The sequence below is a fragment of the Streptomyces sp. NPDC057623 genome (genome assembly GCF_042800355.1).
Classification (GTDB): Bacteria; Actinomycetota; Actinomycetes; order Streptomycetales; family Streptomycetaceae; genus Streptomyces.
The window spans coordinates 115,093-170,195 of record NZ_JBHVGZ010000007.1; the positions used below are offsets into that span (position 1 = coordinate 115,093).

The following is a 55,103-nucleotide window of genomic DNA, read 5'->3' on the forward strand; positions in this document are numbered from 1 at the left end:
GAGTCTGGATCCCAGCTGCCGGGAGCAGGCGCCCGACGGGCAGGTGATGGCGTTCGTCACCGCCGCGTCGGCCGCCGAGGCGCGTCAGGAGGGGCCGGCCGCGTGCGAGGAGCGGACGGAGGAGGTGCGCGAGCGGCTCGCCGACGTGCGCGGCCTCGCCGTCGTACCGACCGAGGCGGCGTTCGAGGCGGCCGGGCGACGCACGGCCTGTCTGGTGCTGGGCGCGAACGGGCCGGTGTACGGGCCGCTGGACCGGCACCGGCAGGAGGGGGCGGCGTTCGCCGACACGGCGACCATGCAGCGGCGGGACTGTCTGCGGGTTCGCTCACGCCGGGACGCCCGCCTGGTGCCCTGTGCGGACCCGCACGACGAGCAGGTGCTCGGGTTCACCCGGCTGGGCGCCGACGTCACCCTGTCCGAGGCACGCACCGAGTCGGACACGGCGTGCGCCCGGGAGGTGCCGCCGCGCGACTACGGCTTCGACCCTTCCGTGTACACGGCGGGCTCCTGGACGAGCGAGGGAGCCTGGAAGAACGGGACTCATTTCGCCGTGTGCACCGTCCGGAGGCAGAACGGGGGCACCATGGAGGGGGACGAACCCTGAGGAGGGTGTTGCGATGCCCGGTTCTAGCGGTTCCACGGACGGTTCTACGAAGGCGATGGGGGTGGTCACCCTCGGCGGTCTCGTCGTGGTGACGGCCTACACGGTGGCGCTCGGGAGCAACGGCTGGCTGTGGTTCGGGTGGGTGGTGCTGGGGCTGATCACCCTGGGGTTGGTCGCCAGCCGCAGCACCTGAGCCTCACTCCCGGGTGAGCCGCCCCGCGGAGTGCACGCCCGGCTGGTACTTCGGCAGCCGGGCGGTGATCTTCATGCCCGCTCCCGGGGCGGTCTCGATGACGAGGCCGTAGGCATCGCCGTACACCTGCCGGAGCCGGTCGTCGACGTTGGACAGGCCGATGCCGCCCGACGGGCTGACCTCGCCCGCGAGGATGCGGCGCAGCAGGACGGGGTCCATGCCGGCGCCGTCGTCCTCGATGACGACGAGGGCCTCGGCGCCCGCGTCCTGTGCGGTGATGCTGATGCGGCTCTTGCCGGGGAGCGCCGTCCTGCCCTCCAGGCCGTGCTTGACGGCGTTCTCGACGAGCGGCTGGAGGCAGAGGAAGGGCAGGGCCACCGGCAGCACCTCGGGGGCGATCTGGAGGGTGACGGAGAGGCGGTCGCCGAAGCGTGCCCGGACCAGCGCCAAGTAGTGGTCGATGGCGTGGAGTTCGTCGGCGAGGGTGGTGAAGTCGCCGTGCCTGCGGAAGGAGTAGCGGGTGAAGTCGGCGAACTCCAGGAGCAGTTCGCGGGCGCGCTCGGGGTCGGTGCGCACGAACGAGGCGATCACGGCGAGCGAGTTGAAGATGAAGTGCGGGGAGATCTGGGCCCTGAGCGCCTTGATCTCGGCCTCGATCAGGCGGGTGCGGGACTGGTCGAGGTCGGCCAGTTCCAGCTGGACGGAGACCCAGCGGGCCACCTCGCCGGCCGCCCGTACGAGGACCGCCGACTCACGGGGCGCGCAGGCGACGAGGGCTCCGTGGACCCGGTCGTCGACGGTGAGCGGGGCGACCACGGCCCAGCGCACCGGGCAGTCGGGGGCGCCGCAGGTGAGCGGGAATGCCTCGCCGCGGCCCGACTCCAGGGGCCCGGCGAGGAGTTCCATGATCTCCGTACGGTGGTGTCCGCCGACCCCGTCCCAGACCAGGACGTCCTTCTGGTCGGTCAGGCACAGGGCGTCCGTGCCGAGCAGCGAGCGGAGTCTGCGGGCCGACTTGCGGGCGGTCTCCTCGGTGAGGCCCGCGCGCAGCGGGGGCGCGGCGAGCGAGGCGGTGTGGAGCGTCTCGAAGGTGGCGTGCTCGACGGGGGTGCCGAGGCCGCCCTGGTGCTGGGGGCGCGCGGTGCGCCGGCCGAGCCAGAAACCGGCGGCGAGCAGCGGGAGGATCGCCACGCACAGGCCCGCGATGAATCCGCTCATGCCTTCACCTCAGCCCGCAGTTCCTCCGGCAGATGGAACCGGGCCAGGATCGCCGCCGTCCCGGCCGGGACCCGGCCCGGGGTGGCCAAGGACACCAGGATCATGGTGAGGAAGCCCAGCGGCACCGACCAGAGCGCGGGCCAGGCGAGCAGCGCGTGCAGGGCGCCGGAGCCCGGGAAGCCCGCCATCGTCGCCGCGACGGCGAGCAGCGCGGAGCCGCCGCCCACCAGCATCCCTGCGGCCGCGCCGGGCGGGGTCAGCCGTCGCCACCAGATGCCGAGCACGAGCAGCGGACAGAAGGAGGACGCCGACACGGCGAAGGCGAGGCCCACCGCGTCGGCGACGGGCAGCCCGCCGACCAGGGCGCTCGCGGCCAGCGGGACGGCCATGGCGAGGACCGTGCCGAGCCGGAAGTGCCGTACGCCCCGGGAGGGGAGGACGTCCTGGGTGAGCACGCCCGCGACGGCCATGGTCAGGCCCGACGCCGTCGACAGGAACGCGGCGAACGCGCCGCCCGCGACCAGCGCGCCGAGCAGGTCGCCGCCGAGGCCGCCGATCATCCGCTCGGGCAGCAGCAGGACGGCGGCGTCCGCGTCTCCGGAGAGGGTGAGTTCGGGGGCGTAGAGGCGGCCGAGGGCGCCGTAGACCGGGGGCAGCAGGTAGAAGGCGCCGATCAGGCCGAGCACGGCGACGGTGGTGCGGCGGGCGGCGACGCCGTGCGGGCTGGTGTAGAAGCGGACGACGACGTGCGGCAGGCCCATGGTGCCGAGGAAGGTGGCGAGGATCAGTCCGTACGTGGCGTACAGCGGGCGTTCGCCGCGGTTCTCGGCCTGCGAGGGCGACAGGCTGCCGCTGCTGCCGCGGTCGGGGTCGGGGACGGGGGCGCCCTTGTCGAAGGTGAGCCGGGTGCCGGACTCGATGTGGTGGGTGCCGGCGGGGAGCCGGACCTTGTCGTCCTCGTGCGTGCGGCCGTCGACGGTGCCGTTCACGGTGACGGTCAGCGGGCGGTCGAGTTTCAGGTCGAGGGTGTCGTCGACGCGGACGGCGCTCTGTTCGCGGAACGTCGCCGGCTCGTCGAAGGCGTGGCTGGGGGCGCCGTCGCCCTGCCAGGCGAGGATGAGGAAGAGGGCGGGGACGAGCAGGGCGGTGAGTTTGAGCCAGTACTGGAAGGCCTGCACGAAGGTGATGCTGCGCATGCCGCCGGCGGCGACGATCGCGACCACGACGACGGCGACGATCACTCCGCCGAGCCAGTCGGGTGCGTTCGTCAGGACAGTCAACGTCAGCCCTGCGCCCTGGAGTTGGGGCAGCAGGTACAGCCAGCCGGTGCCGACGACGAAGGCGCCCGCGAGCCGCCGTACCGCCTGCGAGGAGAGGCGGGCCTCGGCGAAGTCGGGGAGGGTGTAGGCGCCCGAGCGGCGCAGCGGGGCCGCGACGAACAGCAGCAGCACCAGGTATCCGGCGGTGTAGCCGACCGGGTACCAGAGCATGTCGGGGCCCTGAACGAGGACCAGGCCCGCGATGCCGAGGAAGGAGGCGGCGGAGAGGTACTCGCCGCTGATCGCGGCGGCGTTGAGGCGGGGGCCGACGGTGCGGGAGGCGACGTAGAAGTCGGAGGTGGTGCGGGAGATGCGCAGGCCGAAGGCGCCGACGAGGACGGTCGCCAGGACGACGAGGGCGACGGCGGGGACGGCGTAGCTGGAGTTCACGACCGCATCGGTTCTTTCGGGCTCAGTCGGTCTCTTGGGCTCAGCGGTCTTCGACGAGCCGGATGAAGTCCCGTTCGTTGCGCTCGGCCCGGCGTACGAACCAGCGGGCCAGCAGGACCAACGGGGCGTAGAGGCCGAAGCCGAGGATCGCCCAGACCAGGGGGCGGGCGTCCGGCATCGCCGCGAAGAGCAGGGGCAGCGGGCCGACGAGCAGGCCGAGGACGGCGAACACGGCGAGGGCGGTGCGCAGTTGGGTGCGCATCAGGGAGCGGACGTAGGTGTGGCCGAGGGTGGTCTGCTCGTCGATCTCGGTGCGCGGGCGGTAGTAGCCGGAGACGCGGCGGGTCTGCCGGGGCGGACCGGTGACGACGACGCGGCGTTCGGCGGGGTTCTGGGGCATCGTCACGACCTCCGCATGAGCAGGTCCCGCAGCTCGCGCGCGTGGCGCCGGCTGACCTGGAGTTCCTCGGCGCCGACCATGACGCTGACGGATCCCGCGTCCAGCCGGAGTTCGCCGATGTGGCGCAGGGCGACGAGATGGCGGCGGTGGATGCGGACGAAGCCGCGGGAGCGCCAGCGCTCCTCCAGGGTCGACAGGGGGATGCGGACGAGGTGGCTGCCCTTGTCGGTGTGCAGCCGGGCGTAGTCGCCCTGGGCCTCGACATGGGTGATGTCGTCGACCGCGACGAAGCGGGTCACGCCGCCGAGCTCCACGGGTATGTGGTCGGGGTCGGGCTCGCTCACCGGTATGCGGGGCGTGGCCTCGCGCTGGGCGGCGGCGCGCAGTTCGACGGCGCGCCGGACCGCCTCGGCGAGCCGTTCCTTGCGGACGGGTTTGAGGACGTAGTCGACGGCCTTGAGGTCGAAGGCCTGGACGGCGAAGTCCTCGTGGGCGGTGACGAACACGACCAGCGGTGGCTTGGCGAACCCGGTCAGCAGCCGGGCCAGGTCCAGTCCGTCCAGGCCGGGCATGTTGATGTCGAGGAAGACGACGTCGACCGCCTCGGGCCCGCCCGGCCCCGATTCCAGGGCGCGGTTGATGCGGCGCAGCGCTTCGGTGGCGTCGCCGGCGCCCTCCGCGCTGCCGATGCGGGGGTCGGCGTTCAGGAGGTAGAGCAGCTCCTCCAGCGAGGGGCGTTCGTCGTCGACAGCCAGGGCACGCAGCATGAACCCGGAGTGTAGGAGTAATTCGCACGCTTGGACACGTGCTCAGGCTGCGGGTTCGCGCTGGGTAGCGGGCCGCTTACAGTGCCCTCATGAACAGCGGCGCGGCGTCCTTCGACGAACTCGACCGGAAGATCATCACCGCTCTCATGGCGAACGCCAGGACGAGCTTCGCCGAGATCGGCACGAGCGTCGGACTCTCCTCGACGGCGGTGAAGCGGCGCGTGGACCGGCTGCGCGACACGGGCGTGATCACCGGGTTCACGGCGACGGTCAAGCCGTCGGCGCTTGGCTGGCGGACAGAGGCGTACGTCGAGGTGTACTGCGAGGGCGCCGCCCCGCCGCGGCGGCTCGCGGAGGTGGTCCGCAACCATCCGGAGATCACCGCGGCGATGACGGTGACCGGGGGCGCGGACGCGCTGCTGCATGTGCGGGCGCGGGACGTGGAGCACTTCGAGGAGGTGCTGGAGCGCATCCGGGTCGAGCCGTTCATCCGCAAGACGATCAGCGTGATGGTGCTGTCCCACCTCCTCCCGGAGAGTCCGGAGGCGGGCGCCAGCCAGCCCGTCCCGACGGCCGCCCCGAGCGACGCAGCAGACGTGCGCCGAGTGGACTGAAGACGCAGCATTCCTGCGTGAACACGCACTTCCCGTTCCTTGTCGCTCGTCGGCGCGCTTTCTTACCTTGGTGTCATTCCTCATCAACACCGTAGGAAGCGGAGGAACCCCTCTGTGCCCGAAACCCGTGTGCAGCGCCGACGGCGCTTCCTCGTCTGCGAACCCAGACATTTCGCCGTGCAGTACGCGATCAACCCCTGGATGCAGCCCGACGTCCGGGTGGACGTCGATCTGGCCCAGCAGCAGTGGCAGTCGCTGATCCGCGCCTACCGCTCCCACGGCCACACCGTCGACACCATGGAGCCGGTCACCGGTCTCCCCGACATGGTCTTCGCCGCGAACTCCGCGGTCGTCGTCGGCGGCCGCGTCTTCGGCTCCCTCTTCCACGCGCCCGAACGCCGCCCGGAGTCCACGCACTACGACACCTGGTTCAAGACGGCGGGCTTCGACGTGTACCGGCCCGAGTCCGTCTGCGAGGGCGAGGGCGATCTGGTCTGGACGGGCCGCTACGTGCTCGCCGGCACCGGATTCCGTACGACCCGGGAGGCGCACCGCGAGGTGCAGGAGTTCTTCGGTCACCCGGTGATCAGCCTGACGCTGGTGGATCCGTACTTCTACCACCTGGACACGGCGCTGTTCGTGCTCGACGGCGGGCACGACGGAAATATCGTGTACTACCCGGAGGCGTTCTCAGCCGGCAGCCGCGAGGTGCTCGCGCGGCTGTACCCGGACGCGGTGCTCGCCACCCGTGACGACGCGACCGCCTTCGGCCTGAACTCCGTGTCCGACGGCCGTCACGTCTTCATCGCGCCGCAGGCCGAGGCGCTCGCCGCGCGCCTGGACGAGCGCGGCTATGTCCCCGTCCCCGTCGACCTGTCGGAGTTCCGCAAGGCCGGCGGCGGCATCAAGTGCTGCACTCAGGAGATCCGCTCATGACCGCGCCCGCGCAGACCCGTTCGTCCGCCGATCTGATCCGCGCCGAGGAGCCGGTCCTGGCGCACAACTACCACCCGCTGCCCGTGGTCGTGGCCCACGCCGAGGGCACCTGGGTGGAGGACGTGGAGGGCCGCCGCTACCTCGACATGCTGGCCGGCTACTCGGCGCTGAACTTCGGCCACCGCCATCCGGCGCTGATCGAGGCGGCGCACGCGCAGCTCGACCGCCTGACCCTGACCTCCCGGGCCTTCCACAACGACCGGCTCGCGGAGTTCGCCGAACGGCTGGCGCTGCTGACCGGCCTGGACATGGTGCTGCCGATGAACACGGGCGCCGAGGCGGTGGAGAGCGGCATCAAGGTGGCCCGCAAATGGGCGTACGAGGTGAAGGGCGTCCCGGCCGACCGGGCGACGATCGTGGTGGCGGCCGATAACTTCCACGGCCGTACGACGACGATCGTGTCGTTCTCGACGGACGAGAGCGCGCGGCAGGGCTTCGGCCCGTTCACGCCGGGCTTCCGGATCGTGCCGTACAACGACCTGCCGGCGCTGGAGGCGGCGGTCGACGAGACGACGGCGGCCGTGCTGCTGGAGCCGATCCAGGGCGAGGCCGGGGTCCTCATCCCCGACGAGGGCTACCTGGCCGGCGTCCGCGAACTCACCCGTCGCAAGGGTTGCCTGTTCATCGCGGACGAGATCCAGTCGGGCCTCGGCCGCACGGGACGCACGCTCGCCGTCGAGCACGAGTCGGTCGTGCCGGACATGCTGCTGCTCGGCAAGGCGCTGGGCGGCGGCATCGTGCCGGTGTCCGCGGTGGTCGCCCGCCGTGACGTGCTCGGGGTGCTGCGGCCGGGCGAGCACGGTTCGACGTTCGGCGGCAACCCGCTCGCCGCCGCGGTCGGCACGGCGGTCGTCGAACTCCTGGAGACGGGCGAGTTCCAGCGCCGGGCCGCCGAGCTGGGCGTGGTCCTGCGGGGCGGCCTGTCGGCGCTGCTAGGCCAGGGCGTCGTCGGCTTCCGCGCGCGGGGCCTGTGGGCCGGCGTCGACATCGACCCGGCGGTCGGCACGGGCCGGGAGATCGGCGAACGGCTGATGCGCGAGGGCGTCCTCGTGAAGGACACCCACGGCTCCACGATCCGCCTGGCACCCCCGCTGACGATCACGGCGGAGGAGCTGACGGGGGCCTTGGGGGCGCTGGAGAAGGTACTGGCGGCGTAGCGGGCCTGGGCGCGGGGACTGGGGCAGGGGGCGGAGTCGGGGTCGAGGTCGAGGTCCGGGGTCGAGGTCGAGGTCGGGCGACGCCCAGCGGCCCTGCGCCGCCTGCCGCCTGCCACCTGCCACCTGCCAGCCCCCGCGCCCAGCCCACCGCGCCCAGCCCACCGGCCCCTCCCCACCCGGCCTCCCCCACCTCCCCGCACACGCCCGGCCCCCGCAAAGAGGCAGTGGTGACCGGAAGGGTGAAGATGGGGACAAGAGGTGGTAGACCGCTCTCAGCGACAGAGAGGTCGGCCGTGGGCACACACGAGGAGCGGGGCGTTGCCGGGCAGGGGTTCGACGTGGCGGACGCCGCGCCTGTGCTGCTCGACGCGCAGGGCCTGGTGGCGGGGTGGACCAGGGACGCACAGCGGCTGCTGGCGTACGCGGCCCCCGAGGCGGTGGGCAGGAGCGTCGCCGAGTTGCTGGGTACCGAGGACGCGGGGCGCGTGCCGGAGCTGCTGGAGCGGTGCCGCAGGGACGGCGGCTGGACCGGACTGCTGACCGCCCGGCACCGGGACGGCCCCCCGGTCCGGCTCATGGTGCGGATCACGCCGGCCCTGGACACCCGGGGCCCCGCCCGCTGGCTCGTGCTCCTGTCGGAGCTCGCGGACGCACCCGGCTGGGACATGAGCCGCGCCACGCTGGAGCAGATGGTCACCCGCTCCCCCGTCGGCATAGCCATCGTCGACACGGACCTGCGCTTCGTCTGGTCGAACGACGCCCTCGCCCAGTACGGCGGCGGCCCGCCGAGCCACCGGCTCGGTCTGCGGCTGGCGGACATCCAGCCCGGTCTGGACTCCTCGTCGATAGAGTCGCAGATGCGCCAGGTGCTGGCGTCGGGCGTACCGATCGTCGGCTACGAGCACGTGGGCCACGCACGCTCCGCGCCCCTGCGCGAGACCGCCCACATGATGTCCTTCACCCGGCTCGACGACGGCCACGGCCACCCCACGGGCGTCTACTACACGGTGGAGGACATCACCGACCGCCACCGCGCCCGGCAGCGCCTCGCCCTGCTCGACCGGGCCGGTGAGCGCATCGGCCGCACACTCGACATCACGCACACCGCCCAGGAGCTGGCGGACGTGGCCGTACCGGGGCTCGCCGACCTCGTCACCGTGGACCTGCTGGAGTCGGTGCTGGGGGGCGGGGAGCCCGCTGCCGGGCCGCTGGGCGACACGGCTCGGGTGCCGCTGCGCCGCGCGGGGCAGCGCGCGGGCACCGAGAGCGTGCCGCAGGCCGTCGTCGCCATCGGCGAGGTGGTCACCTATCCGGCGGGATCGCCTCCGATCCGCTGCCTCAGGACGGCGCTGTCCTGGCGCGAGGAGCGACTGGACCCGCTCGGCGAGGCCTGGGCCGAGCACGCGCGCGGCGGCCGGGCCGCCATCTTCCTCGAACTGGGCCTGCACAGCGTGATGATCGTGCCGATCCGCGCGCGGGGCGTCACCCTGGGTCTCACCACCTTCTTCCGGCGCAACCGCCAGGAGCCCTTCGAGGAGGACGACCTGAACCTGGCCGAGGACCTCGTCTCCCGGGCCGCGGTGTGTGTCGACAACGCCCGGCGCTACACCCGCGAGCGCGACGCGGCGCTGGTCCTCCAGCGCAGCCTGCTGCCGCACCAGCTGCCCGAGCAGGACGCGCTGGAGGTGTCCGCCTGCTACCGGCCGGCCGACGAGCTGACCGGACTCGGCGGCGACTGGTACGACGTCATCCCGCTGTCCGGCGCCCGCGTCGCCCTGGTGGTGGGCGAGGTGCCCGGACACGGCATCGACGCCGCCGCGGCGATGGGGCGGCTGCGGACCGCCGTGCGCACCCTCGCGCTGCTGGACCTGCCGCCCGAGGAGGTGCTGGCCCATCTCGACGACCTGGTCGCGCGGTCGGCCCGGGAGGAGGGCGTCCAGGCGGACGCGGAGGAGGCCGCTGTCGCCCAGTCCGTGGGATCCGGCTGCGTGTACGTGGTCTACGACCCGGTCGACGGGCAGTGCACCATGGCGGCCGCCGGCCATCCGGCGCCGGCCGTCGTGCTGCCCGACGGTGAGGTCACCTTCGTCGATCTGCCCCAGGGCGCGTCGCTCGGCGTGGGCGGTCCCCCCTACGAGTCGGTCGAGCTGGCCCTGGCGGCGGGCAGCACGCTCGCCCTGCACACCGACGGGCTGCTGGCGCGCGAGGAAGCCGACTGGGCGGTGGACGCCGACCGGGACCGGCTGCGGCGGGCGCTGGAGCTGCACGCCACCTCGCTCGACCTCCAGTGCCGGGCGGTGGTCGACGCCCTGACCCCGGCCCGCCCGCACGACGACGTGGCCCTGCTGATGGCGCGCACCCGGCTGCTCGGCACCGAGCAGGTCGCCGACTGGGACCTGCCCTCCGACCCGGCCGCGGTCGCCGACGCCCGTAAGACGGCCGCCCGGATGCTGACGGAGTGGGGCCTTCAGGAGCTGGCCTTCACGACGGAGCTGGTCGTCAGCGAGCTGGTCACCAACGCGATCCGGTACTCCAACGGACCGATCCGGCTGCGGCTGATCAGGGAGCGCGCGCTGGTCTGCGAGGTCTTCGACGGCGGTGCCACCGCCCCGCACCTGCGCCATCCGCGCACCACCGACGAGGGCGGACGCGGGCTGCTGCTGGTCGCCCAGGTCACCCAGCGCTGGGGCACCCGCTTCGTCCCCGAGGGGAAGATCATCTGGGCGGAGCAGTCACTGACGGATCCTCCGCCCTGACCTGCCGCGTCGGGCCGGATGTAGTAGATCGGTAGATATGCCATAGGGCGTGGGAAACTGGTCAGATCCCGGTGGTGAGGCGGGAGAGCGATGGATGAGAAGGCGATCGACTACGAGGCGGTGTTCCAGCGCCTGCCCGGAATGGTGGCGCTGCTGACCCGGGAGCTGGTCTACGTCGACGCCAACGAGGACTTCCAGCGCCTGTCCGGCCGCTCGCGCGACCAACTGGTGGGCCGGTACATCTTCGACGTCTTCCCCGACAACCCCAACGACCCGACCGCCACCGGCATGCGTGACGTCCGCGCGTCGATGCTGCGCGTGGTGGCCACCGGCGAGCGCGACGCCATGGCGCTCCAGCGCTACGACGTCGAGGACCCCCTGCACCCCGGCCGCTGGGAGGAGCGCTACTGGAGCCCGATCAACGCACCCGTCTGCGGCCCCGACGGGCGGGTGGAGTACGTCCTGCACCGGGTGGAGGAGGTCTCCGAGCTCATCCGTCTGCGCGGCGGCGCGGGCGGCGACAGCCGGGCGCGGGTCCTGGAGGCCGAGCTGTACACCCGAGCCCGCGAGCTGCAGGAGCTCAACGACCGGCTGCGGCAGGCGCACGCCCGTGAGCGCGAGGTGGCCCTGGCCCTGCAAGAGGCGATGCTGCCCGCCCGCCGACAGGTGCACAACCACCGGGCCGCCGTGCGCTACCGGCCCGCGGTCGGCGCGCTGAACGTGTGCGGCGACTGGTACGACCTGATCGACCTGGTGGGCGGCAACCGCATCGGCGTCTCCGTGGGCGACGTGGTCGGTCACGGCCTCGTGGCGGCCGGTGTGATGGGCCAGCTGCGCAGCGCGCTCAGCGCCACCTCGCGTGTCGCCGACGGCCCGGCGCACGCGCTCGACGTGCTGGGGCGGTACGCCCATGTCGTCGACGGCGCCGAATCGGCCACCGTGGTCACGACGTTCATCGACTTCGACGCCCGCACCATCAGCTACAGCAGCGCGGGCCATCCGCCACCCGTCCTGGTCCATCCCGACGGCCGCGTGGAGTTCCTCGACAGGGCCACCGACACGCCGCTGGACGCGCGTCCCGACCCGATCCCGCGACCGCAGGCCGTCACCACGTACACCAGCGGCGCCACGCTCGTCCTCTACACCGACGGCCTGATCGAACGCCGCCGCGAGGACATCGACACGGGACTGGGCCGCCTCGCCGAGGCGCTGGTCCGCCATCGCACGTCCGACCCCGAGCGCCTCGCCGACGCCGTCCTGCTGGAGTTGCTGCCGCCGGGAGGCGCGACGGACGACACGGCACTGATCATCGTGCGGCTGTGACAGGCCGTGATCAACGAGCAGACGCGACGGCTCGCCGCAAGGGCGGGCCACCTGCCACCGGGCAATCGTGATCACGCCAAAGCGCACCATCGGGTTGCCGCGCACCGACCCCGGAGACCAGGCTGGTCCGGCGGCCCCTCCCCACCCGCAAACACCGCAGCCCACCCGCCTCCTGACACCCGGTCAGGACTCGCCGTGGGCGGCAATACGTCCGTCCAGACCCGGTTCCGGCCTGTCCCCCCTGCGCCTACACTGGCAGCCCCACGGCACGCTGGTTGACCTGCCAGAACGCGGCGGTTGGAGCTGATCCGCCGGAGTGAGGAGCGACCCCCTTGTTCTATTACGTACTGAAATACGTGTTGTTGGGACCTCTGCTGAGACTGTTCTTCCGGCCCCGAATAGAAGGCCTTGAGCATGTACCGGCCACGGGTGCGGCCATCGTCGCGGGCAACCACCTGTCGTTCTCCGACCACTTCCTGATGCCGGCGATGCTCAAGCGGCGCATCACCTTCCTCGCGAAGAAGGAGTACTTCACCGGCCCCGGCGTCAAGGGCCGTCTGACCGCGGCCTTCTTCCGCAGCGCCGGCCAGATCCCCGTCGACCGCAAGGGCAAGGAGGCGGGCCAGGCGGCGATCCGTGAGGGACTCGGGGTCCTGAGCAAGGACGAACTCCTCGGCATCTATCCCGAGGGAACCCGCTCGCACGACGGCCGCCTCTACAAGGGCAAGGTCGGCGTCGCCGTGATGGCCCTCAGGGCCCAGGTCCCGGTCATCCCCTGCGCGATGATCGGCACCTTCGAGGCACAGCCGCCGGGCAAGGTCATCCCCAACATCCACCCGGTGACGATCCGCTTCGGCGAGCCCCTCGACTTCTCCCGCTACGCCGGAATGGAGAACGAGAAGGCCATCCTGCGCGCCGTGACCGACGAGATCATGTACGCCATCCTGTCGCTGTCCGAGCAGGAGTACGTCGACCAGTACGCGGCCGTCGCCAAGGCCGAGGAGGCCGCGGCCAAGGCGGAGAAGGAGCGCAAGTTCCCCCGGATGCCGATCAGTTGACGCCCTGCCCTGCCGCCGGCGGACCCGGCGGGAGGGCAGCGCCTCGGCCCGGCACGGGGCGGGGAGGCCGGGTCGCCGCCCGCCGCTGACGCGGGCCGAGAGCCGCGAGGGCCCGCGGAGACGGCCGCCTGACGGGGGCGCGGGAGCCTTGCCGGGGCTGACGGGAGGACCGGCCGACCCGACAGGACCGGCGCACGAGCCTGACGCGCCGGCGAGGCGCTACACGCCCCGACAAGACCGACAACCAAGCCGAGCCACCGGGCAGGAAGCCCGCGAGAGAACCGACCGGGACCAGCCCGACACGCGACCACGAGCGAGCCGCCCCCGAGCGGCGTGCCCGGGCTCGGGGAGACTCCGCGCAGGGCGGGCGTGCGCCCGCGGTGCCGTCGGGACCGCGACTCAGCCGAGGGCGGTCAGCGCCTCGTCGAGCAGCCTGCGCAGCCGCAGCGCGTCCGCCGCCACCGCGCTCACCAGGGCGGCGGGCCCGGCGAGGGGCATCACGGCCGCGTGCTCCCCGAGCACCCGAGCCGTCGGCGGAGCATCAGCGAACTCGGGCCGTACGACGACGAGTTGTCCGACGGCCCGACAGCCGCCGAGCCCCGCGGGACCGTCCCAGCCACCCGGCGCCCCGGGCCCGCAGGCAAGCTCCTGATCGAGGACGACCCGCCCCGCGACACTCACCCGGATGCGGCTGCTGAGCCGCCCGGGCTCTTCCCCCACCCGTCCGAGCACCTGTTCCTCACGCAGCACGAGCCGCCCGGTCGCACCGACGTCGACGCGGGTCGTGACGTACAGGTCACTGCCCCCGGCGGAGATCAACTGCTCGGGCAGCCAGTGCAGTTCGGCCCCGTCAGCGACCGACAGCCGTACGTCGTACCTGGCCTCTCCCTTGCTCTGGCCCGGCAGGGCGATCGTGGCCGCAGCCGACCCGACGCGCAGCCGGGCGCCGGCCTCCACGTCGGCCTCCACCGCGAAGTGGTCGCCGCCGAGGGGCCCGCTCATCGCGCCGACGAGCACGACCCGGGCCTCGGCGCCGCTCCCCCGGGTCCGCCGGAGCGCCAGCGGCCCGTCGCCGTCGAGCACGGGCAGCGAGGTGCCTCCCCGGCCGTCGTCCCGGGCGACGATCCGCGCGACGGCCCGAACGCCACCGGTCACGGTCACGCCGTCCAGGCCGCGAGCTGTGCCCGCACCCAGTCGGCGACTTCCTGCACGCCGGGCTCGCTCCTGAGCGACTGGAAGACGACCGGCAGTTCGGCCCGCTGCGCCTTGGCGTCGGCCGCCATCCGGGCCAGGTCGGAGCCGACGTACGGCGCGAGGTCGGTCTTGTTGACGACGAGGAGGTCGGCGGTGGTGACGCCGGGGCCTCCCTTGCGCGGGATGTCGTCCCCGCCGGCCACGTCGATCACGAAGATCTGCGCGTCGACGAGCCCCTTGGAGAAGGTGGCGGTGAGATTGTCCCCGCCGGACTCGACGAGGATGAGATGGAGGGGGCCGACCTCGTCCTCCAGGTCCTCGACGGCTTCGAGGTTCGCGGAGATGTCGTCGCGGATCGCGGTGTGCGGACAGGCCCCCGTCTCGACGGCCGTGATCCGCTCGGGCGGCAACACGGCCTCCCGCAGCAGGAACTCGGCGTCCTCGCGGGTGTAGATGTCGTTCGTGACGACGGCGAGGGACAGCTCGTCGCGCAGGGCCCGGCAGAGCGCGGCGACGGTTGCCGTCTTGCCGGATCCGACAGGCCCGCCGAGGCCGATGCGCAAGGCACGGCGCGTCCCGTCGGGACGGTGCGCGTCGGCGCTGACGGAGGAGGGACCGTCGTGGGGGTGAGCGTGGTCGAGATGCATGGAGGCGGTTCCAATCACTTTCAGCCCGTCCGGCGTTTGAGGACGAGGCCGCAGGCCGATGGGGGTCCAGGGGGCGGAGCCCCTTGGCGGGGTCGAAGGGGCGGAGCCCCTTCAAGGGAGGGGACGGGTAGGGGCGGCGGGGGCGAAAACCCCCTACGACGCGAACAGCCGCACCGCCCAGGCCGCATGCACCTCCGCCCCGATCTCCAACAGCGGAGCAGAAGCCGCGGGCAACTCGTCGACGCCACCCCCGGCGACCCGCCGCCCGGCCTCCACCGCCTGGTCCGCCACCCGGTCCAGCTCCGGCGCCAGCCGAGCCAGCGCCGCCGTGGCGTCGAAGGGATCGAGACTCAGCAACCGCACCGTCGCACTCGCCGGCCCACTCACGCTCTCGTACGCCGCACAGTAGGCCGCGTCCACGGCCCCCAGCCCCGCGGCCCGGGCGGCGACCCCGAGCACGACCGGCTGATGGGCCCCCTTGGGAAAGAGCCGAGCCAGATCGTCGAGCTCCGCGGAAGGCCATGTGGCCCGAGCGGCCCGCATCAACTGCCGCCCCAGCTTCCGCGCGGCCAGCCGCAGCGCGGGCGACGGCGTACGGGCGTCGGCCGCCGCGTCCAGGGCCACCGCGTCGACACCGAGCGCGGCCGCCGCGGCGAGCGAGGCCGCGACCAGCCCCGTCGTGTGCAACCGGCCCCGGCAGAAGTCCTCCAGGCTCGCGGCCCCGGTGATCCGCCCCGCCTTGACGGCCGCCTCCGCCCCGCCGGAGTGCGCGTGCCCTCCGGCGGGGAAGCGGCCATCGGCGAGGACCAGAAGTGCTGCCCGTGACATCAGAGCTCAGCCGTCGCAGTCATCTCAATCACCCTCAGAACAGGAAGTACCGCTGGGCCATGGGCAGTTCCGCGGCCGGGGCGGCCTCCACCAGTTCCCCGTCGATGTGCACGGCGAAGCTGTCGGGGTCGACCCGCACCTCGGGCCGCGCGTCGTTCTGCCGCATGTCGGCCTTGGTGACCCCACGCGTCGACTCGATGGCCACGAACCGCTTCCCGAGCTGGAGCCGCTCCGCGAGCCCGTCCTCGATGGCGAGCGGCGCCACGAAGTTGAACGAGTTGGCGGCGGGCGCCCGCCCGATCGCCCCGTACATCGGCCGCGGGAGGATCGGCTGCGGCGTCGGGATCGAGGCGTTGGCGTCGCCCATCTGCGCGTAGGCGATCTGTCCGCCCTTGATGACGAGGTGGGGCTTGACGCCGAAGAACGCCGGCTCCCACAGCACCAGGTCGGCGAGCTTGCCGCTCTCCACGGAGCCGATCTCGCGGGCGAGGCCCTGGGCGAGCGCGGGGTTGATCGTGTACTTGGCGACGTACCGCCGTACCCGCAGGTTGTCGGCCCGCCCGTCCCCGGGCAGCGCACCCCGCCGCCGCTTCATCACATGGGCGGTCTGCCAGGTCCGCATAACGACCTCGCCCACCCGCCCCATGGCCTGCGAGTCGGACGAGATGATCGAGATCGCGCCCAGGTCGTGCAGGACGTCCTCCGCGCCGATCGTCGACGGGCGGATCCGCGACTCGGCGAAGGCGAGGTCCTCGGGTACCGCCGCGTTGAGGTGGTGGCACACCATCAGCATGTCGAGGTGTTCCTCGGCGGTGTTGACGGTGAACGGCCGCGTCGGGTTCGTCGAGCTGGGCAGGACGTGCGACTCGGCGACGACGGTCATGATGTCCGGCGCGTGCCCGCCGCCCGCGCCCTCGGTGTGGTAGGCGTGGATGCCGCGTCCGGCGATGGCCGCCAGCGTGTCACCGACGAAGCCCGCCTCGTTCAGCGTGTCGGTGTGGATCGCGACCTGGATGCCGGTCCGGTCGGCGACGGTCAGCGAGGCGTCGATGACGGCCGGGGTGGAGCCCCAGTCCTCGTGCAGCTTGAGGCCGAGCGCACCGCCGCGGATCTGGGACAGCATCGCCTCGTGGGAGACGGTGTTGCCCTTGCCGAGGAAGCCGATGTTGAGCGGGTACTGCTCCATCGCCTCCAGCATCCGGGCCAGGTGCCAGGGTCCGGGCGTGACGGTGGTCGCCTTGGAGCCCTCGGCGGGTCCGGTGCCGCCGCCGACCAGCGTGGTGATGCCCGAGGCGAGCGCCTCGTCGGCGATCTGCGGGCAGATGAAGTGGACGTGCGCGTCTATGGCGCCGGCCGTCAGGATCCGCCCGTTGCCGGCGATGACCTCGGTCTCGGGGCCGATGACGAGGTCCGGGTGCACCCCGTCCATGGTGTCGGGGTTGCCCGCCTTGCCGATGCCGGTGATCCGGCCGTCGCGGATGCCGACGTCGGCCTTGACGATGCCCCAGTGGTCGATGATCACGACGCCGGTGATCACCGTGTCGGGGGTGCCCTCCGCGCGTGTGGCACGGGACTGGCCCATGGACTCGCGGATGACCTTGCCGCCGCCGAACACGGCCTCGTCACCGGCGAGTCCGGGACCGCCGGAACGGTCCTCCTCGATCTCGACCAGCAGATCGGTGTCGGCGAGCCGGATACGGTCACCGGTCGTCGGCCCGAACAGGTCGGCGTACGCGGCGCGGGAGATCTCAGGCATCGAGGGCACCTCCGGTCTCGCCGCGCAGTCCGGGCACCACACGGGCGCCGGCGAGCGGGACGAGTTCGACGTCGACGGGGATCCCGGGCTCGAAGCGCACGGCGGTACCGGCGGCGACGTTGAGCCGCTTGCCGCGGGCCGCGGCGCGGTCGAAGTCCAGGCCGGGATTGGCCTCGGCGAAGTGGTAGTGGGAGCCGACCTGGACGGGCCGGTCGGCGGCGTTGAGGACGGTCAGCCGGGTGACGTCACGGCCCGCGTTGTAGGCGATCGGGCCGTCGGCGAAGAGGATCTCTCCGGGAATCATCGGGGCCCCCTTCAGACGATCGGGTCGTGGACGGTGACGAGCTTGGTGCCGTCCGGGAAGGTCGCCTCGACCTGCACGTCGTGGATCATCTCGGGGATGCCCTCCATGACGTCGTCCCTGGTGAGCAGCTTGCGTCCGGAGGACATGAGCTCGGCGACCGTGCGGCCGTCGCGGGCGCCCTCGAGGAGGTGCGACGTGATCAGGGCGACCGCCTCGGGGTGGTTGAGCTTCAGCCCACGGGCGCGGCGCTTCTCGGCCACGTCGGCCGCCACGTGGATGAGCAGCCTCTCTTGCTCGTGCGGGGTCAGTTGCACGTCCCACCTCACAGTCCTCGCTCCGGACCGTGCGGGGCCCGGTTTGCCGCGGCCACGGGGCAAACTGCCTGGTGGCGTGGATGGGCAGGCTAGTTGGACGGCGTTTCAGGCAAGTTAACCGAGCTGTGATCCATCGGTTGCGGCGGTCTCGTCCCGCATGCTGGTCAACGCCCGCAGACCGTCCCGGAGAACCTCGATCGGGGCGGGCCCGAAGAGGGACTGCTGGGCGATGAAACCCAGCACGGTGGCGATCATCGTGCGGGCCACGTGGTCCGGCGCCACGTCCGCCGGCATCATCCCGGCCTCCTGGTAGCCCTCGACGATCCTCCCCCAGGCCGCGCGCACCGAGCCGTAGCCCTCGCGCAGGATCGCCGCCAGCTCCTCGTTGCGGAGCGTCTCCGTCCACACCTGGATGACGAGCCGCGGAAACGCGGGCCGCCCGTCGACGACCAGGGACTCGCGGGCGGCGAGTGTCCTGCCGAGGACCGAGGCGACGAGTTCGGCGGGCGGCGGGGGCGGGCTCTGCCGCGCCGCTTCCTCGAAGGCCGTGCGCACCGAACCGAGCACCTCGGCGACGATCGCGCCGATCAGGGCTTCCTTGCCGCTGAAGTAGCGGTACACCGCCCCGGCCGAGAGGTCGACCTCCTTGAGCACGTCCTGCATGGATGTGGCGTGGAAGCCGTTGCGGGCGAAGCAGACCGCGGCGCCGTCGAGGATCTGCCGGCGGCGGGCGTCGAGGTGTTCCTGGGATACGCGGGCCATGGTCCACAAAGTAAAACGAACATTCCTTCTTGACAAGGAGCGGCAATCGCAGGACGGTGGTGGAACAAGTAAAACGAACGATCCTTCTTTTTAGCCGATGTCCCAGGGAGACCTCATGTCCACCCCGTCCGCCACACCGTCCAGGTCCACCTCGCGTCGGCACCTGATCGCGGTCGTTCTCCTGGTTCCCGCCCTGGCGGCGCTCGCCCTGTGGGCCTTCGCCTGGCCGGCCGCCCGCACCGCTCCGCGCGACCTGCCGCTCGGCGTCGCCGGACCGCCGTCCGCCACGGCCCAGGTGGAACGGCGGCTCGACCGGCACGAGGGCGCGTTCGAGATCCACCGCTACGCCGACGAGGCGGCCGCCCGGGCGGCCGTCGAGGACCGGACCGTATACGGCGCGGTCGTCGTCACCCCCCAGGGTCCCGAGCTGCTGACCGCGTCGGCCGCGAGCCCGGCCGTCGCCCAGCTGCTCCAGCAGGCGGTGACCCAGCAGGCCGCCGCCGAGGGCACCCAGGTCAGGACCGTCGACGTCGTGGCCGCGTCGCCGAACGACCCGCGCGGCGCGGCGCTCGGCGCCAGCGTCCTGCCACTCGCCCTGGCCGGCATGGCGGCGGGCGCCGCGGTGACCCTGCTCCGGCTGCGCGGCATCCGCGCCGTGAGCGCCCTGGCCGGTGCCGCCGTCCTGATCGGCGTGGTCGCGGCGGCACTCGCGCACAGCTGGCTGGGGATCCTCACCGGAGACTGGTGGGCGGAGGCCGGGGTGTTCGCACTGACGACCCTGGCCGTGAGCGCGGCCGTCGCGGGACTCGCCGCGCTGGTCGGCAACGCGGGCATCGGCATCGTGTCGTTCGTGGTGATGTTCCTCGGCAACCCGTTCTCCGGGGCCTCCTCGGCGCCGCAGATGCTGCCCGAGCCGGTCGGCACGATGGGCCAGTGGCTGCCGCCGGGCGCGGGCGCGAGCCTGCTGCGCTCGGTGTCGTACTTCGACGGAGCCGCGGCGACCGGCCCCGCCCTGACGCTGGCCTGGTGGGCCGCGCTGGGCCTGGGCGCCGTCCTGCTCGGGAGCGCCCTGAAGTCCCGCACGCCGAGCGCCGAGCCCGCCCCCGAGAAGGCGCTCGCGCCCGTCGGCTGACCGGCCGCGCCGGGCACACCGAACCGACCGTGCACCCCTGCTGTAGCGGACAGGGGTGCACGGTCCTGCGTTTTCCGGAAGCCCGGAAGCCCGTCGGCCGGGCTCTACGCGGGGCCCGACCCGCGATGCTCGGCTGCGATGCCGAAGCGCTGCCGTTCGCGGGGAGCGGACGCGGCCTCGCGGACGCTGGAGACCGCGCTGATCACCTGCTCCTCGACGAGTTCCGCCGGCTCTCCGAGCTTCTCCAGTCGCTCCAGGTCAGCGGCGGAGACAAGGGCGACGAGGGGCTTTCCGTGGCGCGTCACGACGACGCGCTCACCGCCGTACACCACGCGATTGATCAGTTCGGCGAGCTCAGCCCTGGCTTGCGTCACCGGAATCTCGTAGGCCATGCCCCTACATTACGTCATGTACGTCCTGTACATTTTTTACAGGCACTCCGCCAAGGGAGCGTGAGCCATGACCCGACCGACCGCCCGCCATGTGCTGCCCGAGTTCACCGAGCGCACGAGCAGCGGCACCAGGACGCAGGACCCGTACTCGAAACTGCTCGAGGAGCGGATCGTCTTTCTCGGCACACAGATCGACGACATCTCGGCGAACGACGTGATGGCCCAGTTCATGTACCTGGAGCACAAGGACCCCGACCGGGACATCTCGCTGTACATCAACTCGCCGGGCGGCTCGTTCAGCGCCATGTCGGCGATCTACGACACCATGCGGTACGTCACCTGCGACGTGGAGACGATCTGCCTGGGCCAGGCCGGCGCGTCCGGCGCGGTGCTGCTGGCCGCGGGCACTGCGGGCAAGCGATTCGCCCTGCCGGGGGCCCGGGTGGTGATCCGTCAGCCGGGGCTGCCCGAGCCGGTCCAGGGCCAGGCGAGCGATCTGGCCATCCAGGCCGACGAACTGACGCGCGTTCGGGTCCGCCTGGAGGAGATGCTCGCCCTGCACACCGGGCGCAGCCGCGAACAGGTGAGCGAGGACATCGAGCGGGACAAGATCCTGAGCGCTCAGGAGGCGCTGGAGTACGGACTGGTGGACGCGATCATCCCCAGTCGCAGGGCCACCGCCGCGCCGCCCACCGGGCGGTGACCGGCCCGTGCTGCCACCCGAGCTGCCGCCCCTGCCCGCACTGACCCGCGCGGAGGGCGAGTTGATCGACCGTTACCTCGATGCCGTCGACCTGCTCGGCCGGATCAACCCGGGTCGGCACGGCGACACCTACAGCGGACTGCGCGCCGCCCAGGCGCTGGTCGGCAAGGCGGCCGAGCTCCGGGACGCGCTGGCGCTGATGCACCAGCGGGGCGAGACCGAGCTGCACGCTCCCACGCTGGCGCGTGCGCTGCGCGTGCTGGACGGAGAACGCCGCACGGCTCGCGTCACGGTGCCGCCGCGCTCCGACAGTTGACGACCCGTACAGACCGGTTCCGGACGTCCCGACCCACTGTCGAGGCGTCCGGAACGCAGCTGAAACGGACCAAACGACGTACCGCCTTTCGGCGTAGCCGCCTGTCCTTTTGAGCGCCCGTCAAGGTTGCGCAACGGGTGTGACCCCAAGGCGGAATCAAGCGTTCCGCCCCAGGTCCGGGGCTCCTCGGGCACCTGGACGCCCACTCGAACAAAGGGGTGTCCACCCGAACGGGTGAGTGGTGAGTAACACCACAAATCCCCGGTTCCGTTGGGATTTTCGTTCATCCGTGCGTCAAGATCCCTGACTGACGACAAGCCCCCGCCACAGCGGCGGGGCGGTCCGGGCGGACGCCGAGTCCTGCCGCCGCCCGGATGACCGGTCGACAGGAGTGGATCGGCAGGAGTGGAGGACCCGAGCAAGACGGGTCGCCGGAGCGGACGTTCGTTCGATCCGAGCCGCCCTTGGGGTGAAGCCGTGGCAACGCGGCCGGGCAACTTCGCCAGCCCGAATCCGACAGGTCATCCTTCACAGGCGGCTGACGAAGGGTTGCGCATGACTGCGCTCAATCGTGTCCCGTCGCTCATGGCCCGGGCCGGTACGGCCTCGGCTCTCACCATCGCCGCAGTGGGCGGCTCGATCGTGGCGCCCGGCTTCGCCTCCGAGGCGGAGGCCGCCACGCCGGCGACGAAGGCACTCCAGGTCGCGGCCTCCAAGAAGGGGTCCCCGTACAGGTGGGGCGCCACAGGCCCGAACCGGTTCGACTGCTCCGGGCTCACGCTGTACTCGTTCAAGAAAGCGGGCAAGAAGCTGCCCCGTACGGCGGCCCAGCAGTACAACAAGACCCGCCACATCTCCGCCACGAACCGCAAGGCCGGAGACCTGGTGTTCTTCCACTCGGGGTCGAACGTCTACCACGTCGGCATCTACGCCGGGAAGGGAAGGATCTGGCACTCCCCGAAGAGCGGGGACGTCGTGAGGCTCCAGAAGATCTGGACCAGGAGCGTCTGGTACGGCCGGGTCAAGTGACCTTCCCGGGGGCGGGGGGGGCGACCTGACACGCCGTCACCGCCCCCGGGCCCTTCAGAGGGTCTGTAGCGGCCCGGCGAGGAGTGCCGCGCCGAAGACCGTCAGCGCGGCGCCGGTGACCGTCGTGACCGCCCGGGCGGCACGCGGGCGGCGCAGCCACCTGCCGAGCCGGTCCACCAGCAGGGCGACCGCCTGGAACCACACCAGCGCGATCGCGAGCACGATCAGGGCGAGCAGCAGCGTCCGGGGCAGCGCCGGAGCGCCCGCCGGCACGAACTGGGGCAGCACGCTGAGGAAGGTGAGGGACGCCTTCGGGTTGAGGGCGTTGGTCACGAAGCCCTGCCGCAACGGCCGTGTGGCGGAGTCCTCGCGCTCGTGCACGACTTCGGCGCGCCGCTGCCGCAGCGTCTGGACGCCCAGGTACAGCACATAGCCGCCGCCTACCACTTGAAGCGCGCGGAACAGCGCCGGTACGGCGGTCAGCACCGCGGCGACCCCCACCACCGCCAGCGTCACATGCACCAGCAGCCCGGCCCCGATCCCGAGCGCGCAGACGATGCCGGCCCGGCGGGAGACGAGAGCGTTGCGTACGACGACGGTGAAGTCGGCCCCGGGCATGGCGACCAGGCCGGCGGAGACCCCGGTGAAGGCGATGAGCTGAGCGTCCATGCCTGCCAGCCTGCCGCGCGGAAGCCTTCAGCAGGTATTTCGAATAGTCTGGGTGTTCCTTAAGCAATGCTTTAGGCAGGGCCGTCAGACAGGCTGAGAGGCCCCGCGCTCGAAGGGACCCGCCATGTACGACCCGACCCGCCTCGCCGCCCTGGTGGCGGTCGCCGAGGCGGGTTCGATCACCCGGGCCGCCGAGCGGCTCGGCTACACCACGCCCGCGCTCTCCCAGCAACTGGCCAAGCTGGAGCGCGAGACGGGCACCGCCCTGCTGGTACGGCACCATCGCGGGGCCCGGCTGACGGGTGCGGGCGAGCTGCTGGTGACCAGGGCCCGGCGGGTGCTCGACGAGCTGGAGCGGGCGCGGCACGAACTGGCCCGGCTGACCGGGCTGACGGGCGGCACGCTCCGGCTCGGCACCTTCCAGACCGCCGGCATCCATCTGCTGCCGCCGGCTCTCAGCGCCTTCCGCCGGGCGCATCCGGACGTGGAGCTGACGGTCGCCGACTACGAACCCTCCGCCGGCGTCGCCGCCGTGGCGGCCGGGGAGATCGACCTGGCGCTGACCCACGCCTATGAGCCGGGCGCCCCGACCCCGCTCGTCTCCTCCGTCCTCGTCGAGCCGATCCTCGTCGAGGAACTGGTCCTGGTGTCCGCTCCGGGCCACGCCCTCACCAGCGGACCGGCGCGGCTGCCGCTGACCGAGCTCGCCGGGCAGCCGCTGATCAGCATGGCGCCGGACGCGCCGGCCCGGCGGGGTGTGGAGGCGGTGCTGGCCCGGGCCGGGGCCCTGCCCTCGGTGCTGGTGCCGACGCCGGGGTATCTCCTGGTGTGCGCGCTGGCCAGTGCGGGGCTCGGGGTGGCGGTCGTACCGGAGATGGTCGCGCGTACGTCGGTCACCCCGGTCGGGGTGCGCGCGCTGGAGGGCGGAGAGCTGCGCCGGACGATCTCGGTCGCCCATCGCGGTGACGAGAGGGCTCCCGCCGCGGACGCCTTCCGGGCCCTGCTGCGGGGCACGTTCGGCCGGTCCGGACAGCAGGGGTGAGGGGTCAGGAGTCCTGGGGTCCCGCCGCCGGGACGGGTGCCGCGGGCACCGTCCAGGGCAGTTCGATGGAGATGGTCTTGCCGCCCTCGCGGGTCGGTCGCACTCTCAGCTTGCCGCCGCACTCCGCGGTCAGCCAGCGGATGATGACCATGCCGCGGCCGTTGTCCTGCTGGACGGCGGCCGGCAGCCGCTTGGGGAAGCGGGGGTGGCTGTCGGTGACGCCGATGCGCAGGTGTTCGTCACGGTCGAGGACGAGGTCCACCGTGAAGGTGGGTGACTGCCCGAGGGTGTGCTGTACGGCGTTGGTGGTGAGCTCGGAGACGATCAGACGGATGGTGTCGGCCACCTCCGTGTCCGGTGGCAGTCCCCACTCGGCGAGAGTGGTGACCACGTAGGACCGGGCCGCGGAGACCGAGGCGGGATCGCTCGGCAGAGTGACGGATGCTTCCAGATGATCTGCCATGGCGACGTCGTCCCTTTCCCAACGGGACCGGAGTCCGACACGGAGCGGAGGGTTCGAGTACGGTCCCGGACTGGTGCTTCGTCGCCAGACTGCCATTACCAGGGCCGTCAGGGTGCCGATCCCCCAAGATATGCATATATCTGTCGCTCGAAGCGGTGAACTCTGCGACGGCAGACCGTATTTGGGCGGCTCGGTTGGAGTAAGGAGTTGCCCATGCAGCACGGTCCCGCGGTGCGCCGCAGAAAACTGGGCGCGGAACTGCGTGCGTTGCGCACCGGCGCGGGGCTCACCAGTGGTGAGGCGGCCCGGCTGGTGGGCTGGCACCAGTCCAAGGTGAGCCGGATCGAGACCGGCTCCAGCGGCGTGAAACCGGCCGATGTGCGGTTACTGCTCGACGCGTACGGCGTACAGGACGCCCGGCTACGGGAGTTGCTGCTGGTGCTGGCGGGGTCCGACGAGGGTGCCGGGCGGCATCACTGGTGGCACGCGTACCGCGGAGTGCTGCCGCCGACGTACCGCGACTTCATCAGTCTGGAGTCCCAGGCGAGCGCGATGCGCACCTTGGAGACCTCCGTGGTGCCCGGGTTGTTGCAGACGCCCGAGTACGCGCGGGCGGTGACCCGGGCCGCGGTGGGCGGACTCGCCGACGAGGCCGCCGACGCCGACGAACGGCTGGAGGCGCTGGTCGCGGTCCGTCTGGCCAGGCAGGACGTGCTGCACGCCGATCAGCCGCTGGTGCTGAGCGCGGTGCTCGACGAGGCGGTGCTGCGCCGGGAGATCGGCGGGCCCGAGGTGATGGCGCGGCAGTTGGGGCGGCTGATGGAGGCGGCACGGCTGCCCCAAGTCCGGCTCCAGGTGCTGCCGTTCGCGGCCGGTGAGCATGTCGGCATCACCGGGCCTTTCGTTATCTTCTCATTTTCGCGCACTTCTGATCTGGATGTGGTTGTTCTCGACCACTTGACGAGTAGCCTCTACCTCGAACGGGAAGAAGACCTCCAGGCCTACACGGAGGCCTTCAACGCCCTTCGGATCCACGCCCTTTCGCCCGAGGAATCGCTGGATTACATCGCCGCGCTTGCCGGCGGTGCGTAAGGAGGCACCATGACCGCAATGCCTCGGAACATCACGTCGAGTACCGATCTGCCCGGTGCGCGATGGCTGCGCAGCAGCTACAGCACCGGAGCGAACAACTGTGTGGAGACGGCGCGGCCGCACTCCGGTCCCTGGACCGGGCTGCTGGCCGTGCGCGACTCCAAGGACCCGGCCGGACCCGCGCTGCTCTTCTCCCCCGAGAGCTGGACGGGCTTCACGACCGCGTTCCAGTCCTGACCGCTCCGATCAGCTCTGACCGCTTTAGATCGGTTCCAGTCCCATCAAGTTCCACTCTGATCAGTTCCGTCTGACGCGACGGCAGGGCCGTGTCACGCCGACTCATGGTCGTGTCTCGCCGATCACCCGTACAGCGCGTTCGATCTGCCCCTCGGAGAGGTCCGCGCGGGCGGTCAGCCTCAGCCGTGAGATGCCGTCGGGGACGGAGGGAGGACGGAAGCAGCCCACGGCGAGGCCCGCCGCACGGCAGTCGGCCGCCCAGAGCACGGCCTGCTCCGGGGACGGCGCGCGCACGGAGACGACCGCGGCGTCCGGACGTACCGCTTCCAGGCCCGCGGCCGTCAGGCGGGTGTGCAGTTCGCTCGCCACCGTGCGCGCCCGCGCCGCGCGCTCCGGCTCGCGGCGCAGCAACCTCAGTGCCGCCAGGGCAGCGCCCGCCGCAGCGGGGGCGAGGCCCGTGTCGAAGATGAACGTCCGGGCCGCGTTGACCAGGTGGTCGATCACCCGGGCGGGGCCGAGGACGGCGCCGCCCTGGCTGCCGAACGACTTGGACAGCGTGACCGTCACGACGACGTCGTCGGCGCCGGCGAGTCCCGCCGCGTGCGGGGCGCCGCGGCCGCCGTCGCCCAGCACTCCGAGCCCGTGGGCGTCGTCGACGACCAGCCCGGCGCCGTGTTCCCGGCACGCCTCGGCGAACCGGGCCAGCGGGGCGGCGTCGCCGTCGACCGAGAAGACGGTGTCGCAGACGACGACGGCAGGACCGTCGTGCGTCTGGAGCGCCTTGCGCACCGCGTCCGGGTCGGAGTGCGCGACGACCTGGGTGCCGCCCCGGGCCAGCCGGCAGCCGTCGATCAGGGAGGCGTGGTTGCCCGCGTCCGAGACGATCAGCGAGCCGTGCGGAGCCAGCGCGGTGACCGCGGCGAGGTTGGCCGCGTAGCCGGACGAGAAGACCAGGGCCGCCTCGAAGCCGCAGAAGTCGGCCAGCTCGCGCTCCAGCTCGGTGTGCAGCTCCGTGGTGCCCGTGACGAGCCGGGAACCGGTCGCACCGCCACCCCACGTGCGCGCCGCCCGCGCCGCGCCCTCCGTCACCTCGGGGTGGCGGGCCAGACCCAGGTAGTCGTTGCTCGCGAGGTCGAGGAGCGGCGACTCGGCGGGGCGCGGGCGCAGGGTCCGTACCAGCCCGGCGCGGCGGCGCGTCTCCGCCTGCTCGTCGATCCAGCCGAACGCCATGACTCCTCCGGGCTTTTGTAGGCAGTGCACAGACACTAGTCGCACGACCGACGGCGCACGGTGTGGCAATACCCACACATCGAAGTGACAGGGTTGTCCGAAGTCTCCTTGGCTCGGAGCCCCTCCGTACGTCAGGATCAGCTCCCATGGACCTGCTGAACACGCTGGTGGACAAGGGGCTTCGGCGCGAGCTGCCGACCCGCGAGGAAGCCTTGGCCGTCCTCGCCACTTCCGACGACGACCTGCTCGATGTGGTGACCGCGGCCGGCAAGGTGCGCCGGCACTGGTTCGGCCGACGGGTGAAACTCAACTATCTCGTCAACCTCAAGTCCGGGCTGTGCCCCGAGGACTGCTCCTACTGCTCCCAGCGCCTCGGCTCCACCACCGGCATCCTGAAATACACCTGGCTCAAGCCCGACGAGGCCTCCCAGGCCGCGGCCGCCGGTTTGGCGGGAGGCGCCAAGCGGGTCTGTCTGGTGGCGTCCGGGCGCGGCCCGACCGACCGTGACGTGGACCGGGTCGCGGGCACCATCAAGGCGATCAAGGACCAGAACGAGGGCGTCGAGGTGTGCGCCTGTCTCGGACTGTTGTCCGACGGCCAGGCGGAGCGGCTGCGCGAGGCGGGTGCGGACGCCTACAACCACAACCTCAACACCTCCGAGTCGACGTACGGCGAGATCACGACGACGCACACCTACGCCGACCGCGTCGACACCGTGAACAAGGCGCACGCGGCCGGCCTGTCCGCCTGCTCCGGCCTGATCGCGGGCATGGGCGAGAGTGACGAGGACCTGGTCGACGTCGTCTACTCGCTGCGCGAGCTGGACCCGGACTCGGTGCCGGTCAACTTCCTGATCCCGGTCGAGGGCACCCCGCTGGCCAAGGAGTGGAACCTCACCCCGCAGCGCTGTCTGCGGATCCTGGCGATGGTGCGCTTCGTCTGCCCCGACGTCGAGGTGCGCATCGCGGGCGGCCGCGAGGTGCACCTGCGCACCATGCAGCCCCTCGCCCTGCACCTCGCCAACTCGATCTTCCTCGGCGACTACCTGACCACCGAGGGCCAGGCCGGCAAGGCCGACCTGGAGATGATCGCGGACGCCGGGTTCGAGGTGGAGGGCGCCGACCAGGTGACACTGCCGGAGCACCGGGCGGACGTGGCCGCCGCCGGGGGCGGGTGCGGGTCGCACGAGAGCGCGGGCTGCGGATCCGACGAGGGTGCCGGGTGCGGTGGGCACGACAGCGCCGGGTGCGGTGCGCACGCGGGGGGCGGTGTGTGCGGTACGGCCGCCGCCGCGCCGGCCGTCACCGAGCCGCGCACCGACCTGGTCGCCGTCCGCCGCAGGGGTGCCGGAACGGACCTCGCGCCCAATGCCTGAGGCGCGCACGGTGCCCGACCTGACCGTGCCCGAGCTGCTGGAACTCGACCGGCGGCACGTCTGGCATCCGTACGGTCCCATGCCCGGCCGTGCCGAACCGCTCGTCGTCGCGTCGGCGAGCGGGGTGCGGCTGACCCTGGCGGACGGCTCGGGCGAACTGGTCGACGGCATGTCGTCCTGGTGGTCGGCGATCCACGGCTACAACCACCCGGTGCTCAACGAGGCCGCGCGCGAGCAGCTCTCGCGCATGAGCCATGTGATGTTCGGCGGGCTCACGCACGAGCCCGCCGTGCGCCTGGCGAAGCTCCTTGTCGACATGTCGCCAGACGGTCTGGAGCATGTCTTCCTCGCGGACTCCGGGTCGGTGTCGGTCGAGGTCGCGGTCAAGATGTGCCTGCAGTACTGGCGTTCGCTGGGCCGCCCCGGCAAGCAGCGGCTGCTGACCTGGCGCGGCGGCTACCACGGCGACACCTGGCAGCCGATGTCGGTGTGCGACCCCGAGGGCGGGATGCACGAGCTGTGGACCGGGGTGCTCCAGCGCCAGGTGTTCGCGGACCCGCCACCCGTGGAGTACGAGGAGTCCTACGCCGACCATCTGCGGTCGCTGATCGAGCGGCACGCGGACGAGCTGGCGGCGGTGATCGTCGAGCCGGTCGTGCAGGGCGCGGGCGGGATGCGGTTCCACTCCCCCGCGTATCTGCGGGTGCTGCGGGAGGCGTGCGACGCGCACGACGTGCTGCTGGTGTTCGACGAGATCGCGACCGGGTTCGGGCGCACGGGCGCGCTGTTCGCGGCCGACCACGCGGCGGTGACGCCGGATGTCATGTGCGTGGGAAAGGCGCTGACCGGCGGTTATCTGACGATGGCCGCCACCTTGTGCACCTCGCGCGTGGCCGACGGGATCTCGCGCGGCGAGGTTCCGGTGCTGGCTCACGGCCCGACCTTCATGGGCAATCCGCTGGCGGCCGCGGTGGCCTGCGCCTCGATCGAGCTGCTGCTCGGCCAGGACTGGGGGGCCGAGGTCAAGCGGATCGAGGCGGGCCTGCGGGACGGGCTGGCCCCGGCGGCGGACCTTCCCGGCGTACGGGACGTACGGGTCCTCGGTGCCATCGGGGTCGTCCAGCTGGACCACGAGGTGGACATGCGGGCCGCGACCGTCGCCGCCGTACGTGAGGGCGTGTGGCTGCGGCCGTTCCGCGACCTCGTCTACACGATGCCGCCGTACGTCACGGGTGACGCGGACGTGGCACGGATCGCCCGCGCGGTGTGCGCGGCCGCACGGGAGGGCTGACATGCCGGTACTGGTGATCACGGGCACGGGCACGGAGGTCGGCAAGACGGTCACGACGGCCGCGGTCGCTGCGGCCGCGCTGACCGCGGGCCGGTCGGTGGCGGTGTTGAAGGCCGCGCAGACGGGCGTGACGCCGGACGAGCGTGGCGACGCGGAGGAGGTCGCGCGGCTCGCGGGCGCGGTGACGACCGTGGAGGTCGCGCGGTATCCCGAGCCGTTGGCCCCGGCGACGGCCGCGCGGCGCGCGGGAAGGGCGCCGGTCCGGCCGCACGAGATCGCCGATGCCGCCGCCAAGCTGGCCGCCGAGCACGACCTGGTGCTGGTGGAAGGGGCGGGCGGGCTGCTCGTCCGCTTCGACGAGGCGGGCGGCACGCTGGCTGACGCGGCCGAGCTGATGGCGGCGCCGGTCCTGGTGGTGGCGTCGGCGGGTCTGGGCACCCTGAACACCACGGAGCTGACGGCGCGTGAACTGCGACGGCGGCGGCTGGACCTGCTCGGCGTGGTGATCGGCAGCTGGCCCGGGGCACCGGATCTGGCGTCGCGTTGCAATGTCGCTGATCTGCCGGACGTGGCGGCGGCGCCGCTGCTGGGTGCGGTGCCGGCGGGTGCGGGGGCGCTGACGCCCGCCGACTTCCGCGCCGGGGCGCCGAGCCGGCTGGCGCCCCGGCTGTTCGGGACGTGGGACGCGGAGGGGTTCCGCGGTCGGGCCGCGCCGTGAGACGGATCCCCCGCATGACGATCTGCGCCCGCGCCTTCCCTGACGTCTAGACGGCCTCGCTCTCGTCGCCCTCGGCGACGATCCGCACCAGTTCGATGCGCGAGCGGATCCCGAGCCGGGTGAAGACACCTCTCAGGTGGTGGTCGATGGTGCGCGGGCTGAGGGCGAGGCGGGCGGCGATCTCGCGGTTGGTGGCGCCCTCGGCGGCCATCCGGGCGATCAGGAGTTGCTGGGCCGTGAGGCGGGCCGTGGGGTGTTCCGCCGCGTTGGGGGTCGGTGCGGCGGGTGCGCCGAGGGCGCGCAGTTCGGTGCGGGCCTGGGTCGCGCAGTGCGGGGCGCCGAAGGAGTCGAACGCCTCCAGGGCGCTGTGCAGGCGGTCGCGTGCCTCCGTGCGGTGGCGCAGCCGACGCAGGGCGCTGCCGAACAGCAGCTCCGTGCGTGCCCGCTCGAAGTCGCGGGTGCCGTGGGAGTGCAGGTCGAGGGCCGTTCGGTAGTGCTCCACGGCTTCCTCCCCGGGGGCCAGCAGGGCTCGGCAGCGGGCGCTGAGGGCCAGGTCGTCGGGGCTGCGCACGGTGCTCGCCCAGCGGTGGTAGTCGGCGTGGGCGACGCGGGCGATGCGGGTGTCACCGGTACGTACGGCGGCCTCGACGTAGTGCGGCGTCGCCAGATGGCGGATGGCCCGGTGGCCGTGGCCGGGGCCGAATCCGGCCAGGGCGCGCAGTCGGGCGGCCGCGGCGGCGAAGCGGCCACTGCTCAGGTCCAGGTAGGCGAGCGCCCACTGGGCGAGGGCGGCCGGCAGGCCCAGGCCGCGGGCGAGGGCGTACGACCGTGCGGTCGCGGCACGTTCCCGGCAGAGGTCCGTGTCTCCGGTGAGCGCCGCGAACATGGCCAGGGCCGCCTGGAGATGACAGGCGCCGTTGTCCTGACCGGTGGCGTGTGCCTGCCACAGACCCTCCGCCGCGGCGGCCTCACCGGCCCGGGGGCGTCCGGTCCAGAAGTCGGCGTACGCGCGGAACTCCATCGCCTGTGCCACGGTCACCGGGGTCCCCCGCGCCCGGGCGGAGGAGGCCGCACGGAGAGTCGCGGTGGCCGCGCGGGTGTGGTCGCCGAGGAGCAGGGCGGCGATCCCGGCGTGGATCAGGACGGTCGGCTCGCCGCCCGGCCCGCACCGCCCGGCCGCCGCCTTGAGCAGGTCACGCGCGTCCTCGTACCGCCCGTCGAACGCGGCGACGAGCCCGCCGAGCGTGCCGGGTGCCACGACCCCGAGCCGGTCGGCGATCCGGACGGCCTCGCGCAGGCGGCGTATGTCTCCGGTGTACACGGCGGCTTCGGTGGCGCGGGCGAGGAGGCGTTCGGCACCGGCAGGGGCGCACGCGGAGATGGCAACTGATGCCGCGGCGGCGGCAGTCGGGGCCTCATGCGTGGCGGGCGCCACGGGAACCGGACCGGCGGGGGCGGCGGGGAGGGCTACGGGTCCCGAAGGGGCGTGGGCCAGGGACCGGGAGGCGCTGTCGGCGAGGGCTTCCCCCGGCAGGGAGCAGCGCACGTCCTCGGCAGCGGCCGCGGCCCGGTGGGCCCCGTCCGGGGCGCGCCCGGCGCCCGCGGCCGGCGGCCGAGCGCCCTCGTCCCCGGCGGCGCCCGCCGGCCACGAGCCCGCCCCCGCCCGCACCGCTCCCGTCAGCAACGCGTCGAACGCCTCCGCCGCGTTCCCCGACCGCAGAGCGAGCACCCCGGTCAGCGCGTCGTCGGTCCCGGCGGCGGCCAGCCTGCGCGCTCGGTCCCCGTCGCCCGTCTGCCAGGCGTACGCGGCAGCCCGGGCCATCAGGCGGGTCTGCTCGGACGGGTCGGGGCAGAGCGTGGCGGCGCGCTCCGCCAGCGCCCTGGCCAGAGGGAGGCGCCCCGCGGCGCCCGACTTGTGCGCGGCGGCGCCGAGTTCGGCCGCCAGGCGCCCGCTCGGGCCGAGCGCTCCCGCCCCCCGGTGCCAGGAGCGCCACGGCGTCTCGCCCTCGCCGCCCAGTACGCGGGCCAGCAGGCGGTGGACGTCGCGGCGGTCGTTCGGGGAGCCGGTCTCGTAGGCCGCGATCCGCGTCCACGCGTCGCGGAACACGACCCCGCCGGCTCCCGCGTGCGCGATCCCGGCCGCCTCCGCGGCGTCCAGGGACCGGGTGTCGAGGCGGGCGGCCATGACGGCGCGCAGGAAGGCGTCCGTGGAGACCGGGTACTGGTCGGCCGCGGCGAGCAGCAGCATCAGTCGGGTGTCGTCCGGCAACGCCCTGATCTCCGCCCGGCGTTCGCGCAGCAGCGACGGGGCCAGTTCGGCGGGGTCCGTCGGGAGCGGGTCGATGCCCGCCGCCTGGCGGTCGGTCAGGCGCTGGACCAGCTCCGCGGCGGCCCGCGGATCGCCGTGCACGGCACGCAGCACCCGGACGCGGACGCCTTCGGGAAGCGTGGTCGCGAGTCGTCGCCACGCGTCCGCGAGCAGCTGCGGTGGCGAAGTGCGCTCAAGAGGCTGGGGGTTCACCGGAGTCACCACACAGATGACGTTACTGGCGAGTTAATTGAACCGTAAAGACCGGCGATTTCGCCGATGCGGCGCGCGTAGACCCGGCCCGACACTCCTGGCAACCCCACACGTTTCAGGAGGCATCATGCAGCGCCACACGCGTCGCATCGCCACGGCCGCCTCGGCCCTGGCCGCATCGCTCCTTCTGTCACTGTCCCTCTCCCCCACGCCCGCGCACGCCGCCACCCACAACCCCGTCGTCTTCGTCCACGGCCTGAGCAGCTCGGCGAGCAGCTGGGACGAATGGACCGACTACTTCGAGGCCGACGGCTACACCTCCGCCGAGCTGGACGCCTGGTCGTACGACTGGGGCCAGTCGAACGCGACCACCGCCCAGCAGCTCGCGACCGAGATCAGAAACGTGCTCGCCCGGACGGGTGCCTCGAAGGTCGACCTGGTCGTCCACTCCATGGGCGCGCTCAGCTCCCGCTACTACCTCAAGAACCTCGGCGGGACGGCGTACGTCGACGACTTCGTCTCGACTGCCGGCGTGAACCACGGCACCTCCACCGCCTCGTGGTGTGCGTGGCTCTACACCTCCTGCGCGGAGATGAACACCGGCAGCTCGTTCCTCAGCTCCCTGAACTCCGGGGACGAGACCCCGGGCAGCGTGTCGTACGCCAGCTACTGGTCGAACTGCGACGACGCGCTCACGCCCGACACCACCGCGATCCTGAGCGGCGCGACGAACGTCAAGGTCGGCTGTGTCTCGCACACCGACATGAACAACGACCACGGCGTGTACGAACAGGTCCGGGACTTCATCGGCTGAGCCCGCCAGGAACGACCGGGAACGACGGCCACCGCGGCGGCGGGGGGTGCGTCGGCCCCGTACGGGGGACAATCAGGGTGAGTCCCGTCCCACCCGGGAGGTCCCCATGGCCGTACGGTCCGCCGGCTCCGGCAAGGTGTCACGGGGTTCCGTGCACCACCCGCTGTTCGCCCGTTTCTACGCCCGGATGAGCGTCAATGCCGAGACGCGGATGGGCATGGCCGGCATCCGCGACCGGCTGCTGTCCGGGCTGTCGGGCCGGGTGATCGAGATCGGCGCGGGCAACGGTCTGAACTTCGCCCACTACCCGAGCGCGGTCTCGGAGGTCGTGGCCATCGAACCGGAGCGCCTGCTACGGCAGTTGGCGGTGGAGTCCGCGCTGCGTGCCGGGGTTCCGGTGGACGTCGTACCGGGCGCGGCGGAGGCGCTGCCGGTCAAGAGCGAGGCTTTCGACGCGGTGGTGCTCTCGCTGGTGCTGTGCAGCGTGCGGGACGTGCCGCGGGCGCTCGGTGAGGTACGGCGGGTGCTGCGGCCGGGTGGCGTGGTGCGGTTCTTCGAGCACGGCCGGGGCGGCGGGCGCGCGATGCTCCTCACCCAGCGTGCGCTGGACCGGACGGTGTGGCCGCTGGTGAGCGGGGGCTGCCATGTCTCCCGTGACCCGGTCGCGGCGCTGCGCGAGGCAGGGTTCGAACTCGGCCCGTGCCGACGGGTGATGATGCCGGAGAACGGGCCGGTGCTCCCCTCGTCGTACTGCGTGCTGGGCACGGCGTGGCGGCCGGTGGAGGAGCGGCCCGTCTGATCACGGACGCCGCTTTCACAGACGCCGCTTCACAGACTCCACTGGCGCAGTTCGCGCGCGATGTCCTCGACCGAGGCCTCGCCGCTCTTGACCAGGCGCGCCAGATCACGCACCTGCTCGGGTGAGGTGACGACCTTGAGGCCGCTGGCGACGAGGTAGGCGTAGGCCACCGCGGAGGCGAACAGCGCGTTGGAGCGCTCCAGGGCCGGGACGTGGACGAGCAGTTGGAGCAGCGCCGCGGCGCGGGCCTGCGGACTGTCGTAGACGGGGGTGTCGAATATCTCCGCCTGGTGGCGGGCGACGGCGGCGACGAGAGCGCCCCAGTCGGTGACCTGGGGGTCCCCCGGAGTCCTCTTCTCGGCGAGCATCAGCAGCCAGGCGAGGTCGATGTTCAGATTGCTCAACGGATCAGCGACGACCTTCGTGCTCCGCGCCGAACTCCTCGGCGAAGACGGACTCGTACTGCTTCATGAAGTCGGCGGCGGCGTCCACGAACGCGTGCCCGACCTCCCCGGTGTCCTTTCTGACCAGCTCTTCGATGTAGCGGTTGACGCTCATGCCGCGAGCCAGGGCACGTTCGCGTGCCGCCCGGGCCGTGCCCTCGTCCACTCGCACGTTCAGCTGGGTCTTCGCCATACCTAAAAGCTAGCGCTTCGACGCTAGCAGCGGCAAGGGCCGCCGCCGTCACCCCGAAGACGGAGCGTGCCCCTTACATCGATATCAGGGACCCGACCTGGGGCGGAGACCGACCAGGACCTCGGGGGGATATCCGGTGTGCGGTGGATCACATTACGCTCGGCGGTGACGGCGAGTCGTTCCGTCCACGAGGAGGCGGTTTTGTCCACAGCAGCTGCCCAGTACGTCCCGGGCCCCGCGTCGGCCGACGGGGTCGCGGCCCGCGCACGAGGTCTGACCAAGGCGTACGGCTCGGGCGAGACGACGGTGCTCGCCCTCGACTCGGTGGACGTGGACATCGCGCGCGGCCGCTTCACGGCGGTCATGGGGCCGTCGGGTTCCGGTAAGTCCACGCTGATGCACTGCCTGGCGGGCCTGGACGACGTCTCGGCGGGGCAGGTGTGGCTCGGCGACACCGAGATCACCGGCCTTAAGGACCGCGAGCTGACCCGGTTGCGGCGGGACCGGATCGGCTTCATGTTCCAGTCGTTCAACCTCATTCCGACCCTGAACGCCGCCGAGAACATCACCCTGCCCATGGACATCGCGGGCAAGAAGGCCGACGAGAAGTGGCTGGACCAGGTCATCGAGACGCTGGGGCTACGTGACCGGCTCAAGCACCGGCCGTCCCAGCTCTCCGGCGGCCAGCAGCAGCGCGTCGCCTGCGCCCGCGCGCTGGCCTCCCGGCCCGAGCTGATCTTCGCGGACGAACCCACCGGCAACCTGGACTCGCGGGCCGGCCTGGAGGTGCTCGGGTTCCTGCGGGAGGCCGTCGACCAGCTGGGGCAGACCGTCGTCATGGTCACCCACGACCCGGGCGCCGCGGCCCACTCCGACCTGGTGCTCTTCCTCGGCGACGGGCGGATCGTCGACAAGATGGAGCGGCCGACGGCGGAGGCCGTGCTGGAGCGCATGCGCCTCTTCGCCGGAGGGAACCCCCAGGATCCCGGGTCCGACGTGAACCGCGGCCCGCTGGACGGCGGACCCGCGGCATCCGGGGAGCGCTGACCCCGTGCTCAAGGCGACGCTCAGGAGCTTCCTCGCCCACAAGGGACGGCTGATGCTCTCCGCCCTGGCGGTGATCCTCTCCGTGGCGTTCGTCGCGGGCAGCCTGATCTTCTCGGACACCGTCAGCCGCACCTTCGACCGGCTCTTCGCCTCCACCGCCGCCGACGTCACCGTCACCCCGAAGGAGACCCTCGACGAGACGGTGCCCTCGGGGCGGACGCTGACCCTGCCGGCGTCGCTCGCCGACCGCCTGTCCCAGGTCGACGGGGTCGCCGCGGCACGCGCGGAGGTCGACGTGGACGGCCTCACCGTCGCCGACGAGGACCGCGAGTCGGTGGGCCCGACCACCGGCGCCCCGACCATCGGCACCGCCTGGAACCCGACCGAGCGCAGCCCCGTGGAGCTCACCTCCGGCCACGCCCCCGAGGGTGGCGCGCAGGTGCTGATCGACGCGGACACCGCCGACGGCAAGGACGTACGGATCGGCGACCGGCTCACGGTCATCGGGCAGGAAGGGTCCTTCCCGGTCGAGGTCGTCGGCATCGTCACCTTCACGACCACCAACCCCGGTGCGGCGCTGGTCTTCTTCGACACCGAGGCGGCGCGAACGAAACTGCTGGGCGACCCGAAGGCGGCCACCTCCATCTCGCTCGACGCGGCCGACGGCGTGAGCGACGCGGAGCTCAAGCGGCGTGTGGCCGACGCCCTCGGCGCCGACGCGAACGCCGGCACCTACGAGCTGCGCACCGCCGACGAGCAGGCCGAGTCGGACGTCGAGCAGCTGGGCGGATTCCTCGACATCATCAAATACGTGATGCTCGGCTTCGCCGGGATCGCCGTACTCGTCGGCGTCTTCCTGATCGTCAACACCTTCTCGATGCTGATCGCCCAGCGCACCCGCGAACTGGGCCTGTTGCGGGCGCTCGGCGCGGACCGGCGCCAGGTGCGGCGCTCGGTCCTGACCGAGGCGCTGCTGCTCGGCCTGGTCGGCTCGACGCTGGGCCTCGCGGCCGGGATCGGACTGGCCGTCGGGCTCATCGAGCTGATGGGCCTGCTGGGCATGAACATCAGGGCGGCCGAGATGGTCATCGGCTGGGGGACACCGGTGACCGCGTACGTCGTCGGCCTCGGCGTCACCTTCGTCGCGGCGTACCTCCCGGCCCGGCGCGCGGCGGGGGTCTCACCGATGGCGGCCCTGTCGGATGCCGAGATCGCCGACATCGGACGGCCGCTGCGGCTGCGCGCGGTCGTCGGCTCGGTGGTCGGGGCGGCCGGTGCGGCGGCGCTCGTGGGCTGTGCCGTCTCGTCGCAGACGTCGACGGCGGCGTCCCTGCTGGGACTCGGGGTCATCCTGACCCTCGTCGCGACCGTGATCGCGGGACCGCTGCTCGTACGGCCCGTGATCCGGGTCCTCGGCGGGGCCTTCCCCGCGCTGTTCGGCCCGGTCGGCCGGATGAGCCAGCGCAACGCCCTGCGCAATCCGCGTCGCACGGGGGCCACGGCCGCCGCCCTGATGGTGGGGCTCGCACTGGTCGGCGGGATGTCGGTGGCGAGCGCCTCGATGACCAGGTCGTTCGACGAGCAGATCGACAAGACGCTGGGCGCCGACTTCGTCGTGCAGAACACCAACTTCGTGCCCTTCCCCCGGGAGATCACCGACCGGATCCGTGACACCGAGGGCGTGGGGCTGGTCGTCCGCTCGCAGTTCACGACGATCGCGGTGCGCCTCCCGGACGGCGACCGGGTGAAGACGACCGCCGTGGCCTACGAGCCCGAGCTCGACGAGGTCGCCGACATCACGTACGCGCGCGGCGACTCCGCGGCCGCGCTCGCGGACGGGCACCTCGCCATGGACAAGGACTTCGCCGAGGACCACGGCGTACGTGTCGGCGGCACCGTTCCCGTCGAGTTCCAGGGCGGCCGGCGGGCCGAGCTGACGGTGGGCGCCCTCACCGACCAGGAGTCAGCCGACGGGTTCGGCAGCCAGGGCGGCATCTTCTTCGGGCTGGGCACCCTGGAGAAGTACGCGCCGGGCGGGCAGGACGCGGCCGTGTACGTCAACGCCGCCTCCGGCACGAGCGCCGAGGACCTGCGGGCCGGCCTGGAGAAGACGCTCGACCCCTATCCCCAGGTGCAGGTCCGCGACATCGCCGACTACAAGGAGCTGGTGCACAACCAGATCGCGGTGCTGCTCTACCTCGTGTACGCCCTGCTCGGCCTCGCGATCATCATCGCGGTGCTCGGCGTGGTGAACACCCTCGCCCTGTCCGTCGTCGAGCGCACCCGGGAGATCGGGCTGCTCAGGGCCATCGGGCTGGCCCGGCGGCAGCTGCGCCGGATGATCCGGCTGGAGTCGGTGGTGATCGCCGTGTTCGGCGCGGTCCTGGGCCTCGCGCTGGGGCTCGTGTGGGGCGTGTGCACCCAACAGGTGCTGGCGTTGCAGGGTATGACGGCGCTCGCGATCCCCTGGGGCACGATCGTGGCGGTGATGATCGGCTCGGCGGTGGTGGGCGTGGTGGCGGCGCTGCTGCCCGCGCTGCGTGCCTCGCGCATGAATGTGCTGGCGGCCATCGCGCACGAGTGATGGAATCGCGGCAGGTGCTCAAGTCCCTTGCAGGTGAGGAGAGTTCGTGTCGCAACCGCAGAGCCCGCGTCCGTTCCGCTTCGGCGTCAACCTGATGACCTGCGCCCCGGCCGACGAGTGGCGGGCCAAGTGCCGCCGGGCCGAGGAGCTCGGCTACGACGTGATCCTGGTCCCCGACCATCTGGGCATGCCCGCGCCGTTCCCGGCCCTGGTCGCGGCGGCCCGTGCGACGGAGCGGCCGCGCCTGGGCACCTTCGTGCTCAACGCGGGCTTCTGGAACCCGGCGTTGCTCGCCCGTGAGGTCGCGACCACCGACGCGCTCACGGGCGGACGTCTCGAACTCGGCCTCGGCACCGGCTATGTGAAGGAGGAGCACGACACGGCGGGACTGCCGTGGCTCTCCCCCGGTGAGCGCGTGGACCATCTGCGGCGCACGATCGAGGAGCTGTACCGGTTGCTCGCGTCCGAGGAGTTCCCCCACTGGCGAATCCACTCGGGCGGGGGGACGCCCGCCACGCATGCGGTACAGCAGCCGCGGGTGCCGCTGCTCGTCGGCGGCAACGGCGACCGCGTGCTGCGCCTCACCGCCGAGCACGCCGACATCGCGGCCTTCACCGGCGCGCGTTCGGTGCGCGGGAGCTCGACGGGCAAGCTGGAGGTCATGCTCGCCGACGAGCTGGAGGAGCGTGTCGCGCTGTACCGCGAGCTGGCGGCGGCAGCGGACCGCGCGGAGCCGGAGCCGGCGGAGCTGAACCTGCTCGTGCAGTTCGTGCTCGACACCGACGACCGCGAGGCCGCCGTACAGCCCCTGCTGGAACGGGTCCCGTACCTCACACCCGAGCAGGTCCTGGAGCTGCCCATCGGCCTGATCGGTACCGTGGAGGAGATGACCGCCCAGGTGCTGGCGCGGCGCGAGCGGTTCGGGTTCACCTATCTGACCGTCCTCGAACCGAACATGGAGGCGTTCGCGCCGGTGCTGGCCCGGCTGCGCGGCAAGTAGCCGTCCGGATACTGGAATTCCGTGTTCCGTGCGGTCGCCCGTGATGGGATCACGGCATGACTGATCTGCGGATACGGGCCGCGACGGCCGACGACGTCGACATCGTGCTGGCCTTCTGGAAGACGGCCGCCGAAGGCACGAGCATCAGCGACGACCGGGACGGCGTGGAGCGGCTGGTCGCCCGCGACCCGCAGGCGCTCATCCTGGCGGAGCTGGACGGCGAGCTGGTCGGCACGGTGATCGCCGGCTTCGACGGCTGGCGCTGCCATCTGTACCGGCTGGCGGTGCACCCGGAGCGTCGCCGCCTCGGTATCGGCTCGGCACTGCTGGCCGCCGCGGAGGAGAGGTTCGCAGGGCTCGGCGGGCGCCGTGGTGACGCGATGGTGCTCCAGCGCAACGAGACCGCGCACCATGTCTGGCGCGCGGCCGGGTACACGCCGGAGGAACAGTGGCGGCGGTGGGTGAAGCACCTGACCGGCTGAGTCGAGCCCTCGACCGTCGGAACGAGGCCCTTTGCCCGCCCTTTACTATTGGTGGACCACTTCGGTCCCCCTCTGAAAGGTGTGAGCGTCCGCCCATGGGCGAGCCTCCCGGTACCCGACATCGCGCGATCCTCCCCACCCTGTCCGACCATGGGACGGAGGTGACCCGATGACCGAAGTGATCCTCCTGCTGGTGGCGATCCTGCTCTCGCTCGCCTGCGGTGCCTTCGTCGCGGCCGAGTTCTCGCTGACCACGGTCGAGCGCAGCGAGCTGGAGCGGGCCGTCGAACGCGGTGAGCGGGGCGCTTCGGGCGCCCTGAAGGCCGTACGGAACCTGACGTTCCAGCTCTCCGGCGCGCAGCTAGGCATCACGGTCACCAACCTGGTCGTCGGCATGCTCGCCGAGCCGTCGATCGCCAGGATGATCGCGGGCCCGCTGGAGTCGCTCGGCGTCTCCAGCTCGGCGTCCGGCTCGATCGCGCTCGTGATCGGTACGGCCCTGTCGACCATCGTCCTGATGGTCGTCGGCGAGCTGGTGCCCAAGAACTGGGCGATCTCCTCTCCCCTGGCCGTGGCGAAGACGGTCGGCAACGCGCAGCGCTGGTTCAGCGCGCTCTTCCGCCCCTTCATCACCCACCTCAACAACACGGCGAACCGCGTCGTGCGCCGCTTCGGGGTGGAACCCACCGAGGAGCTGGCCGCCGCACGCGGCCCCCAGGAGCTGGCCGCCCTCGCCCGGCACTCCGCCCGGGAGGGCGCCCTGGAGGCGGACACCGCCGAGCTCTTCGTACGGACCCTGAACCTGGCCGATCTGACCGCGGAGAACGTCATGACCCCACGCGTCCAGGTCATCGCCCTGGAGGCCCAGGCGACCTGCGAGGACGTGGCGAACGCGACGCGGGCGACCGGGCTGTCCCGGTTCCCCGTCTACCGCGGGAGTCTCGACTCGGTCGTGGGCACCGCGCACATCAAGGACGTCCTGGCGGTGCCCGCCGAGGCCCGTCCGCGCGTCTCCGTCGCCGAGCTGATGCGCGAGCCGCTCCTCGTCCCCGAGACGCTCACCGTGGACCGGCTCCTCGACCGGCTCTCCGGCAAGCGCACCATGGCCGTGGTCATCGACGAGTACGGCGGCACGGCCGGGGTGGCGACGCTGGAGGACATCGTCGAGGAGGTCGTCGGCGAGGTGCGGGACGAGCACGACCCGCACGAGACGCCCGACCTCGCCCAGGCGGGCAGTGACGACGAGGGCCGGACGCTGTACTCGGCCGACGGCTCGGCGCGCGTGGACCAGCTCGCGCGCGTGGGCCTGCGGGCCCCCGAGGGGCCCTACGAGACCCTGGCCGGTCTCGTCGCGGCGGAGCTCGGCCGTATCCCCTCCGTCGGTGACCGCGTCGAGGTCGCCGGCTGGCGGCTGGACGTGGTGGACGCCGCGGGGCGCCGGGCCGCACGCGTACTGCTGCACGCGCCGTTCGACGACGACTCGACGGAGAACGAGAAGGAGACCGGGCGATGACCGCCGTACAGCTGTTCATCGGCTTCCTGACGCTGGTCGTCAACGCCTTCTTCGTGGGCGCCGAGTTCGCGCTGATCTCCGTACGGCGCTCACAGATCGAGCCGTACGCCGACCAGGGCGACCGGCGCGCCAAGAGCGTGCTGTGGGGACTCCAGCACGTGTCGGCGCTGATGGCGGCCGCGCAGCTCGGCATCACGCTGTGCACGCTGGTGCTCGGCGTGGTCGCGGAACCCGCCATCGAGCACCTGCTGGAGCCGGTGTTCCACGCGGTGGGCGTGCCGGAGGGCGCCGGGCACGTGGTCTCGTTCGTGATCGCGCTGACGCTGGCGACCTATCTGCACATGCTGCTCGGCGAGATGGTGCCGAAGAACATCGCGCTGGCCGAGCCGGTCCGCAGCGCGCTGCTGCTCGGTCCGCCGCTGGTCACGCTGTCCCGGGCGCTGCGGCCCGTGATCTTCACGATCAACGCCTTCGCCAACGCGCTGCTGAAGCTGCTGCGCGTCGAGACCAAGGACGAGGTCACGGCCACCTTCTCGGACGCCGAGCTGGCCCGGCTGGTACGCGACTCCGGCGAGGCCGGCCTCATCGACGACCGCGCCCGGGAGCGGCTGCACGACGCGCTGGAACTGGGCCGTCGGCCCGTCCGTGACGTGGTGCTCCCGCTGGAGAGCGTCGTCTACGCGCGCGTGGGCGTCACGCCGGAGGAGCTGGAGGGACTGTCGGCCGAGTCGGGCTTCTCCCGCTTCCCGGTCGTCGACGAGGGCCGCCGCATCGTCGGCTACCTGCATGTGAAGGACGCCCTGGACAGCTCTCCGCGGGACGTGCCGTTCCAGGTGGGCGACATGCGGCCGATCGCGAGCGTCCGGGAGAGCACGCCACTGGACGACGTCCTGACGGCCATGCGGGGCAGCCGCACGCACCTGGCGGCCGTACTGGGCGGCGACGGCCGGCTTGCGGGGCTCGTGACCATGGAGGACGTGCTGCGGGAGCTGTTCGGACAGCGGGCCTGACGCCGGGGCTGCCGACGGCGACCGGGCCGACCGACCGATGGGTATGGTGCTCGGGCTACCATTTCTGTCGCCATGCAGACGAACCCCACATACAGCAGCCTGGTCGCGGTCGGCGACTCCTTCACCGAGGGCATGTCGGACCTGCTCCCGGATGGTTCCTACCGGGGCTGGGCCGACCTCCTCGCCGGGCGGATGGCCGCCCGCTCACCCGACTTCCGGTACGCCAACCTGGCGGTGCGCGGAAAGCTGATCAGGCAGATCGTCGACGAGCAGGTCGACGTGGCGGCCGCCATGGGCGCCGATGTGATCACGCTGGTCGGCGGGCTCAACGACACCCTGCGGCCCAAGTGCGACATGGGACGGGTGCGCGGACTCCTGGAGGAGGCTGTGGAGAAACTCGCCCCGGCGTGCCGACAGCTGGTGCTGATGCGCAGCCCGGGGCGGCAGGGGCCGGTCCTGGAGCGCTTCCGGCCCCGTATGGAGGAGCTGTTCGCCTGCGTCGACGAGCTGGCCGCCCGGCACGGCGCGATCGTCGTCGACCTGTACGGGGCGCCGTCGCTCGGCGACCCCCGCCTGTGGGACGTGGACCGGCTGCATCTGACGGCCGAGGGGCATCGCCGGGTCGCGGAGGCGGTGTGGCAGACGCTCGGCTACGACCCCGAGGACACCGAGTGGCGCACCCCGATGCCGGCCACGCTGCCGCCGGGGTGGGCCGCGCGGCGGGTCGCGGACGCCCGGTTCGCCCGGCAGTACCTTCTGCCGTGGATCGGGCGGCGGCTGACGGGCCGGTCGTCCGGCGACGGGCTGCCGGCGAAGCGGCCTGAGCTGCTTCCGTACGAGGGGTCGGGGGCGTAGGCCCGCGACAGGGACGCGAACAGCAGGGTGCCGGGCCGTGGCCCGGCACCCTGTGCGTCACCTACGGGACGCGGCCCGGCTGCGCCGGTACAGGACGGTTCCGGCGATCAGCAGTGCCCCGCTGGCGGCGATGCCTCCGATGACGCTCTCAGCGCCGGTCTCGGGCATGTGCGGGTGCTCGGGCTTGCCGGGCGGCGTCTTGGACGGAGGGGGCGTCGGCTCGGGCTTGTCCTCGCCGTACCCGTGCCCGTAGCCATCCGGCTCCTCGCCGTAGCCGTAGCCCGGCTTCTCGTCGCCGTCGCCGTAGCCGTGGTCCTTGGGCTTCTCCTCCCCGTACCCGTAGCCGTAGCCGTGGTCCTTCGGCTTCTCCTCGCCGTAGCCGTAGCCGTGATCCTTGGGCTTCTCGTCGCCGTAGCCGTAGCCATGGTCCTTCGGCTTCTCATCGCCGTAGCCGTAACCGTGATCCTTCGGCTTGTCGTTCCCGTAGCCGTGATCCTTGGGCTTCTCGTCCCCGTAGCCGTAGCCATGGTCCTTCGGCTTCTCGTCCCCGTAGCCGTAACCGTGGTCCTTCGGCTTGTCGTTCCCGTAGCCGTGATCCTTGGGCTTCTCGTCCCCATAGCCGTAGCCATGGTCCTTCGGCTTCTCATCGCCGTAGCCGTAGCCGTGATCCTTCGGCTCCTCGGCGCCGTAGCCGGAGTTGCCCCATCCCGAGGTGCTGTTTCCAGGAGCGGACTCCGGCGCATTCCACTCGCTGAATTTGTCGTTCAGCTTGTCGAATCTGTTCTGCATCTCGCCGAAGTTGTCATGCATCTTCTGGAGCTTTTCATCGACCGCGTTCAGCCCGTCCGAGCCCCATGGATCCGTACGGCCCGACAGTGCAGCGGCGGAGTTCACCACGGTCCCCTGCATATGTGGGGCCGCGGCCGCACATGTGCCGTACAGAGAAAGGGCGCTTGTCGTGGCAGCGGCCACGATCAATCCCCTGGTCAGGGCTTGTCGCATTCTCGTTGTCTTTCTCTCGGGCGGAATGGGGAAACCGGCGCCGGTCATGGACGCGGGCGTGCCGGTTGCCAGGATTCGCGAGGTCGTCGCAGGAGCCGTGATGCCTCACGTTTCACACTCGCCACGACGTCCAGACTATGAACGAAATATGGAGGTCTGAGGAAGCCAGGACGCGTCGACGGCCGGGTAATTCACCCGATCGCCCGTCGTGACGAGAAAGGAGGCCGTCGCACACGCGTCTCGCATCAGCCTCGCAAGCCGCTCGCAGCCGGTCTCGCGGACCGGCGGAAGGACGGCGCGCCGAGCACCTCTGACCTGGGGTACTCGGGACCGCAGGGGCGACCGGGGGCCCGCTGGGCGCCGGGTAAACTCCGTACACGTGACTTCTGCGCCCGCCAAGCCCCGCATCCCGAACGTCCTCGCCGGACGCTACGCCTCCACCGAGCTCGCCACGCTCTGGTCCCCCGAGCAGAAGGTGAAGCTGGAGCGGCAGCTCTGGCTCGCCGTGCTGCGGGCCCAGAAGGACCTCGGCATCGAGGTGCCGGAGGAGGCGCTCGCCGACTACGAGCGCGTCCTGGACACCGTCGACCTGGCCTCCATCGCCGAGCGCGAGAAGGTCACGCGGCACGACGTGAAGGCGCGGATCGAGGAGTTCAACGACCTCGCCGGGCACGAGCACGTGCACAAGGGCATGACGTCCCGCGACCTCACGGAGAACGTCGAGCAGCTCCAGATCCGGCTCTCGCTGGAGCTGATCCGCGACCGCACGGTGGCCGTGCTGGCCCGTCTGGGCAAGCTGGCCGGTGAGTACGGCGAGCTGGTCATGGCCGGCCGCTCCCACAACGTCGCCGCGCAGGCCACGACGCTGGGCAAGCGCTTCGCGACCGGCGCCGACGAGCTGCTCGTCGCCTACGGGCGGGTCGAGGAGCTACTGGGCCGTTATCCGCTGCGCGGCATCAAGGGCCCGGTCGGCACCGCGCAGGACATGCTCGACCTGCTCGGCGGGGACGCGTCGAAGCTGGCGGACCTGGAGGACCGGATCGCCGGGCACCTGGGCTTCGCGCAGGCGTTCACCTCGGTCGGCCAGGTCTACCCCCGCTCCCTCGACTACGAGGTCGTCACCGCGCTGGTGCAGCTGGCCGCCGCGCCGTCCTCGCTGGCGAAGACGATCCGGCTGATGGCCGGGCACGAGCTGGTGACCGAGGGCTTCAAGCCGGGCCAGGTCGGCTCCTCCGCGATGCCGCACAAGATGAACACCCGCTCCTGCGAGCGCGTCAACGGCCTGATGGTCATCCTGCGTGGCTACGCCTCCATGACCGGCGAGCTGGCGGGCGACCAGTGGAACGAGGGCGACGTCTCCTGCTCGGTGGTGCGCCGGGTCGCGCTGCCGGACGCGTTCTTCGCGCTGGACGGTCTGCTGGAGACGTTCCTGACGGTGCTGGACGAGTTCGGAGCGTTCCCGGCGGTCGTGGCCCGTGAGCTGGACCGCTACCTCCCCTTCCTCGCCACCACCAAGGTGCTGATGGGCGCGGTGCGCGCGGGCGTCGGCCGTGAGGTCGCGCACGAGGCCATCAAGGAGAACGCCGTCGCCTCCGCGCTGGCGATGCGCGAGCAGGGCGCCGAGCGCAACGAACTGCTCGACAAGCTGGCCGCCGACGAGCGCATCCCGCTCGACCGCGCCCAGCTGGACGCGCTGATGGCCGACAAGCTGTCCTTCACGGGCGCCGCGGCCGACCAGGTCGGCGTCGTCGTGGGCCGGGTCGAGGAGATCGTGAAGCAGCGCCCGGAGGCCGCCGGTTACACCCCGGGGGCCATCCTCTAGCGCGTCGCACGGCATGGCGCGCTTCACCGCGGAGCAGTTGGAGGCCGCCCGCGACCGTCTGGTACCGGACGTCGTCGCGGACGGTCTCCATGTGCTGTTCTGCGGCATCAACCCCGGTCTGATGACGGCCGCCACCGGCTATCACTTCGCCCGCCCCGGCAACCGGTTCTGGCCGGTGCTGCTTCTCTGCACTTCACTCGAAAGGGTGGGGAGGGGTATGTGGCTGGGCAGGGACGTGCTCCGTTGATGAGGGGGCAGTGGGGTGTGGTGGGGCGAAACCAGCGGGTTCCAGGATTCTGAGGGTCGCTCTCGCGGGAACCTGCTGGGACAGTGGATGTTCTTGGCCAACTGGCATGCGGGTTCCGGTCAGGATTACTTCTGACAAGCTGTGTCGCCCAGTCGACTGGCCACATACTGAGGCCAGTCGATCATGGGGGTCCGATGAGTCTCACAGACGCATATCTAGGTGCTGCGACTCAGGCGGTGACCTTGCTGGGTGCGCCGGAAGTCGCTACTTCCTGGGAGAAGACCAGCGCCTTGCCGGAGATGACCGTTGGCGGTTTGGCCGGTCATCTCGCATACCAGGTCTTCAGCGTGACTCCGGCCCTGCTGGATTCCACGTCGCAGGAGGCGCCGATCCCGCTTCTCGAGCACTACTCCCGCGCCGCGTGGATCGATGCGCCACTTGACGGTGAGGTGAACGTCGGCATCCGGGCGAAGGGTGAGGACATCGCGTCCGAGGGTGCTCAAGTGCTGCTGGAGCACGCCCGCGCGGCACTTGCCGAACAGGAGATTGCCCTTCCGAAGGTTCGGAGTGACTGGGTCGTGTTCATGCCCCAGACGGGGTGGGCTCTGAGCCTCGACGACTTCCTTGTGACGCGCATGATGGAGCTCGCCGTTCACATGGACGACCTGGCGGTCAGCGTGGGCATCGCTGCGCCGGAACTCTCGACCACCGCATTTGATCCCGTGCTGACTTTGCTGGCCAGACTCGCCGCCCGCCGACACGGCCAAGCAGCGTTGCTGCGCGCTCTGGCCCGCGCAGAGCGGGCGCCATCGGCGATCAACGCCCTCTGAGCCGCTCATCACGATCGTCCGGCGTGGATAGCTGGCCAGCAGTGATCCTCCTTCCTGCGGGCTGTCGGGATTCCGAGGTCGACGGCCGGGCGTCGGGCTCGGCGTTGGGTTTCCTCGCGCTTTGCGCGGAGGAAGGTGAGTGTGAGGTTGATGCCTTCGACCTCGCCGATCCAACGCTCGTCCTGGGCCCGCCGCAGGCGGGCAAGCAGGTCGGCTTCGAGTTCTTCGAGTCGGTCCAGCATCTTCGGGTTGATATGCAGCATCGGGCAGCGGATGCAGGCGTGTTCGTGCTGGCAGGGGGTGCCGTAGGGGCGTCCGCAGGAGCCAAGTTCGACCTTTCGGCGGTCGAAGTGCTCCTCGAACTCGTCCCATTCCTGGTCCGTCGTGTCGCGGTATTCGCCCTCGGGCCGAACCTCGCGCCGCCGGTGCAGGTGCTCCTGGTAGTGCCGGACGACGTCCTCGTCGAAGACCGCGACGTAACCGCGGGTGGTCTGGATGTTGAGGTGGCCCAACAAAGCCGCTCCGATGTGGATCGGCAGGCCGCTGTTGACCAGCTCGGTGGCGAAGATCCGACGGAAGTCATGCGGGGTGAACTTCAGCCCGCGGAAACCGTGGTGGACCTCGGCGAGAGCCCGGCCCCGCCGACTGATCATCTCCTGGATGGCGGCGGTGCTGAAGACGGCAGGAGTTGTGCCGTTCTGCCGTTGGAAGAGGAACGGCATGGGGGCACCCCACTCTTTGTCGTGCGGGTCGTACCGGCTGACGAGAGGGATCGGGCGGCCGGTGCGGGTGTGCCGGCGAATGATCGATGCGACGACGTGGAAGAGTTCTGCGGACATCGGAATCACGCGTTCACGGTCGGTCTTCGACGGAGCGATCACCAGCAACGCGATGACCTCACCATTTGCCCGCTGGTATTGCCGAACGCTCAGGTGGGTGAGCTCGACGAGCTCTTCCACCCGTACTCCGGAGTGCCGCAGAGTCTCCACTGCGGCCCACTCCCAGAAGGCTGCTTCTTCCTCGGTTCCGATGTGGATGAGCTGGCCGCTGGACTCTTCCATGACGCGGGTCGGGACCGCGTCGCCGTGCCGGAGGAGCTTGCGGTCGGCTTCCGTGATGACGCGCTGGTAGTCGGTCCCGTCATGGGCGAAGCGTTCTCCCTCCGTGGCCTTGTTGGCCCGCTCCAGGAGCAAGCGGGCACGGTCGTAGCGCGTCTCCACGTGCTCAACCAGCACGGGCAGCAGGGGCTGACGCTGGCGGGTGCGATTGGCGGAACGCTCGTTGATCCGTCGGCGGCGGGCACCGAGGCCGTGCAGTTCGCTGGGCGGAACGGGACACGGGGCGACCCAGGCTGCCCAGCGTTCCGGTTCCTCGGCCGCCCAGGTGTGCAGGTCGTAGTAGAAGCTGCGGACCGCGATGATGATGCTGTCCTGGCCGTCGCGAGGCTTGCCGTTGTCCTTGACAGTGATCATCTGTCGCCAGACCGCGTAGTGCTCGGGAGAGATCCGCAGGTCAGCCTGGCTGGGGTTGACGCGCTCGATCTTCTCCCAGAAATGATGGGCGACCAGCAGGACGAGGTTCTTCAGCGTGGAATAGTCGGTGTCCGCCCGGCGCCGGGTGAAGTAGTCGATCAGCAGTGCCCGCACCTGCTGATTGCGGATCGGGTATCGGTCAACGATCTCCTCGACGGTGCGTTGACCGCGCATCAGTGCGGCCCTCAGCGTGGGAGGCGTCGCGGGCGGGAAGTGCCCCATGGCGTGCAGGACATTCCACATCCCCTGCCCGACCAGCCGGTTGGCCACCTTGTTCCCCGGCTGAAGAGCGCTGCGTGCCCGGCGGTTTTCCTGCGTGAAGTGCAGCACCGCCGGCGGCGTCACATCGCTCAGTGCGACTCCCTGGACCAACAGGAGTGTGCTCAGCTCGGCCATGGCCTCTCGACGGTGGATATGCCGCAGCGGGAGCGCTTGGACCTGCGCGGCGTACTTGTCGAGGAGCGGGTCGTCTTGGGCCGCGACGAACATCGGCGCAAAGTTGTGCAGGACGTTGCGCCGGAAGGTGAGGAGGGACGGCTGGATGACCCGCAGGCAGTAGAGCGCCCGGATCCCCGGTGTGATGGCCAAGCCGGTTGAGCGTCGGGTTCCGAGTGTGTTCGCGGCGATCAATCCTTGTCCGACAGGGCTGGCATCCCATCGTTCCTGCCATGTCTGGCCAGGGAAGCCGAGCAAGTACTCCAGGACACATTGGGTGGCCTGTGCTCGCTGGTTGCGGGTCACCAGGCAGGCGTCCATCCAGACCGTTGCGGCGAGTCGGCCGATGTGAGCGACGGAGGCTGTGGAGAGGTCCCCGTGCGGGCAGGGCAGGACAGCGGCAACAGCCGCTTCAGGCTTGATCGCTCCTCCGACGAATCGGCTGGCGAACTCAAGACCTTCGGCAACCGGTCCGTGCCGTCGGCTGGCCCCCGTGGTGGTGCTGAGCTGGGACTTAGGCACCGAACACCGCCGCGATGTCGTCGGCGTCGTAGCCAGTGGGGTAGCTCCGTTCGACGCGCGGAGTGTTGTAGTGCTCGGTGAGCTTGTCGAACAGCTCCTCGATGCGCACCGTCAGATAGCGGCTGGTGGTCTGGATGTTGGCGTGCCGCAGGATGGCCTGCACCTCGGGCAGCGTGAGCTTGCCGCCGTTCGCCATGCGGCTCGCGGCAGTGTGGCGCAGGTCGTGCAGCGTCCAGTTCGTGCCCAGCACCTCGTTGGCGCGCTGGATGACGCGCCGCATCGCCCAGTAGGACAAGGGCCGGTCCTGGCCTCGGCGAGTCCGCCACAGAGACTCGTCTTCTGGCGGGGTCCCGATCTCGTCGAGGTAGCGGGCCAGCCGCAGGAACGCCTGCGGCGAGGCCGGAATGGGCTCTCGCTCCCGCGACCCTTTCGAGATCACATAGACACGCTGGCCAGCCCAGTCGAGGTCACCGATGCCGACGCCGAGCAGTTCCTCGGCCCGGGCGCCGCTGGAGACGTAGAACTCCAGGAGTGCGCGGTCGCGTTCGCACCCCATGCGCTCAAAGAGCTCGTCCCAGAGGTGATCGGGGATCGACCGCGGGGGCCGGTCAGCCACCTTCTGCCGGAGCCTGGCCCGGCCCAGCACCGGCCTCGGCTCCAGCGGACTGCGATGGGCAAGGGCCCGGCGTCGCTGCGGTGAGACCGGGACGGGGTTGGTAACCGGCCCGTTGCCCTGGTGGCCGTGGAATTCGTAGAACCCGCTCACCACGGACAGCGCGTGGTTGATCGTCCGTGGCGCGTAGCCGACACGCAGGACCGGCTTGCCCGTTCGCAGGTTCACCGAGCCCGGGGCGGGGCCATCGGTCGATGTCCGCTCCCGCTGGGGGTTCGGCGCCGTGCGTAGCCACCCGGTCAGCGCCGCTGTCTCGGCCTCGGTTGCCTTCTCCCAACCGACCCCGAGCAGCCACAGAAGGCGGAACCAGCGCAGCAGCCCGTACCCATAGCTCCGAATCGTCAGCGGGCTGCTGTCATGCAACGCCAGGTCGCGTAGGTACTCAGTGGCCGGAGCGATCTCGTCGTCGTACCCGTTGACGACGATGTACGGAGGATGAGCCCTCCTGACCCGGACCACCGCCCCAACACGGGGGATGTCCGCCCGCCCCTCCATCAGTTCATGCCGCAGGTCCACTCGCACTCTCCTCGTTGATCTCGGGTACCGACACCGAGACCAACGAGAAGACGTAGTGCAGATAACTGTGCACCTGTCCGGCTTCACCCCGAGGCTCTTGAAGCCGTCGGAGCAGGGCGAGTTGCTGTCGTACGGCCTGGGGATCACGAACGTCGTGGCGCGGGCGACCGCACGGGCCGACGAGCTGAGCGCCGAGGAGTACCGCGAGGGCGGGCGGCTGCTGGCGACGAAGGTGGCGCGGCTGCGGCCGCGTTGGCTGGCCGTCGTCGGGGTCACCGCCTATCGGGCGGCGTTCGACGACCGCAAGGCCCAGGTGGGTCCCCAGGCGCGGACGATCGGGGAGACGCGGGTGTGGGTGCTGCCGAATCCGAGCGGGCTCAACGCGCACTGGACGGCGGCGACGATGGCGGAGGAGTTCGGTCGGTTGCGGGAGGCGGCGGCCGGGGCCTGACGGCCGGTGCGCCCGCGGGGTCACGGCGGGTCGATCTCCGTGACCACGCCGAGCAGCTTCACGTCGTCGGCCTCGTCCCGGTCGGCGACGGCGACCGCGACCCAGCGGCCCGTCCCGTGCGCTTCCCAGAGGCAGGCCACGCGGGCGCGGGTACTGAGCGAGGCCCAGGGCTCGGGTATCTCCTCCTGTGCGGTGCGCAGCGATACGGTCTGGAGGTTGTAGGGGACCGTCTCTCTCCAGCGGGTCGCGAACTGCTCGTCCAGGGCGTCGCGGTACTTCTCGTACTGCTCGACCGTCGCCGCGCGCGTCCCACAGTCACCGCGACCGCTCTCTAACACCACGACGTGGTGGCCGGGTCCACTCGCACCGCCGTGCCACGAGATGCGTTCCGCCGTGAACGGGCGGAAGCACAACTCGTCGATGAGGGCGATGTGCCGTGCGATGTTCATGTGTTCCAGTAAACCCGGCGCCACTGACAATTGGCGTGCCGTCAGGCGTCCCGCCGCCGCACGCTCCACGCCCCGGCCAGCAGCGCCGCCGCCGTCCACAGCGCGGTCACGGTCAGTCCCGTCCACGGCCCGAGGGTGCCGTCGTACGTCTGGTGCAGGGCGATCTGGCCGGCCTTGTCGGGCAGGAAGTCGGCCACGGTGCCCGCGGCGTCCCCGATGACGAAGGACACCACGAGGATGAACGGGATCAGGAGGGAGAGCGCGGCCACTCCGCTGCGGAGTACCGCGGTGAGGCCGGCCGCGAACAGGGCCATGAGCATGAGGTAGATCCCGCAGCCCAGAACCCCGCGCACCTGCTCGCCCGTCGTGACCCCGCCCGCCGCCGGGCCGAGGCCCGCGCGTGCCACGACGTATGCCGTGAAGGCGGTGACCAGACCGACGAGCAGCACCGGCACGGCGATGGCCGTCGCCTTGGCGGCGAACCACCGTCCGCGCCGGGGCACGGCGGCGAAGGTCAGCCGGAGCGCACCTGCCTGGTACTCCGACGACACGGCCGTCGCGCCGAACGAGATGGCCGCGATCTGGCCGGGCAGCACACCGGTCAGCGCGCTGAAGAGCGGGTCGGACTGCGGGTCGGAACCCCCGTCGGCGCCCGCCAGTGCGGAGAACGCGGTGGTCACGGCGAACAGCGCGAGCAGCGTTCCCGGCAGCGAGCGGAGCGTACGGATCTTGAGCCACTCCGAGTGGAGCAGGGGTGCGAATGCCATGGTTCAGACCTCCTGGGGCTGTGCGGTGAACTCGGCCTCGGTCGCGGTCAGGTCGAGGTATGCCTGCTCCAACGTGGCTTCCTCCGCGGTGAGTTCGAGAAGGGGGACGCCTGTCTGCGAGGCGAGGCGGCCGATGTCGTCCACGCGTGCGTGGCGCACGGTCCAGTGCCCGTCCTCGTGCTCGACGGCTTCGTGGCCGTGCCGGGCGAGGGCGGCCCCGAGTGCGGTGGGGTCCGTGGTGCGGACGCGGACGCGAGGCTCCACGCGTGCGTGGATGAACTCGCGCATCGGGGTGTCGGCCAGCAGGCGTCCCCGGCCGAGGACCACCAGGTGGTCGGCGAAGGACGCCGTCTCGTTCATCAGGTGGCTGGAGACCAGGACGGCGCGCCCCTCCCCCGCGAGGCGGCGCAGCAACGCGCGGATCCAGATGATGCCCTCGGGGTCGAGGCCGTTGGACGGCTCGTCGAGGAGGACGACCTCGGGGTCGCCGAGGAGGGCCGCCGCGATGCCGAGTCGCTGGCGCATGCCCAGGGAGTACGTCTTCACCCTGCGGCGCGCGACCGACGCGAGCCCGGTCTCCTCCAGCACCTCGTCGACCCGGCGGACGGCGATGCGGTTGCTGACGGCGAGGACGCGCAGGTGGTCGCGGGCGGTGCGGGAGCCGTGTGCGGCCTGGGCGTCGAGCAACGCGCCCACGTGCCGCAGGGGTTCGCGGAGGGCGGCGTAGGCGCGACCGCCGACGGTCGCGGTTCCGGACGTCGGCCGGTCGAGACCGAGCACGAGCCGCATGGTGGTGGACTTTCCGGCGCCGTTGGGCCCGAGGAAGCCGGTGACGCGGCCGGGGAGGACGGTGAAGGTGAGGTCGTCCACGGCTCGCCGCGTGCCGTACTCCTTGGTGAGGGCCTGGACTTCGATGCTGGTCATGGCAGCAGCCTGGCCGCCGGGTGCGGGGCGGCGCTTCCCCCGCCGGTGGAGATCGTCTCCCCCGTGCGGGGGAGGCTCGTTGTCAGTGGCGGCTGGCACGATGGCCGAATGGTCCGCTTGCTGCGCCCGTTCGGCCGGGTGGTGACGTACACGCGATGGCTGCATCTGTTCATCGCCGTCGTGGCGCCGAGCCTGTTGCTGTTCGTGCGGGAAGTGTGGTGGATCTGGTTGATCGCGGCCGCGGTGCTCGCCTCCGCCGGGCTGGTCCCGGCGATGCGCACCGTGGAGGGATTGCAGGCCAGGCTGCTGCTGACCGGTCACCGGCACGACAGCGAGAGCACCGGCATCGTCGTCGCGCCGTCCGCCTCCTGGGGCGACCGTGGACGGCTCGTCGTCTGGCTGCAGGCGCGTCTGCTGCTGGGCTACGTGACCGTGACGTGCAGTGCCCAACTGATCTTCGCCATGGTGGACCTGGTGGCGGCGCCGTTCGGCCGTGACTACGAGGAGGGCGGGCCGTTCCTCCTCGACGGCCACCACTGGTGGCACGTCCTGCTCGTGCCGTTGCCGCTGGCCGCCCTGGCAGGGACCGTTCTCGCCGCGGGCCACCTCATCACCGCGCTCGCCCACCGCCTTCTGGGCCCCTCCCCTGCCGAGCGCCTCGCCACCCTGGAGGAACGCACCGAGCAGCTTCTGGAGCGCACCCGTATCGCCCGCGAACTCCACGACTCCATCGGCCACGCCCTGACCGTGGCCGTCATCCAGGCGGGCGCCGCCCGCGCCGCCGGTGATCCCGCCTTCACCGACCGCGCCCTGAGCGCCATAGAGGAGACCGGGCGGGCCGCCCTGGAGGACCTGGAACGCGTCCTGGGCGTCCTGCGCGAGTCCGAGCGGCCGGTCGGCAGCCGGCCGACGCTCACCGACGCCGACCGTCTGCTGGAGTCCGCGCGGGCCTGCGGCACCAAGGTCGACGTCGACATGACCGGGCCCTTGGAGACCGTGCCCGGGCCTGTCTCCCGGGAGGGATATCGCATCCTCCAGGAGTCGCTGACCAATGTGCTGCGGCACGCGGGCTCCGTCCCGGCCCGCGTCCGCGTCGCCGTCGCGGACGGCACCCTCACCCTGGAGATCCGCAATCCGCTCACCGACGGCATACCCGGGCCCGGCAGAGGCAGCGGTCTGCGCGGCATCCGCGAGCGCGCCGCCCTGCTGGGCGGACACGCGCGGACCGGTCCCACCCGAGGTGACTGGCAGGTACATGTCGAGCTGCCGTTGAGTTGATCTAGGCTGGCCGGATGCCGGTCACCGTTCTCCTCGTCGACGACGAACCCCTCGTACGCGCGGGTCTGCGGGCCGTGTTGGAGGCGCAGCCCGACATCGAGGTG

The 55,103-nt window shown here is 71.6% G+C and carries 56 protein-coding genes, 1 pseudogene and 1 riboswitch (2 of these 58 only partly in view); of the genes and pseudogenes, 33 read left to right on the plus strand and 24 right to left on the minus strand.

The window, feature by feature from the left end:
• Both ACFU95_RS10345 and ACFU95_RS10350 read left to right on the plus strand, forming a co-directional pair.
• Positions 1–604, plus strand: partial view of a protein kinase gene (locus ACFU95_RS10345; protein WP_383824603.1) — the final stretch only. It extends 1,271 nt beyond the left edge of the window; the window shows 604 of its 1,875 coding nt (coding positions 1,272–1,875); the start codon falls outside the window, past its left edge; the stop codon is at positions 602–604.
• Positions 605–617: 13 nt separating this feature from the next.
• On the plus strand, positions 618–797 hold the full coding sequence (locus ACFU95_RS10350; RefSeq protein WP_383824605.1) for a hypothetical protein: 180 nt from the start codon (positions 618–620) through the stop codon (positions 795–797).
• 3 nt (positions 798–800) lie between these two features.
• On the opposite strand, the gene ACFU95_RS10355 is transcribed toward ACFU95_RS10350, so the two are convergent.
• The 4 genes from ACFU95_RS10355 to ACFU95_RS10370 are packed head-to-tail and all read right to left on the minus strand — an operon-like array spanning position 801 to position 4,891.
• A complete protein-coding gene (locus ACFU95_RS10355) occupies positions 801–2,015 on the minus strand; it encodes a sensor histidine kinase (protein WP_383824608.1) in 1,215 nt (404 codons plus the stop codon).
• On the minus strand, positions 2,012–3,724 hold the full coding sequence (locus ACFU95_RS10360; protein ID WP_383824611.1) for a cation acetate symporter: 1,713 nt from the start codon (positions 3,722–3,724) through the stop codon (positions 2,012–2,014). Before ACFU95_RS10360 ends, ACFU95_RS10355 begins: the two co-directional genes overlap by 4 nt.
• Positions 3,725–3,764: 40 nt before the next feature.
• Positions 3,765–4,124, minus strand: a complete 360-nt coding sequence (locus ACFU95_RS10365) for a hypothetical protein (protein WP_383824614.1) — start codon at positions 4,122–4,124, stop codon at positions 3,765–3,767.
• A gap of 2 nt (positions 4,125–4,126) precedes the next feature.
• On the minus strand, positions 4,127–4,891 hold the full coding sequence (locus ACFU95_RS10370; RefSeq protein WP_383824616.1) for a LytR/AlgR family response regulator transcription factor: 765 nt from the start codon (positions 4,889–4,891) through the stop codon (positions 4,127–4,129).
• An 89-nt stretch (positions 4,892–4,980) separates the two neighbouring features.
• Between ACFU95_RS10370 and ACFU95_RS10375 the strand changes: the two genes are divergently transcribed.
• The 6 genes from ACFU95_RS10375 to ACFU95_RS10400 all read left to right on the plus strand — a co-directional run bounded on the left by ACFU95_RS10375 (position 4,981) and on the right by ACFU95_RS10400 (position 12,795).
• Positions 4,981–5,505, plus strand: coding sequence for an Lrp/AsnC family transcriptional regulator (locus ACFU95_RS10375; protein WP_383824619.1), 525 nt, complete (start codon positions 4,981–4,983; stop codon positions 5,503–5,505).
• Positions 5,506–5,619: 114 nt separating this feature from the next.
• The gene (ddaH, locus tag ACFU95_RS10380; RefSeq protein WP_383824622.1) at positions 5,620–6,441 is read left to right on the plus strand and encodes a dimethylargininase; all 822 of its coding nucleotides are present in this window, start codon (positions 5,620–5,622) and stop codon (positions 6,439–6,441) included.
• Positions 6,438–7,658, plus strand: a complete 1,221-nt coding sequence (gene rocD, locus ACFU95_RS10385) for an ornithine--oxo-acid transaminase (protein WP_383824623.1) — start codon at positions 6,438–6,440, stop codon at positions 7,656–7,658. The genes ddaH and rocD overlap by 4 nt, the downstream gene beginning before the upstream one ends.
• A gap of 293 nt (positions 7,659–7,951) precedes the next feature.
• Complete coding sequence (locus ACFU95_RS10390) at positions 7,952–10,414, plus strand: SpoIIE family protein phosphatase (RefSeq protein WP_383824626.1); 2,463 nt, start codon at positions 7,952–7,954, stop codon at positions 10,412–10,414.
• Positions 10,415–10,504: 90 nt separating this feature from the next.
• Positions 10,505–11,737 (plus strand): PP2C family protein-serine/threonine phosphatase, encoded by a 1,233-nt coding sequence (locus ACFU95_RS10395; protein WP_383824630.1) that lies wholly within the window; start codon positions 10,505–10,507, stop codon positions 11,735–11,737.
• Between the two features lie 332 nt (positions 11,738–12,069).
• A complete protein-coding gene (locus ACFU95_RS10400; RefSeq protein ID WP_383824632.1) occupies positions 12,070–12,795 on the plus strand; it encodes a lysophospholipid acyltransferase family protein in 726 nt (241 codons plus the stop codon).
• Positions 12,796–13,194: 399 nt separating this feature from the next.
• Here ACFU95_RS10400 and ACFU95_RS10405 read toward each other — a convergent pair whose 3' ends face one another.
• From ACFU95_RS10405 to ACFU95_RS10435, 7 genes are all read right to left on the minus strand, one after another.
• Positions 13,195–13,965 (minus strand): urease accessory protein UreD, encoded by a 771-nt coding sequence (locus tag ACFU95_RS10405; protein WP_383824989.1) that lies wholly within the window; start codon positions 13,963–13,965, stop codon positions 13,195–13,197.
• Positions 13,953–14,636: an urease accessory protein UreG gene (gene ureG, locus ACFU95_RS10410; RefSeq protein ID WP_383824635.1), complete on the minus strand. Its 684-nt coding sequence runs from the start codon at positions 14,634–14,636 to the stop codon at positions 13,953–13,955. The genes ACFU95_RS10405 and ureG overlap by 13 nt, the downstream gene beginning before the upstream one ends.
• Positions 14,637–14,789: 153 nt before the next feature.
• Positions 14,790–15,464 (minus strand): urease accessory protein UreF, encoded by a 675-nt coding sequence (locus ACFU95_RS10415; protein WP_383824638.1) that lies wholly within the window; start codon positions 15,462–15,464, stop codon positions 14,790–14,792.
• A 34-nt stretch (positions 15,465–15,498) separates the two neighbouring features.
• Positions 15,499–17,220: an urease subunit alpha gene (locus ACFU95_RS10420; RefSeq protein WP_383824641.1), complete on the minus strand. Its 1,722-nt coding sequence runs from the start codon at positions 17,218–17,220 to the stop codon at positions 15,499–15,501.
• Entirely contained in the window at positions 17,213–17,524 is a 312-nt protein-coding gene (locus ACFU95_RS10425; RefSeq protein ID WP_383824643.1) for an urease subunit beta, read from the minus strand. Before ACFU95_RS10425 ends, ACFU95_RS10420 begins: the two co-directional genes overlap by 8 nt.
• A gap of 11 nt (positions 17,525–17,535) precedes the next feature.
• Complete coding sequence (locus ACFU95_RS10430; RefSeq protein WP_354729446.1) at positions 17,536–17,838, minus strand: urease subunit gamma; 303 nt, start codon at positions 17,836–17,838, stop codon at positions 17,536–17,538.
• Between the two features lie 114 nt (positions 17,839–17,952).
• A complete protein-coding gene (locus tag ACFU95_RS10435; RefSeq protein WP_383824646.1) occupies positions 17,953–18,600 on the minus strand; it encodes a TetR/AcrR family transcriptional regulator in 648 nt (215 codons plus the stop codon).
• Between the two features lie 115 nt (positions 18,601–18,715).
• Between ACFU95_RS10435 and ACFU95_RS10440 the strand changes: the two genes are divergently transcribed.
• A complete protein-coding gene (locus ACFU95_RS10440; RefSeq protein WP_383824648.1) occupies positions 18,716–19,732 on the plus strand; it encodes an ABC transporter permease in 1,017 nt (338 codons plus the stop codon).
• 104 nt (positions 19,733–19,836) lie between these two features.
• Here the strand turns inward: ACFU95_RS10440 and ACFU95_RS10445 are convergent, their stop codons facing one another.
• Positions 19,837–20,124 (minus strand): type II toxin-antitoxin system Phd/YefM family antitoxin, encoded by a 288-nt coding sequence (locus tag ACFU95_RS10445; RefSeq protein ID WP_383824652.1) that lies wholly within the window; start codon positions 20,122–20,124, stop codon positions 19,837–19,839.
• 67 nt (positions 20,125–20,191) lie between these two features.
• Here ACFU95_RS10445 and ACFU95_RS10450 point away from each other — a divergent pair, with 67 nt between their 5' ends.
• The 3 genes from ACFU95_RS10450 to ACFU95_RS10460 all read left to right on the plus strand — a co-directional run bounded on the left by ACFU95_RS10450 (position 20,192) and on the right by ACFU95_RS10460 (position 22,172).
• Positions 20,192–20,827 (plus strand): ATP-dependent Clp protease proteolytic subunit, encoded by a 636-nt coding sequence (locus tag ACFU95_RS10450; protein WP_383824655.1) that lies wholly within the window; start codon positions 20,192–20,194, stop codon positions 20,825–20,827.
• A gap of 7 nt (positions 20,828–20,834) precedes the next feature.
• Positions 20,835–21,143 (plus strand): hypothetical protein, encoded by a 309-nt coding sequence (locus tag ACFU95_RS10455; protein WP_383824657.1) that lies wholly within the window; start codon positions 20,835–20,837, stop codon positions 21,141–21,143.
• Between the two features lie 341 nt (positions 21,144–21,484).
• A riboswitch (cyclic di-AMP (ydaO/yuaA leader) is annotated at positions 21,485–21,695 on the plus strand.
• A gap of 3 nt (positions 21,696–21,698) precedes the next feature.
• On the plus strand, positions 21,699–22,172 hold the full coding sequence (locus tag ACFU95_RS10460) for a C40 family peptidase (RefSeq protein ID WP_383824660.1): 474 nt from the start codon (positions 21,699–21,701) through the stop codon (positions 22,170–22,172).
• Between the two features lie 54 nt (positions 22,173–22,226).
• Here ACFU95_RS10460 and ACFU95_RS10465 read toward each other — a convergent pair whose 3' ends face one another.
• The gene (locus ACFU95_RS10465; RefSeq protein WP_383824663.1) at positions 22,227–22,841 is read right to left on the minus strand and encodes a LysE family translocator; all 615 of its coding nucleotides are present in this window, start codon (positions 22,839–22,841) and stop codon (positions 22,227–22,229) included.
• Between the two features lie 124 nt (positions 22,842–22,965).
• Here ACFU95_RS10465 and ACFU95_RS10470 point away from each other — a divergent pair, with 124 nt between their 5' ends.
• Complete coding sequence (locus tag ACFU95_RS10470; protein WP_383824666.1) at positions 22,966–23,883, plus strand: LysR family transcriptional regulator; 918 nt, start codon at positions 22,966–22,968, stop codon at positions 23,881–23,883.
• Positions 23,884–23,887: 4 nt separating this feature from the next.
• Here the strand turns inward: ACFU95_RS10470 and ACFU95_RS10475 are convergent, their stop codons facing one another.
• On the minus strand, positions 23,888–24,346 hold the full coding sequence (locus tag ACFU95_RS10475; protein WP_383824669.1) for an ATP-binding protein: 459 nt from the start codon (positions 24,344–24,346) through the stop codon (positions 23,888–23,890).
• 213 nt (positions 24,347–24,559) lie between these two features.
• On the opposite strand from ACFU95_RS10475, the gene ACFU95_RS10480 reads away from it, so the two are divergent.
• Together ACFU95_RS10480 and ACFU95_RS10485 are read left to right on the plus strand one after the other, a co-directional pair.
• On the plus strand, positions 24,560–25,438 hold the full coding sequence (locus ACFU95_RS10480; RefSeq protein WP_383824672.1) for a helix-turn-helix domain-containing protein: 879 nt from the start codon (positions 24,560–24,562) through the stop codon (positions 25,436–25,438).
• Between the two features lie 9 nt (positions 25,439–25,447).
• Positions 25,448–25,675: a DUF397 domain-containing protein gene (locus ACFU95_RS10485; RefSeq protein WP_383824675.1), complete on the plus strand. Its 228-nt coding sequence runs from the start codon at positions 25,448–25,450 to the stop codon at positions 25,673–25,675.
• Positions 25,676–25,777: 102 nt separating this feature from the next.
• On the opposite strand, the gene ACFU95_RS10490 is transcribed toward ACFU95_RS10485, so the two are convergent.
• Positions 25,778–26,905: an 8-amino-7-oxononanoate synthase gene (locus tag ACFU95_RS10490; RefSeq protein ID WP_383824677.1), complete on the minus strand. Its 1,128-nt coding sequence runs from the start codon at positions 26,903–26,905 to the stop codon at positions 25,778–25,780.
• Between the two features lie 146 nt (positions 26,906–27,051).
• On the opposite strand from ACFU95_RS10490, the gene bioB reads away from it, so the two are divergent.
• The 3 genes from bioB to bioD are packed head-to-tail and all read left to right on the plus strand — an operon-like array spanning position 27,052 to position 30,290.
• On the plus strand, positions 27,052–28,281 hold the full coding sequence (bioB, locus tag ACFU95_RS10495; RefSeq protein ID WP_383824680.1) for a biotin synthase BioB: 1,230 nt from the start codon (positions 27,052–27,054) through the stop codon (positions 28,279–28,281).
• On the plus strand, positions 28,274–29,572 hold the full coding sequence (locus ACFU95_RS10500) for an adenosylmethionine--8-amino-7-oxononanoate transaminase (protein ID WP_383824682.1): 1,299 nt from the start codon (positions 28,274–28,276) through the stop codon (positions 29,570–29,572). Before bioB ends, ACFU95_RS10500 begins: the two co-directional genes overlap by 8 nt.
• Before the next feature lies 1 nt (position 29,573).
• On the plus strand, positions 29,574–30,290 hold the full coding sequence (bioD, locus tag ACFU95_RS10505) for a dethiobiotin synthase (RefSeq protein ID WP_383824685.1): 717 nt from the start codon (positions 29,574–29,576) through the stop codon (positions 30,288–30,290).
• 46 nt (positions 30,291–30,336) lie between these two features.
• Here the strand turns inward: bioD and ACFU95_RS10510 are convergent, their stop codons facing one another.
• Entirely contained in the window at positions 30,337–32,820 is a 2,484-nt protein-coding gene (locus tag ACFU95_RS10510; protein WP_383824991.1) for a LuxR C-terminal-related transcriptional regulator, read from the minus strand.
• Between the two features lie 118 nt (positions 32,821–32,938).
• Between ACFU95_RS10510 and ACFU95_RS10515 the strand changes: the two genes are divergently transcribed.
• Together ACFU95_RS10515 and ACFU95_RS10520 are read left to right on the plus strand one after the other, a co-directional pair.
• Entirely contained in the window at positions 32,939–33,625 is a 687-nt protein-coding gene (locus ACFU95_RS10515; protein ID WP_383824688.1) for an esterase/lipase family protein, read from the plus strand.
• A 106-nt stretch (positions 33,626–33,731) separates the two neighbouring features.
• On the plus strand, positions 33,732–34,424 hold the full coding sequence (locus tag ACFU95_RS10520) for a class I SAM-dependent methyltransferase (RefSeq protein ID WP_383824691.1): 693 nt from the start codon (positions 33,732–33,734) through the stop codon (positions 34,422–34,424).
• Between the two features lie 29 nt (positions 34,425–34,453).
• On the opposite strand, the gene ACFU95_RS10525 is transcribed toward ACFU95_RS10520, so the two are convergent.
• Positions 34,454–34,828: a fic family toxin-antitoxin system, toxin component gene (locus ACFU95_RS10525; protein WP_383824694.1), complete on the minus strand. Its 375-nt coding sequence runs from the start codon at positions 34,826–34,828 to the stop codon at positions 34,454–34,456.
• Between the two features lie 4 nt (positions 34,829–34,832).
• Positions 34,833–35,060 carry an antitoxin gene (locus ACFU95_RS10530; RefSeq protein WP_383824697.1) on the minus strand — a complete coding sequence of 76 codons (228 nt, stop codon included), beginning with the start codon at positions 35,058–35,060 and terminating at the stop codon, positions 34,833–34,835.
• Positions 35,061–35,261: 201 nt separating this feature from the next.
• Between ACFU95_RS10530 and ACFU95_RS10535 the strand changes: the two genes are divergently transcribed.
• From ACFU95_RS10535 to ACFU95_RS10565, 7 genes are all read left to right on the plus strand, one after another.
• On the plus strand, positions 35,262–36,107 hold the full coding sequence (locus tag ACFU95_RS10535; protein WP_383824700.1) for an ABC transporter ATP-binding protein: 846 nt from the start codon (positions 35,262–35,264) through the stop codon (positions 36,105–36,107).
• 4 nt (positions 36,108–36,111) lie between these two features.
• Positions 36,112–38,691 (plus strand): ABC transporter permease, encoded by a 2,580-nt coding sequence (locus ACFU95_RS10540; protein ID WP_383824703.1) that lies wholly within the window; start codon positions 36,112–36,114, stop codon positions 38,689–38,691.
• Between the two features lie 46 nt (positions 38,692–38,737).
• Positions 38,738–39,691: an LLM class F420-dependent oxidoreductase gene (locus ACFU95_RS10545; protein ID WP_383824706.1), complete on the plus strand. Its 954-nt coding sequence runs from the start codon at positions 38,738–38,740 to the stop codon at positions 39,689–39,691.
• A gap of 56 nt (positions 39,692–39,747) precedes the next feature.
• Positions 39,748–40,173: a GNAT family N-acetyltransferase gene (locus tag ACFU95_RS10550; protein ID WP_383824709.1), complete on the plus strand. Its 426-nt coding sequence runs from the start codon at positions 39,748–39,750 to the stop codon at positions 40,171–40,173.
• Positions 40,174–40,342: 169 nt separating this feature from the next.
• On the plus strand, positions 40,343–41,686 hold the full coding sequence (locus tag ACFU95_RS10555) for a hemolysin family protein (protein WP_383824712.1): 1,344 nt from the start codon (positions 40,343–40,345) through the stop codon (positions 41,684–41,686).
• Complete coding sequence (locus tag ACFU95_RS10560; protein ID WP_383824715.1) at positions 41,683–42,696, plus strand: hemolysin family protein; 1,014 nt, start codon at positions 41,683–41,685, stop codon at positions 42,694–42,696. Before ACFU95_RS10555 ends, ACFU95_RS10560 begins: the two co-directional genes overlap by 4 nt.
• A 72-nt stretch (positions 42,697–42,768) precedes the next feature.
• A complete protein-coding gene (locus tag ACFU95_RS10565; RefSeq protein WP_383824720.1) occupies positions 42,769–43,551 on the plus strand; it encodes an SGNH/GDSL hydrolase family protein in 783 nt (260 codons plus the stop codon).
• 57 nt (positions 43,552–43,608) lie between these two features.
• On the opposite strand, the gene ACFU95_RS10570 is transcribed toward ACFU95_RS10565, so the two are convergent.
• A complete protein-coding gene (locus ACFU95_RS10570) occupies positions 43,609–44,445 on the minus strand; it encodes a hypothetical protein (RefSeq protein ID WP_383824723.1) in 837 nt (278 codons plus the stop codon).
• A gap of 487 nt (positions 44,446–44,932) precedes the next feature.
• Between ACFU95_RS10570 and purB the strand changes: the two genes are divergently transcribed.
• From purB to ACFU95_RS10585, 3 genes and pseudogenes are all read left to right on the plus strand, one after another.
• A complete protein-coding gene (gene purB / locus ACFU95_RS10575) occupies positions 44,933–46,375 on the plus strand; it encodes an adenylosuccinate lyase (RefSeq protein ID WP_383824726.1) in 1,443 nt (480 codons plus the stop codon).
• Between the two features lie 13 nt (positions 46,376–46,388).
• Positions 46,389–46,556 (plus strand): annotated as a pseudogene (locus ACFU95_RS10580) (uracil-DNA glycosylase family protein); the annotation flags it as partial.
• 260 nt (positions 46,557–46,816) lie between these two features.
• Positions 46,817–47,452, plus strand: a complete 636-nt coding sequence (locus ACFU95_RS10585; RefSeq protein ID WP_383824729.1) for a maleylpyruvate isomerase N-terminal domain-containing protein — start codon at positions 46,817–46,819, stop codon at positions 47,450–47,452.
• An 8-nt stretch (positions 47,453–47,460) separates the two neighbouring features.
• On the opposite strand, the gene ACFU95_RS10590 is transcribed toward ACFU95_RS10585, so the two are convergent.
• Together ACFU95_RS10590 and ACFU95_RS10595 are read right to left on the minus strand one after the other, a co-directional pair.
• Positions 47,461–49,572 (minus strand): tyrosine-type recombinase/integrase, encoded by a 2,112-nt coding sequence (locus ACFU95_RS10590; protein WP_383824732.1) that lies wholly within the window; start codon positions 49,570–49,572, stop codon positions 47,461–47,463.
• Positions 49,573–49,933: 361 nt separating this feature from the next.
• Positions 49,934–51,130 carry a tyrosine-type recombinase/integrase gene (locus ACFU95_RS10595; protein ID WP_383824735.1) on the minus strand — a complete coding sequence of 399 codons (1,197 nt, stop codon included), beginning with the start codon at positions 51,128–51,130 and terminating at the stop codon, positions 49,934–49,936.
• 55 nt (positions 51,131–51,185) lie between these two features.
• Between ACFU95_RS10595 and ACFU95_RS10600 the strand changes: the two genes are divergently transcribed.
• Complete coding sequence (locus tag ACFU95_RS10600; RefSeq protein WP_383824738.1) at positions 51,186–51,581, plus strand: mismatch-specific DNA-glycosylase; 396 nt, start codon at positions 51,186–51,188, stop codon at positions 51,579–51,581.
• A 20-nt stretch (positions 51,582–51,601) separates the two neighbouring features.
• On the opposite strand, the gene ACFU95_RS10605 is transcribed toward ACFU95_RS10600, so the two are convergent.
• Genes ACFU95_RS10605 through ACFU95_RS10615 form a run of 3 tightly spaced genes read right to left on the minus strand, consistent with a single transcriptional unit; the run spans position 51,602 to position 53,721 of the window.
• On the minus strand, positions 51,602–52,030 hold the full coding sequence (locus tag ACFU95_RS10605) for a hypothetical protein (protein ID WP_383824741.1): 429 nt from the start codon (positions 52,028–52,030) through the stop codon (positions 51,602–51,604).
• A gap of 41 nt (positions 52,031–52,071) precedes the next feature.
• A complete protein-coding gene (locus ACFU95_RS10610) occupies positions 52,072–52,797 on the minus strand; it encodes an ABC transporter permease (RefSeq protein WP_383824744.1) in 726 nt (241 codons plus the stop codon).
• Between the two features lie 3 nt (positions 52,798–52,800).
• On the minus strand, positions 52,801–53,721 hold the full coding sequence (locus ACFU95_RS10615; RefSeq protein ID WP_383824746.1) for an ABC transporter ATP-binding protein: 921 nt from the start codon (positions 53,719–53,721) through the stop codon (positions 52,801–52,803).
• Positions 53,722–53,829: 108 nt separating this feature from the next.
• On the opposite strand from ACFU95_RS10615, the gene ACFU95_RS10620 reads away from it, so the two are divergent.
• A complete protein-coding gene (locus ACFU95_RS10620; protein ID WP_383824749.1) occupies positions 53,830–54,999 on the plus strand; it encodes a sensor histidine kinase in 1,170 nt (389 codons plus the stop codon).
• 14 nt (positions 55,000–55,013) lie between these two features.
• Positions 55,014–55,103 carry the start of a response regulator gene (locus tag ACFU95_RS10625; RefSeq protein ID WP_383824752.1) on the plus strand. Its footprint extends 573 nt past the window's final position, so 90 of the gene's 663 nt are visible here — the first part of the coding sequence; its start codon is at positions 55,014–55,016; its stop codon lies off the right edge, out of view.

What these genes read in the sequence shown, in the direction of transcription:
- ACFU95_RS10370 (WP_383824616.1), bottom strand. Translation starts at nt 4,891, where the DNA reads ATGCTGCGTGCCCTGGCTGTCGACGACGAACGCCCCTCGCTGGAGGAG.
- ACFU95_RS10560 (WP_383824715.1), top strand. Translation starts at nt 41,683, where the DNA reads ATGACCGCCGTACAGCTGTTCATCGGCTTCCTGACGCTGGTCGTCAAC.
- ACFU95_RS10415 (WP_383824638.1), bottom strand. Translation starts at nt 15,464, where the DNA reads ATGTCACGGGCAGCACTTCTGGTCCTCGCCGATGGCCGCTTCCCCGCC.
- ACFU95_RS10365 (WP_383824614.1), bottom strand. Translation starts at nt 4,124, where the DNA reads ATGCCCCAGAACCCCGCCGAACGCCGCGTCGTCGTCACCGGTCCGCCC.
- ACFU95_RS10450 (WP_383824655.1), top strand. Translation starts at nt 20,192, where the DNA reads ATGACCCGACCGACCGCCCGCCATGTGCTGCCCGAGTTCACCGAGCGC.
- ACFU95_RS10475 (WP_383824669.1), bottom strand. Translation starts at nt 24,346, where the DNA reads ATGGCAGATCATCTGGAAGCATCCGTCACTCTGCCGAGCGATCCCGCC.
- ACFU95_RS10550 (WP_383824709.1), top strand. Translation starts at nt 39,748, where the DNA reads ATGACTGATCTGCGGATACGGGCCGCGACGGCCGACGACGTCGACATC.
- ACFU95_RS10350 (WP_383824605.1), top strand. Translation starts at nt 618, where the DNA reads ATGCCCGGTTCTAGCGGTTCCACGGACGGTTCTACGAAGGCGATGGGG.
- ACFU95_RS10375 (WP_383824619.1), top strand. Translation starts at nt 4,981, where the DNA reads ATGAACAGCGGCGCGGCGTCCTTCGACGAACTCGACCGGAAGATCATC.
- ACFU95_RS10565 (WP_383824720.1), top strand. Translation starts at nt 42,769, where the DNA reads ATGCAGACGAACCCCACATACAGCAGCCTGGTCGCGGTCGGCGACTCC.
- ACFU95_RS10445 (WP_383824652.1), bottom strand. Translation starts at nt 20,124, where the DNA reads ATGGCCTACGAGATTCCGGTGACGCAAGCCAGGGCTGAGCTCGCCGAA.
- ACFU95_RS10530 (WP_383824697.1), bottom strand. Translation starts at nt 35,060, where the DNA reads ATGGCGAAGACCCAGCTGAACGTGCGAGTGGACGAGGGCACGGCCCGG.
- bioB (WP_383824680.1), top strand. Translation starts at nt 27,052, where the DNA reads ATGGACCTGCTGAACACGCTGGTGGACAAGGGGCTTCGGCGCGAGCTG.
- ACFU95_RS10440 (WP_383824648.1), top strand. Translation starts at nt 18,716, where the DNA reads ATGTCCACCCCGTCCGCCACACCGTCCAGGTCCACCTCGCGTCGGCAC.
- ACFU95_RS10420 (WP_383824641.1), bottom strand. Translation starts at nt 17,220, where the DNA reads ATGCCTGAGATCTCCCGCGCCGCGTACGCCGACCTGTTCGGGCCGACG.
- ACFU95_RS10470 (WP_383824666.1), top strand. Translation starts at nt 22,966, where the DNA reads ATGTACGACCCGACCCGCCTCGCCGCCCTGGTGGCGGTCGCCGAGGCG.
- ACFU95_RS10355 (WP_383824608.1), bottom strand. Translation starts at nt 2,015, where the DNA reads ATGAGCGGATTCATCGCGGGCCTGTGCGTGGCGATCCTCCCGCTGCTC.
- ACFU95_RS10605 (WP_383824741.1), bottom strand. Translation starts at nt 52,030, where the DNA reads ATGAACATCGCACGGCACATCGCCCTCATCGACGAGTTGTGCTTCCGC.
- ACFU95_RS10515 (WP_383824688.1), top strand. Translation starts at nt 32,939, where the DNA reads ATGCAGCGCCACACGCGTCGCATCGCCACGGCCGCCTCGGCCCTGGCC.
- ACFU95_RS10615 (WP_383824746.1), bottom strand. Translation starts at nt 53,721, where the DNA reads ATGACCAGCATCGAAGTCCAGGCCCTCACCAAGGAGTACGGCACGCGG.
- ACFU95_RS10620 (WP_383824749.1), top strand. Translation starts at nt 53,830, where the DNA reads ATGGTCCGCTTGCTGCGCCCGTTCGGCCGGGTGGTGACGTACACGCGA.
- rocD (WP_383824623.1), top strand. Translation starts at nt 6,438, where the DNA reads ATGACCGCGCCCGCGCAGACCCGTTCGTCCGCCGATCTGATCCGCGCC.
- ACFU95_RS10485 (WP_383824675.1), top strand. Translation starts at nt 25,448, where the DNA reads ATGACCGCAATGCCTCGGAACATCACGTCGAGTACCGATCTGCCCGGT.
- ACFU95_RS10395 (WP_383824630.1), top strand. Translation starts at nt 10,505, where the DNA reads ATGGATGAGAAGGCGATCGACTACGAGGCGGTGTTCCAGCGCCTGCCC.
- ACFU95_RS10480 (WP_383824672.1), top strand. Translation starts at nt 24,560, where the DNA reads ATGCAGCACGGTCCCGCGGTGCGCCGCAGAAAACTGGGCGCGGAACTG.
- bioD (WP_383824685.1), top strand. Translation starts at nt 29,574, where the DNA reads ATGCCGGTACTGGTGATCACGGGCACGGGCACGGAGGTCGGCAAGACG.
- ACFU95_RS10520 (WP_383824691.1), top strand. Translation starts at nt 33,732, where the DNA reads ATGGCCGTACGGTCCGCCGGCTCCGGCAAGGTGTCACGGGGTTCCGTG.
- ACFU95_RS10610 (WP_383824744.1), bottom strand. Translation starts at nt 52,797, where the DNA reads ATGGCATTCGCACCCCTGCTCCACTCGGAGTGGCTCAAGATCCGTACG.
- ACFU95_RS10555 (WP_383824712.1), top strand. Translation starts at nt 40,343, where the DNA reads ATGACCGAAGTGATCCTCCTGCTGGTGGCGATCCTGCTCTCGCTCGCC.
- ACFU95_RS10585 (WP_383824729.1), top strand. Translation starts at nt 46,817, where the DNA reads ATGAGTCTCACAGACGCATATCTAGGTGCTGCGACTCAGGCGGTGACC.
- ACFU95_RS10425 (WP_383824643.1), bottom strand. Translation starts at nt 17,524, where the DNA reads ATGATTCCCGGAGAGATCCTCTTCGCCGACGGCCCGATCGCCTACAAC.
- ACFU95_RS10460 (WP_383824660.1), top strand. Translation starts at nt 21,699, where the DNA reads ATGACTGCGCTCAATCGTGTCCCGTCGCTCATGGCCCGGGCCGGTACG.
- ACFU95_RS10435 (WP_383824646.1), bottom strand. Translation starts at nt 18,600, where the DNA reads ATGGCCCGCGTATCCCAGGAACACCTCGACGCCCGCCGCCGGCAGATC.
- ureG (WP_383824635.1), bottom strand. Translation starts at nt 14,636, where the DNA reads ATGCATCTCGACCACGCTCACCCCCACGACGGTCCCTCCTCCGTCAGC.
- ACFU95_RS10465 (WP_383824663.1), bottom strand. Translation starts at nt 22,841, where the DNA reads ATGGACGCTCAGCTCATCGCCTTCACCGGGGTCTCCGCCGGCCTGGTC.
- ACFU95_RS10500 (WP_383824682.1), top strand. Translation starts at nt 28,274, where the DNA reads ATGCCTGAGGCGCGCACGGTGCCCGACCTGACCGTGCCCGAGCTGCTG.
- ACFU95_RS10490 (WP_383824677.1), bottom strand. Translation starts at nt 26,905, where the DNA reads ATGGCGTTCGGCTGGATCGACGAGCAGGCGGAGACGCGCCGCCGCGCC.